The sequence below is a fragment of the Plantactinospora sp. CNZ321 genome, from assembly GCF_004217235.1.
The window spans coordinates 6,159,627-6,216,744 of sequence record NZ_SHKQ01000001.1 but is presented as its reverse complement, the minus strand read 5'-3'; the positions used below and the strand labels follow the sequence as shown (position 1 = coordinate 6,216,744).

The 57,118-nt window shown below is 72.8% G+C and carries 52 protein-coding genes (1 of these 52 running past the window's edge); 25 read left to right on the top strand and 27 right to left on the bottom strand.

The features are described from left to right. Window positions 1-96, top strand: the final stretch of a protein-coding gene (locus EV371_RS26880) for an MFS transporter (protein WP_130464519.1). It extends 1,272 nt beyond the left edge of the window; 96 of the gene's 1,368 nt are visible here — the last part of the coding sequence; the start codon falls outside the window, past its left edge; the stop codon is at window positions 94-96. A 109-nt stretch (window positions 97-205) separates the two neighbouring features. Beyond that, on the top strand, window positions 206-1,390 hold the full coding sequence (locus tag EV371_RS26875; protein WP_130464518.1) for an acyl-CoA dehydrogenase family protein: 1,185 nt from the start codon (window positions 206-208) through the stop codon (window positions 1,388-1,390). 115 nt (window positions 1,391-1,505) lie between these two features. Here the strand turns inward: EV371_RS26875 and EV371_RS26870 are convergent, their stop codons facing one another. The 7 genes from EV371_RS26870 to EV371_RS26840 all read right to left on the bottom strand — a co-directional run bounded on the left by EV371_RS26870 (window position 1,506) and on the right by EV371_RS26840 (window position 9,768). Further along, window positions 1,506-2,729 carry a glycosyltransferase gene (locus tag EV371_RS26870; protein ID WP_130464517.1) on the bottom strand — a complete coding sequence of 408 codons (1,224 nt, stop codon included), beginning with the start codon at window positions 2,727-2,729 and terminating at the stop codon, window positions 1,506-1,508. Between the two features lie 41 nt (window positions 2,730-2,770). Next, window positions 2,771-3,745: a zinc-binding dehydrogenase gene (locus EV371_RS26865; RefSeq protein ID WP_130464516.1), complete on the bottom strand. Its 975-nt coding sequence runs from the start codon at window positions 3,743-3,745 to the stop codon at window positions 2,771-2,773. A 120-nt stretch (window positions 3,746-3,865) separates the two neighbouring features. Continuing rightward, the gene (locus EV371_RS26860; RefSeq protein WP_165436840.1) at window positions 3,866-4,261 is read right to left on the bottom strand and encodes a peptidase inhibitor family I36 protein; all 396 of its coding nucleotides are present in this window, start codon (window positions 4,259-4,261) and stop codon (window positions 3,866-3,868) included. A gap of 129 nt (window positions 4,262-4,390) precedes the next feature. Beyond that, entirely contained in the window at window positions 4,391-5,647 is a 1,257-nt protein-coding gene (locus tag EV371_RS26855) for a DUF2201 family putative metallopeptidase (RefSeq protein ID WP_165436931.1), read from the bottom strand. Between the two features lie 29 nt (window positions 5,648-5,676). Continuing rightward, entirely contained in the window at window positions 5,677-7,023 is a 1,347-nt protein-coding gene (locus EV371_RS26850; protein WP_130464513.1) for an AAA family ATPase, read from the bottom strand. A gap of 90 nt (window positions 7,024-7,113) precedes the next feature. Further along, window positions 7,114-8,565 (bottom strand): hypothetical protein, encoded by a 1,452-nt coding sequence (locus EV371_RS26845; RefSeq protein WP_130464512.1) that lies wholly within the window; start codon window positions 8,563-8,565, stop codon window positions 7,114-7,116. A gap of 81 nt (window positions 8,566-8,646) precedes the next feature. Continuing rightward, window positions 8,647-9,768 carry an FAD-dependent monooxygenase gene (locus tag EV371_RS26840; RefSeq protein ID WP_130464511.1) on the bottom strand — a complete coding sequence of 374 codons (1,122 nt, stop codon included), beginning with the start codon at window positions 9,766-9,768 and terminating at the stop codon, window positions 8,647-8,649. Between the two features lie 56 nt (window positions 9,769-9,824). Here EV371_RS26840 and EV371_RS26835 point away from each other — a divergent pair, with 56 nt between their 5' ends. Beyond that, window positions 9,825-10,415 carry a TetR family transcriptional regulator gene (locus tag EV371_RS26835; protein ID WP_130464510.1) on the top strand — a complete coding sequence of 197 codons (591 nt, stop codon included), beginning with the start codon at window positions 9,825-9,827 and terminating at the stop codon, window positions 10,413-10,415. 16 nt (window positions 10,416-10,431) lie between these two features. On the opposite strand, the gene EV371_RS26830 is transcribed toward EV371_RS26835, so the two are convergent. Both EV371_RS26830 and EV371_RS26825 read right to left on the bottom strand, forming a co-directional pair. Then, window positions 10,432-11,019 (bottom strand): NUDIX domain-containing protein, encoded by a 588-nt coding sequence (locus EV371_RS26830; protein WP_130464509.1) that lies wholly within the window; start codon window positions 11,017-11,019, stop codon window positions 10,432-10,434. Between the two features lie 34 nt (window positions 11,020-11,053). Continuing rightward, the gene (locus tag EV371_RS26825; protein ID WP_349339713.1) at window positions 11,054-12,271 is read right to left on the bottom strand and encodes a PP2C family protein-serine/threonine phosphatase; all 1,218 of its coding nucleotides are present in this window, start codon (window positions 12,269-12,271) and stop codon (window positions 11,054-11,056) included. A 204-nt stretch (window positions 12,272-12,475) separates the two neighbouring features. On the opposite strand from EV371_RS26825, the gene EV371_RS26820 reads away from it, so the two are divergent. Next, window positions 12,476-12,808, top strand: a complete 333-nt coding sequence (locus tag EV371_RS26820; RefSeq protein WP_130464508.1) for a putative quinol monooxygenase — start codon at window positions 12,476-12,478, stop codon at window positions 12,806-12,808. A 44-nt stretch (window positions 12,809-12,852) separates the two neighbouring features. Here the strand turns inward: EV371_RS26820 and EV371_RS26815 are convergent, their stop codons facing one another. Beyond that, complete coding sequence (locus EV371_RS26815; RefSeq protein WP_130464507.1) at window positions 12,853-13,494, bottom strand: TetR/AcrR family transcriptional regulator C-terminal ligand-binding domain-containing protein; 642 nt, start codon at window positions 13,492-13,494, stop codon at window positions 12,853-12,855. Window positions 13,495-13,657: 163 nt separating this feature from the next. Between EV371_RS26815 and EV371_RS26810 the strand changes: the two genes are divergently transcribed. Then, a complete protein-coding gene (locus tag EV371_RS26810) occupies window positions 13,658-14,941 on the top strand; it encodes a DUF418 domain-containing protein (RefSeq protein ID WP_130464506.1) in 1,284 nt (427 codons plus the stop codon). Window positions 14,942-14,950: 9 nt separating this feature from the next. Here the strand turns inward: EV371_RS26810 and tnpA are convergent, their stop codons facing one another. After that, entirely contained in the window at window positions 14,951-15,367 is a 417-nt protein-coding gene (tnpA, locus tag EV371_RS26805) for an IS200/IS605 family transposase (protein WP_130464505.1), read from the bottom strand. A 16-nt stretch (window positions 15,368-15,383) separates the two neighbouring features. On the opposite strand from tnpA, the gene EV371_RS26800 reads away from it, so the two are divergent. Beyond that, the gene (locus EV371_RS26800) at window positions 15,384-16,790 is read left to right on the top strand and encodes an RNA-guided endonuclease InsQ/TnpB family protein (RefSeq protein WP_207230617.1); all 1,407 of its coding nucleotides are present in this window, start codon (window positions 15,384-15,386) and stop codon (window positions 16,788-16,790) included. A gap of 125 nt (window positions 16,791-16,915) precedes the next feature. Next, window positions 16,916-17,410 (top strand): nucleoside-diphosphate kinase, encoded by a 495-nt coding sequence (locus tag EV371_RS26795; protein WP_207230616.1) that lies wholly within the window; start codon window positions 16,916-16,918, stop codon window positions 17,408-17,410. Window positions 17,411-17,517: 107 nt separating this feature from the next. On the opposite strand, the gene EV371_RS26790 is transcribed toward EV371_RS26795, so the two are convergent. From EV371_RS26790 to EV371_RS26775, 4 genes are read right to left on the bottom strand one after another with little or no spacing between them, the layout of a single operon-like run. Next, window positions 17,518-18,138 carry an ATP/GTP-binding protein gene (locus EV371_RS26790; RefSeq protein ID WP_130464503.1) on the bottom strand — a complete coding sequence of 207 codons (621 nt, stop codon included), beginning with the start codon at window positions 18,136-18,138 and terminating at the stop codon, window positions 17,518-17,520. Beyond that, window positions 18,119-18,505 (bottom strand): DUF742 domain-containing protein, encoded by a 387-nt coding sequence (locus EV371_RS26785; RefSeq protein ID WP_130464502.1) that lies wholly within the window; start codon window positions 18,503-18,505, stop codon window positions 18,119-18,121. The genes EV371_RS26790 and EV371_RS26785 overlap by 20 nt, the downstream gene beginning before the upstream one ends. Before the next feature lie 9 nt (window positions 18,506-18,514). Next, window positions 18,515-18,934, bottom strand: a complete 420-nt coding sequence (locus EV371_RS26780; RefSeq protein WP_130464501.1) for a roadblock/LC7 domain-containing protein — start codon at window positions 18,932-18,934, stop codon at window positions 18,515-18,517. A 53-nt stretch (window positions 18,935-18,987) separates the two neighbouring features. After that, complete coding sequence (locus EV371_RS26775) at window positions 18,988-21,765, bottom strand: nitrate- and nitrite sensing domain-containing protein (protein ID WP_207230615.1); 2,778 nt, start codon at window positions 21,763-21,765, stop codon at window positions 18,988-18,990. Between the two features lie 376 nt (window positions 21,766-22,141). Here EV371_RS26775 and EV371_RS26770 point away from each other — a divergent pair, with 376 nt between their 5' ends. After that, window positions 22,142-22,822: a GNAT family N-acetyltransferase gene (locus tag EV371_RS26770; protein ID WP_130464500.1), complete on the top strand. Its 681-nt coding sequence runs from the start codon at window positions 22,142-22,144 to the stop codon at window positions 22,820-22,822. A gap of 441 nt (window positions 22,823-23,263) precedes the next feature. Here EV371_RS26770 and EV371_RS26765 read toward each other — a convergent pair whose 3' ends face one another. Then, window positions 23,264-24,715: a glycoside hydrolase family 3 N-terminal domain-containing protein gene (locus EV371_RS26765; RefSeq protein ID WP_130464499.1), complete on the bottom strand. Its 1,452-nt coding sequence runs from the start codon at window positions 24,713-24,715 to the stop codon at window positions 23,264-23,266. Between the two features lie 179 nt (window positions 24,716-24,894). Between EV371_RS26765 and EV371_RS26760 the strand changes: the two genes are divergently transcribed. From EV371_RS26760 to EV371_RS26750, 3 genes are all read left to right on the top strand, one after another. Next, window positions 24,895-26,070: an ROK family protein gene (locus tag EV371_RS26760; protein ID WP_130464498.1), complete on the top strand. Its 1,176-nt coding sequence runs from the start codon at window positions 24,895-24,897 to the stop codon at window positions 26,068-26,070. A gap of 295 nt (window positions 26,071-26,365) precedes the next feature. Beyond that, the gene (locus EV371_RS26755) at window positions 26,366-27,958 is read left to right on the top strand and encodes a golvesin C-terminal-like domain-containing protein (RefSeq protein ID WP_130464497.1); all 1,593 of its coding nucleotides are present in this window, start codon (window positions 26,366-26,368) and stop codon (window positions 27,956-27,958) included. Between the two features lie 270 nt (window positions 27,959-28,228). Further along, complete coding sequence (locus tag EV371_RS26750) at window positions 28,229-29,068, top strand: ATP-binding cassette domain-containing protein (RefSeq protein WP_130464496.1); 840 nt, start codon at window positions 28,229-28,231, stop codon at window positions 29,066-29,068. A 268-nt stretch (window positions 29,069-29,336) separates the two neighbouring features. Here the strand turns inward: EV371_RS26750 and EV371_RS26745 are convergent, their stop codons facing one another. Next, complete coding sequence (locus EV371_RS26745; protein WP_130464495.1) at window positions 29,337-30,332, bottom strand: LLM class flavin-dependent oxidoreductase; 996 nt, start codon at window positions 30,330-30,332, stop codon at window positions 29,337-29,339. A 166-nt stretch (window positions 30,333-30,498) separates the two neighbouring features. Here EV371_RS26745 and EV371_RS26740 point away from each other — a divergent pair, with 166 nt between their 5' ends. Continuing rightward, window positions 30,499-31,398 carry a PfkB family carbohydrate kinase gene (locus EV371_RS26740; protein WP_130464494.1) on the top strand — a complete coding sequence of 300 codons (900 nt, stop codon included), beginning with the start codon at window positions 30,499-30,501 and terminating at the stop codon, window positions 31,396-31,398. Window positions 31,399-31,460: 62 nt separating this feature from the next. Beyond that, a complete protein-coding gene (locus EV371_RS26735; RefSeq protein ID WP_130464493.1) occupies window positions 31,461-31,880 on the top strand; it encodes a YccF domain-containing protein in 420 nt (139 codons plus the stop codon). A gap of 30 nt (window positions 31,881-31,910) precedes the next feature. Here EV371_RS26735 and EV371_RS26730 read toward each other — a convergent pair whose 3' ends face one another. Further along, window positions 31,911-33,173, bottom strand: coding sequence for a sigma-70 family RNA polymerase sigma factor (locus EV371_RS26730; protein WP_130464492.1), 1,263 nt, complete (start codon window positions 33,171-33,173; stop codon window positions 31,911-31,913). Then, window positions 33,166-33,540 (bottom strand): YciI family protein, encoded by a 375-nt coding sequence (locus EV371_RS26725; protein WP_130464491.1) that lies wholly within the window; start codon window positions 33,538-33,540, stop codon window positions 33,166-33,168. Before EV371_RS26725 ends, EV371_RS26730 begins: the two co-directional genes overlap by 8 nt. A 323-nt stretch (window positions 33,541-33,863) precedes the next feature. Between EV371_RS26725 and EV371_RS26720 the strand changes: the two genes are divergently transcribed. From EV371_RS26720 to EV371_RS26675, 10 genes are all read left to right on the top strand, one after another. Beyond that, window positions 33,864-35,066 (top strand): LacI family DNA-binding transcriptional regulator, encoded by a 1,203-nt coding sequence (locus tag EV371_RS26720; protein WP_130464490.1) that lies wholly within the window; start codon window positions 33,864-33,866, stop codon window positions 35,064-35,066. Then, window positions 35,063-35,998, top strand: a complete 936-nt coding sequence (locus EV371_RS26715; RefSeq protein ID WP_130464489.1) for an ABC transporter permease subunit — start codon at window positions 35,063-35,065, stop codon at window positions 35,996-35,998. Before EV371_RS26720 ends, EV371_RS26715 begins: the two co-directional genes overlap by 4 nt. Window positions 35,999-36,000: 2 nt before the next feature. Then, entirely contained in the window at window positions 36,001-36,882 is an 882-nt protein-coding gene (locus tag EV371_RS26710; RefSeq protein WP_130464488.1) for a carbohydrate ABC transporter permease, read from the top strand. 38 nt (window positions 36,883-36,920) lie between these two features. Beyond that, window positions 36,921-38,228, top strand: coding sequence for an ABC transporter substrate-binding protein (locus EV371_RS26705; RefSeq protein ID WP_486484798.1), 1,308 nt, complete (start codon window positions 36,921-36,923; stop codon window positions 38,226-38,228). 2 nt (window positions 38,229-38,230) lie between these two features. Continuing rightward, the gene (locus tag EV371_RS26700) at window positions 38,231-39,364 is read left to right on the top strand and encodes an ADP-ribosylglycohydrolase family protein (protein ID WP_130464487.1); all 1,134 of its coding nucleotides are present in this window, start codon (window positions 38,231-38,233) and stop codon (window positions 39,362-39,364) included. A 49-nt stretch (window positions 39,365-39,413) separates the two neighbouring features. Further along, window positions 39,414-40,838 (top strand): ADP-ribosylglycohydrolase family protein, encoded by a 1,425-nt coding sequence (locus EV371_RS26695; protein WP_130464486.1) that lies wholly within the window; start codon window positions 39,414-39,416, stop codon window positions 40,836-40,838. After that, on the top strand, window positions 40,835-41,785 hold the full coding sequence (locus EV371_RS26690; protein WP_130464485.1) for a ribokinase: 951 nt from the start codon (window positions 40,835-40,837) through the stop codon (window positions 41,783-41,785). Before EV371_RS26695 ends, EV371_RS26690 begins: the two co-directional genes overlap by 4 nt. Next, entirely contained in the window at window positions 41,782-43,734 is a 1,953-nt protein-coding gene (locus EV371_RS26685) for an SUMF1/EgtB/PvdO family nonheme iron enzyme (RefSeq protein ID WP_130464484.1), read from the top strand. Before EV371_RS26690 ends, EV371_RS26685 begins: the two co-directional genes overlap by 4 nt. 86 nt (window positions 43,735-43,820) lie before the next feature. Next, on the top strand, window positions 43,821-45,026 hold the full coding sequence (locus tag EV371_RS26680; protein WP_486484797.1) for a CoA transferase: 1,206 nt from the start codon (window positions 43,821-43,823) through the stop codon (window positions 45,024-45,026). Next, complete coding sequence (locus tag EV371_RS26675; RefSeq protein ID WP_130464482.1) at window positions 45,026-45,853, top strand: HpcH/HpaI aldolase/citrate lyase family protein; 828 nt, start codon at window positions 45,026-45,028, stop codon at window positions 45,851-45,853. The genes EV371_RS26680 and EV371_RS26675 overlap by 1 nt, the downstream gene beginning before the upstream one ends. A gap of 48 nt (window positions 45,854-45,901) precedes the next feature. Here the strand turns inward: EV371_RS26675 and EV371_RS26670 are convergent, their stop codons facing one another. The 4 genes from EV371_RS26670 to EV371_RS26655 all read right to left on the bottom strand — a co-directional run bounded on the left by EV371_RS26670 (window position 45,902) and on the right by EV371_RS26655 (window position 51,376). Beyond that, a complete protein-coding gene (locus tag EV371_RS26670) occupies window positions 45,902-46,714 on the bottom strand; it encodes a hypothetical protein (protein ID WP_130466236.1) in 813 nt (270 codons plus the stop codon). Between the two features lie 75 nt (window positions 46,715-46,789). Continuing rightward, on the bottom strand, window positions 46,790-48,283 hold the full coding sequence (locus tag EV371_RS26665) for a serine/threonine-protein kinase (protein WP_165436839.1): 1,494 nt from the start codon (window positions 48,281-48,283) through the stop codon (window positions 46,790-46,792). Next, window positions 48,270-50,639 (bottom strand): protein kinase domain-containing protein, encoded by a 2,370-nt coding sequence (locus EV371_RS26660; protein WP_207230613.1) that lies wholly within the window; start codon window positions 50,637-50,639, stop codon window positions 48,270-48,272. Before EV371_RS26660 ends, EV371_RS26665 begins: the two co-directional genes overlap by 14 nt. Window positions 50,640-50,806: 167 nt before the next feature. After that, window positions 50,807-51,376, bottom strand: a complete 570-nt coding sequence (locus tag EV371_RS26655; RefSeq protein WP_130464480.1) for a hypothetical protein — start codon at window positions 51,374-51,376, stop codon at window positions 50,807-50,809. Between the two features lie 192 nt (window positions 51,377-51,568). Here EV371_RS26655 and EV371_RS26650 point away from each other — a divergent pair, with 192 nt between their 5' ends. Next, on the top strand, window positions 51,569-52,654 hold the full coding sequence (locus tag EV371_RS26650; RefSeq protein ID WP_130464479.1) for a hypothetical protein: 1,086 nt from the start codon (window positions 51,569-51,571) through the stop codon (window positions 52,652-52,654). A gap of 422 nt (window positions 52,655-53,076) precedes the next feature. After that, window positions 53,077-53,247: a hypothetical protein gene (locus EV371_RS33555; RefSeq protein WP_165436838.1), complete on the top strand. Its 171-nt coding sequence runs from the start codon at window positions 53,077-53,079 to the stop codon at window positions 53,245-53,247. Between the two features lie 3 nt (window positions 53,248-53,250). On the opposite strand, the gene EV371_RS26645 is transcribed toward EV371_RS33555, so the two are convergent. From EV371_RS26645 to EV371_RS26630, 4 genes are all read right to left on the bottom strand, one after another. Further along, window positions 53,251-53,733, bottom strand: coding sequence for a DUF6232 family protein (locus EV371_RS26645; RefSeq protein WP_130464478.1), 483 nt, complete (start codon window positions 53,731-53,733; stop codon window positions 53,251-53,253). Between the two features lie 118 nt (window positions 53,734-53,851). Then, a complete protein-coding gene (locus EV371_RS26640; RefSeq protein ID WP_130464477.1) occupies window positions 53,852-54,793 on the bottom strand; it encodes a carbohydrate ABC transporter permease in 942 nt (313 codons plus the stop codon). Next, window positions 54,790-55,752: a carbohydrate ABC transporter permease gene (locus EV371_RS26635; protein ID WP_130464476.1), complete on the bottom strand. Its 963-nt coding sequence runs from the start codon at window positions 55,750-55,752 to the stop codon at window positions 54,790-54,792. The genes EV371_RS26640 and EV371_RS26635 overlap by 4 nt, the downstream gene beginning before the upstream one ends. 20 nt (window positions 55,753-55,772) lie before the next feature. Next, a complete protein-coding gene (locus EV371_RS26630; protein ID WP_130464475.1) occupies window positions 55,773-57,092 on the bottom strand; it encodes an ABC transporter substrate-binding protein in 1,320 nt (439 codons plus the stop codon). Window positions 57,093-57,118 lie beyond the last annotated feature (26 nt).

Here is a 57,118-nt window from a genome sequence, read left to right as displayed (position 1 = left end):
GACGGGGACGGTGGCGGCCACGGGGACCGGGACGGTGGCGGCGACGGTGCCGATGTCGGTGGCGGTCGGGATCGGACGGCGCCGGCGACCGGCTGAGCCGGTCATTGCGCATTCGGGAAGGTGCGTGGTTGATGCCGAAATGTCACGGTCAGAGGTGGGGCGGCCGGGCGGCCGGTCCGCTTCTCGCGCAGGTCTGGAGGAGGTCATGGTGTTGAGAACCGAGGTTCCACCAAGGATGGAACTCGTCCGGCGGGCCGAGGAACTGGTGCCGCTGTTGCGGTCGCACGCAACCTGGACGGACGAGCACCGGCGGCTGCACGACGAGGTCGTCGAGGCGATGTCTGCCGCCGGGATCTTCCGGATGCGGGTACCGGCCCGCTACGGCGGGTACGAGAGCGACGCCGGCACCGTCAGCGAGGTGATCAGCCGGATCAGCGGGAGCGACGGCTCGGCCGGATGGAACACCGCCGTCTGGTCGATCAGCAACTGGATCGCCGGGCTCTTCCCGGACGAGGCCCAGGACGAGGTCTTCGCCGAGCCGGACGTGCGGGTGTGCGGAGTGCTCAGTCCGACCGCCGGCGCCGAGCCGACCAACGGCGGCTTCGTGGTCAACGGGCGGTGGCGGTTCATCAGCGGGGCGCTGCACAGCCAGTGGCAGGCGATCCTCGCCATGGGACCCGCGCCGGACGGCTCCCAGTGGCCGGTCATGGCACTGGTCCCGATCTCCGACCTGGAGATCGTCGACGACTGGCACACCGCCGGCCTGCGCGGCACGGGCAGCGTCAGTACGGTCGCCAAGCAGGTCTTCGTGCCACGACACCGGGTACTGCCGATGGTGGCGGTCCTCGCCGAGCAGTACGCCTCGAAGGCCAACGCCGGATCGCCGATGTTCCGCCAGCCGCTGGTCCCGACCGGGTGCGCCACCTTCGCCGCGGCCGCGGTCGGGCTGGCGAAGGCCGCGCTGGACGCGTTCCTCGACCGGCTCGGCGAACGGAAGATCACCTACACCGAGTACGCGAGCCAGCGCGAGGCGCCGATCACCCACTTCCAGGTCGCCGAGGCGGCCATGAAGACCGAGGAGGCCGAGTTCCACGGTCGGCGGCTGGTCGAGCTGCTCGACGGCAGGTACGCCACCGGCGAGGCGTGGCAGCTGGTCGACCGGGTCCGGGCCCGCGCCCACCTGGGCCGGGTCTTCCAGCTGACCAAGGAGGCGGTCGGTGTGCTGAAGACCGGCAGCGGCGGCACGTCCATCTACGACGACGTGCCGATCCAGCGCATCGACCGGGACATCCAGACGCTGAACATGCACGCGCTGATGCACCCGAACACCAACGCGGAGCTGTACGGCCGGATTCTCTGCGGGCTCGCCCCGAACACGATGTACCTCTGACCGCCCGGCACGTCACGACCGGGGGCCGGCGTCCACGCCAGCCCCCGGTCGTCGTCCGCGGTGCAGGTGAAGCGGCGTACCTCGCGGCTTCATGCGCCGCAGCGCGCCTCGCGGGTTAGGCGAAGCAGCGCACGTCGCGCCCGATGCGGTGTGCCTCGGCCAGGAGCCGGTCCTTCCACCGGTCCCAGAGGCCGGCGAGTCGGGACGTGAGGACCACGACGTCGACCGAGCCGTCGGCCAGCGGGGTACGCAGCCCGAGTGCGTGGTGGCCGACGTGCCGCCCGTCGCGTACGGCCCGGTCCACCAGCTCCCGGTCGAAGTCCAGCACCGTGGCCGGCCGCAGCGAGTCGGGGAGCTGCGCACCGCAGCCGACGACCGCCACCGTGCCGGTCGGGGAGCTGCCCCGCAACGCCTGTTCGATCTCGGCCGCGACCTCCAGGTCGCGCACCTTGCGGGTGTGCCGCAGCAGGTCGTTGTACTCGTCCTCCCAGGGCCAGAAGAGGTCGTCGTCGACGAGTGCCCAACCGATCTCGCTCACCGGTTCCGGATGGCGGGAGACGAAGCGGAGCATGTTCCGCTTGAACTCGTCTAGCTGCTCGCGCCGCTTGCGCTCCTGGAGCGACTCGATCACCCAGGCCGTACGGTCGAACCGGATCGGCAGGCCGCTGCGGTGCAGCAGGTAGCCGAGCTCCAGATCCTCCCCGGCCCAGCCGCGGTGACCCTCGTCGAAGCCGCCCACCGCCCAGAAGTCCTCGGTCCGCACCGAGCAGTTGATGGTCCAGAACACCTGCCAGGGGATGCCGCGGCGCTCCAGGTCGTCACCGCACTCCGCGAGCAGCTTCTCCCGGAGGTCGAGGAACTCCGGCACCTCGCCGTAGCGGCGTACCGCCTCCTCGGGCGTGTGCCGCCGGAGGATGTCCGGCACCTCCCACATCGGAGCCTCCGGGTTGTACCCGTAGGCGTACCCCAGCAGGGCGCAGCGCGGTCCGTCCCGGTGGGCGAGGAAGTGCCGCCGGACGAAGTCGGGCCCGGGCACCGCCCCGGTGTCCAGGAACACCAGGACCGGCGCGGAGGCCAGCCGCGCCCCCTCGTTGCGGGCCAGCGACACCCGGTTGCCCTCGTCGGGTTGGAAGTGGTACTTCAGGCGCAGCCGGTCCGCGAAGGACCGCGCCACCGACGCCGAGTCGTCCGACGATCCGTCGTCGGAGACCACGACCTCGAACTCCGGCGTACCCGGCCGCTGCCGGGTCAGCTGGTGCAGGCTGTCGTGCAGCTGCTCTCGCCGGTTGTAGGTGGGGATGACGACCGAGACCAGCGGCCCGGTACTGGGTGACGTCACGGCGGGATTCCCTCCGGTTAGGTTCCAGCGCGTCCGGACGGTCAGAACCTGAGCAGGACCTTGCCCAGGTACGCGCCGTCGAGCAGAGACTTGATGGCGGGGATCAACTGGTCGAGGCCGTCGACGAAGGTCTCGTGCAGCACCACCGCGCCGTCGCGGACCAGCGGGGGGAACTCGCGTTCGAACTCGGGCAGCAGGTCCAGGTGGTCGTTGGTGGTGAAGCCGATCAGGTTCAGCCGCTTGCCGATGACCATCTGCATGCCGCGGTGCGGGTGCGGCCGACCGGTGCGGTGCTCCTCGGAGCTTCCGCAGAGCAGGATCCGGCCGTGTGGACGCATGGCGTTGAAGGCGCTGTCGAGCTGCCAGCCGCCGACGTTGTCGTAGTACACGTCGACGCCGCCGAGATCCGCCGGCCACCCGTCGTGGTAGTCGAACGCCTCGTCGTAGCCGAGCTTCTCGGTGACGAACCGCACCTTCTCGGCCGAGCCGACGCTGCCGACGACCCGGGCGGCTCCGCGCAGCCGCGCCAGTTGACCCACCACGCTGCCGACCGCGCCGGCCGCGCTGGAGACCACGACGGTGTCACCCCGGTCGATGCCGATCCGGTGCACGCCGCAGTAGGCCACGATCGCCGAGCTGAGATGGTGCGAGATCGACGGGTAGCGGGTGGTGTCGAGCACCGTGAACTCCTTGACGTCACCGACCGCGTACTCCCGCCACGCCATGTGGTGCAGTACGACGTCGCCGACCTGCAGCTCCGGTGCGGCCGACTCGACCACCTCGCCGATGGCGTGCCCCCACATCGGACCGCCGAGCGGGAAATGGGGGACGTGCAGGGCGCTCAGATCACGCATTCGTTGCAGCAGCCCGGGGTCGATCGCCATGTACATGTTCCGGACCACGGCCTGACCCGGTTCCGGTGCCGGCACCGGAACCTCGACCATGGCCACCTCACCGGGCACCGGCAGGTCGTCGGGGGGACGGGCGATCAGATGGATCTCACGACTGGTGGTCATGGCCGGCTCTTCTCTCGGAAGAAAGGCGTCGCCGCACACCGCGGCGGCGCGGCGACGCGAACAGGCACGGAAACGAGAATATCGACGCGACGCCGCGGTCGGTCGCGTCCGGCGCAGCCGTCAGGAGGCCTGGTACGGAACCCAGACACTCTCCGGACTGAAGCTGCCGAGGCTGGACAGGCTCGAATTCGCCGGCACCAGGTACGGGCCGCCGACGCAGTCGTCGTTCGTGAACATGGCCGCACTGGTGCCGTGGGTGTTGATCGCGGAGTGGGCCCGGTCACCCCAGCCGTGATCGACCAGGCTGACACAGATACCACCCGGGTTGAGCGACGTCGCGGTGAACCGCTCGCCGGTGAAGTTCGAGCCCTCGTAGAGACAGAGCGAGCCGGACGGACAGGGATCCGCGCCGTCGACGGGTGCGGGGCCGGCCGTCGCGGCCGTCGCCGTGGCGATCACGGTCATCACCGAGACACCCGTGACCAGCAGTGCCGAGCGCAAGCCTCTGGTCGACACAGTTACCTCCTTCGCTATCGCCATCCACTGGTACCCCAGAATCCTGGTGCCGGGCGGAGCAGCGAGGCATCTCCTGGTGTGCGGTTGCGCAGCGACGGTCGGCATGCCGGGCGCCGGCAGGGTACCGAGCTAACCGATCTCGACCACCCGAGCCCAGTCCGGCGGCGCGTCCGGTACGTAGTCGGGGTTGTTCTCGCGCCGGGCCCGGGCCGCCGCCGGCCGGGGAAACAGCCCCACCACCGTCCGGCACCCCGGCCGGGTACTCGGCCACGGGGTCTGGCCGTCGGTGAGTACCACCACGACGTCCGGGGCGGGACGGGTCCGCAGCGCCGCCGCGAAGCCGGTACGCAGATCAGTGCCGCCGCCGCCGAGCAGCGCGATCCCCTCGGCCCGGCACAGCCGGTGCACGGTCCGGGCCGCCGCGTCGCAGGACAAGACGCTGACCAGGTCACGCCGGCCGCCCAGCGCGCGCCCGATCGCGGCGACCTCCAGCAGCGCACTGCCCAGTTCGGCGTCGCTCACCGAGCCGGAGGTGTCGATCACCACGCTGACCCGGGGCGGTCTGCGGCGCAGGCTGGGCAGGATCACCCCGGGCAGGCTGGCGGAGCGGCGGGCGGGGCGGCCGTACGTGTAGTCGTCGCCCGCGCCGGAGCTGCTGGCCGCCGACCGGATGGCCGCGCCGAGCAGGTCCCGCCACGGCTGCGGCGGATGGAACGCCCGCTCCGCCCACCGCTGCCACCCGCGCGGGGCGGTACCCGGCCGGCCGGTGATGCCCTGTGCCACCCGGAACCGCACGGCGTCCCGTTCCTGGGCGGTGAGCCCGTGCGCGCCCTCGGCGCCGAGATCCCACTCCCGGTCCAGGCCGTCGGCACCACTGCCACAGTCCAACCAGACGAAGTCCTGGGTGTGCGGCCCGAGCCGGAACTGCCGCAGGTAGTCCTCCATCAGCTCGCCGGGTGGCAGGCCCAGCAGCTCCGGGGTGACCGCGCCGTCGGGATGGGGCAACCCGTCCCCGTACACGTCGTCGTTGATCTCGCAGTCCGCGGCGATGTTCATCCGCAGCCGTTCGCCCGGTCCGACCAGCCCGCGCCGCAGGGCGACCCGGTCGCCCCGGCCGTGATGGTCGCGGAGCAGGTGCGAGACCTCGTGCACCCAGACCCCGGCCAGTTGCTCCACCGGGGTGCGGTCCACGAACGCGGGCGAGACGTAACACCGCCAGTGCCGGTCCACGGCCATCGTCGGCACCTGCCGGGACTCCACCACGTGCAGCGCGAAGAGCGCGGTCGCCAGATAGGGCCGGACCCGGGCCGCGTGCAGCCGCGCGGTGAAGAGCTTCGCGGTGTCGAGGGCACCGGTCGGGGTGGCCTGGCCGGAGACCGGGGTCATCGGCCCGGCCGGCAGCGGACTCGGGTGGGTCATCGGCCGGCCCCGGCGGTGGCGGCGACCCGGGTCGCGACCTGGTCCGCCCGGCGGGTCAGCGAGACCACACCGGCGAGCCGGTCGATCGACTCCGGCAGGTCCCAGTCGGGCTGGCGGAGCGCGGCGAGCGTGCTCGCGGGTACCACCACCAGGTCCGGGGCGCCGGTCTCCAGCGCCCGGACCAGCAGTTGCCAGGCCGCCTCCCAGCGGGCCCGGTCGAGCCGCTTCCGGACCGCCTCGACCACCCCGTCGAGTACGGCCTGCCGCAGGTCACCCCGCTCGGGCAGGTCCGCCCGGACCGGGTCGGCCAGCAGCAGTTCGGGATCCGGCAGGTCCAGCCGGTCCAGGCTGGCCAGCAGCTCCAGCCCTGGACCGTCGCCGACCGCGCCCCTGACCAGCATGGACAGCACCTCCCGGGCGGACTCGGCCGCGGTGGCGAAGGCGATCAGCCGCAGGGTCATGTCCCAGCTGCGCGGCGACGGCCACGGGCCGCCCCGGCGGGCCTCGTTGTCCGGCAGCCGGTGCACGAGCCCGGGACGGGCGGTCAGGAACGCGCACACCGCGCGTCGGGCGAACGCCACCGCCTCGGGCAGCCGCTCCGGGGCGAGCCGGGGCAGTGTGGCGGTGGGCCAGGTCCCGCCCAGTCCCCGGATTACGACCTGGTGGTCGTGCGTCCACTGGAGATGCACGAAGCGGTTGGCCAGGGGCGGGCTGAGCTCCCAACCGTCGGCGGCCGAAGCGCGCGGGTTGGCGGCGGCGACGATCCGGATTCCGGCGGGCAGCCGCAGCGCCCCGATCCGCCGCTCCAGCACCACCCGGAGCAGCGCCGCCTGTACGGCCGGCGGGGCGGTGGAGAGTTCGTCCAGGAAGAGCAGCCCTCGGCCGGCCCGCACCAGGCGTACGGCCCAGTCCGGCGGGGCCATCGGCACGCCCTGTACCGCCGGGTCGTCGCCGACCACGGGCAGGCCGGCGAAGTCGGACGGTTCGTGCACGCTGGCGATCACCGTGGTCAGTGGCAGGTCGAGGGCGGCGGCGAGCTGGTTCAGTACGGCGGTCTTGCCGATTCCCGGCTCTCCCCAGAGCAGTACCGGCAGGTCGGCGGCGACGGCCAGGGTCAGCGCCTCCAACTGCGGGTCGGGTCGCGGCTCGGTGGCGGTGTCGCCCAGCAGGGCGAGCAGCTCGGCGGCGACGTCGAGCTGCCCCGCCCCGGCCAGCGCGGCCTGAGTGCCCGGGGCGGTGGCCGGGGTGCCCGGGGCGGCGGCCGGCGCCGGTGTGCGGGATGGGGGCGCGAGGCGGGCGGGGGAGGCGACGGAGCAGGGCGCGGACGGTACGGAGCTACGCATGTGAGATCACCTTGGAATCGGGTCGGGACCGGGCGGGACCGGTCGCATCTGTGCCAGGGAAGGGCAGGGGAGCGGGAAGGCGGCGCGGGGTCAGCGGGCGCTGGCGTGCCGTGGACGTGCCCGGGAGGGACGCGCGGCGCGGGCGGTCTGCCGGGACAGGTCCCGGAGGCGTCCGGCGAGCCCGCTGGCCGGATGCGGTGCGGACTCGCCGAGCCCGGCCCGGTACAGCCGGTGCGAGACCCGGCGGCGTGCCGCCGTCTCCAGCTCGTCCCGCAGCGCGCCGGCGCCGAGCAGCGCGGCCGGGCCGAGCAGCCGCTCGACGGCCGTCACCGCGCCGTCGGTGTCGCCGTGCTCCAGGCGGGCCCGGATGTCGTCGAGGTTCGCCGGCTGACGGTGTGCGCGCTCGATCTCCCACAGACAGGGCAGCGGGGTGCCGGTCAGCGCGGACAGTAACCGCTCGCGGCGGATCTCGGCGGGATCGTGGTCCAGCGCCACGAGTACCCCGTCCAGCAGGCCGATCCGGTGCCGGGCGCCACGGCACTCGACGTACCGGGTGGTGGACCCGTCGCCGGGGGTCGGTCGCGGCTCGGCGGCCGACCGGTCGGGTACGAGCGCCGGGGCGACCAGCGGGTGCAGCCGGTCGGGCTCGATCAGCCCCGCCCGGAGCAGCGCCAGGTCGGGCAGTACCCAGGTGGCCGCGTCGGGCAGCACCGGTAGCCCGGACGTCTGGCGCGACGCCGGTACCGCCCGGCTCCGCCACCCGGCGGGACCGCCACCCGGCTCCGGCACCAGGTCGAGCAGCAGCCGGTGCCGGGAGCCGAGCCGGACGACGACGGTGGTGCGGCTGCCGTTGTCCGCGTCGAGCAGCAGCCGCGCCTCGGCGGCCCAGCGCGTCACGGCACAGTCGAAGCCGTGCGGCAGATGCCGCCGCGCCTCGTGCCGGCCGGCAAGTCGCCGGTCCGCCGGGTCGGGTTGCCGGTCCGCCGGGTCGGGTTGCCGGTCCGCACCCGCCCGGACCCGCAGCTCCCCGGTTCGGCGTACGTCCCAGAGATGACGGTGCAGGTCGAGCCGGAACCGGCGGTCCGGGCGGGGGTGCGGATGCGGGCCGGAGCGTCCGGCCGGGCGCGTCGGGTCCCACAGGCCCAGGCTGATCCGCTGCCCGGCGTCCGCCCAGGCCGGCGGGGTCCGGACCACCAGGTGCGGGGTGCCGGCGTCCGTGTCGCCGTACCGGGCCAGTGCGATGGTCAGGCCCGGTCGCAGCAACCCGTCCGGAGCCACCCGGGGCAGGTGCCAGCGCAGCAGGTCAGGAGCGAGATGGTAGAGGTCGGACCGGAGCCGGGCGGCCAGCTCCCGGCCGTAGGTGCGGGCCACGGCGCGCGGTCGCAGATCGACGTCCACGCGGGCGGCGGCACAGGCTCCGGCCCAGTCGCCGAGAGCACGGCGGGCGGTCGCCAATTCGATCATTTGCGGCGGTACGGCGAACTCGCGCACCCACCGCCAGAGGGCTAGCCGGGAGTCCCTGTCCACAGTCGATGGATGCATCAGCACTCACCTTGGGTGGACTGGACCCCCAATCTGCGCATAGAGGTGTTCATCGCCGAGCAGGATACCCCATCCCGTCCGTCAGGGGCGGTCGTCGTTGAGGACGCTGCTGCATTGGCGGATCGTCGCCAGGTGCAGCCGGCCGGTCAGGGCGGGGGTGAGGAGCCGGCCGGCGAGCCGGGTCAGTGGCCCGGGCGGCAGGTTGGTGACCTCGCTCGCCGCCAGCCGGGAGATCCGGCGCACCCGGCGGCTGCGGATCCGCTCGTACCGGCGCAGTGCGGTGGCCGGATCGCCGGGCGTACCCAGCGCGCGGCGGAGCAGCCAGGCGTCCTCCAGCGCCTGGTTGGCCCCCTGCGCCTGGGACGGCGGGAAGGCGTGCGCCGCGTCGCCGAGCAGGGTCGCCGGGCCGCTGCCCCAGCGGGCCGGCACCCGGTGCAGCACGTGCGGGTACGGCTGCACGTCCGACTCGTCGAGCCCGGCCAGCAACTCGCCGACCGGCTCGGCGTACGAGGCGAACCGGGTTCGCAGCCACGCCAGGACGGCACCGTCGTCCGGTGGGGAGGCCGGCACGTCGAACCACCACTGGAGCAGGCCGGCACCGGCCGGCATCAGCCCGCACAGTCCGGCGGGACCGACCAGGCAACGGGCGTGCACGTCACCGGCCAACTCGGGCAGTGACCTGGTCAGCCCCTGCCAGCTCACCCAGCCGTTCCGGATCGCCGGGGCCCCGTCCAGCACGGTACGGCGTACCACCGACCGGTAGCCGTCGGCGCCGACCAGTACGTCCGCGGACTCCCCGGCGACGGTCACGCCCTCCGGTCCGACCCGTGGGTCGGACACCGCGCAGCCGTACCGGACGGTCTGTGCCGGCAGCGCCCCGGCGAACCGTTCGAGGATCGCGGCGCGCGGCACGGTCGCCACCCCGAAGCCGGTGTGCCGGCGCGCCACCCGCAGGTCCGCGCGGGCGAAGGGTCGCCCGTCCTGGGTGCGGAACTCCAGCGTCTCGACGTCGCCGCCGAGCCCGTCCAGGGGTACGCCCAGGCCGGCGGCGGCCGCCGCGCCGTTGCCGAAGATGGTCACCGCCGCACCGTCGGTGCGCGGTCCCGGTGCCCGTTCGAGCACCCGGACCCGGTGCCCGTCCGCCACCAGGCCGTTCGCCAGGGCCAGTCCGCCGATGCCGGCGCCGATGATGACCACGTCCATGCCGCACCCCGTTCACTACGATCGTTGTACTACGAATATTGGCATAGCATCGGGACATGCCACCACCCAACCGTCGGCGCCGGGCCGAACTCGCCGACGCCGCCATCGCACTGCTCGCCGAGACCGGGGTGCACGGAGTCACCCACCGTGCGGTCGAGAAGCGGGCCGGCCTGCCCACCGGCACGGCCTCCAACTACTTCCGCAGCCGGGAGGCGCTGCTGGTCGCGGCGGCGGAACGGGTCGGCGAGCTGCACTACGCCGACATGGACGCGGCCGGCTCGGCGGAGCGGCCGCGCGCGGCGGGCACCCGCGAGCGCGCGGCGAACCTGATCGCCGGATCGCTGCTCACCGCGGCCACCGTGTACCGGGACCGCTACCTGGCGATCTTCGAACTCCGGCTGGAGAGCCTGCGTCGGCCGGTCCTCGCCGACGCCCTGCGCGGGCTGCTCCAGCGCTCGGTGGCATTCACCACCGGACACCACGCCGACCTCGACCTGGCGATTCCGCCGCAGGCCGTGCCGACACTCGTCGCGCTCTACGGTGGTGCGCTCTTCACCCTGGTCAGCAGCGCGCCGGACGAGGTCACCCCGGAGCTGACCCGGGAGTTGGCCGGCGCGATCGTCCGGGCCGCGCTGGGCGACGACTGAGCCGGCCGACCGACGGTCAGCCGGCGTGCGGGGTGCTGCCCGGCTCGGTCGGTCCGGGCGACCGGGGCGGGGTACGGCCCGGCCCGGCGGATCCGGACGCCCGGTTGACGGCGAGGAACTCTGCCACTACCCGGGTGTGGGTGGCGAAGGCCAGTTCCGCCGGCTCGGTGAGCACCAGCCACTCGGTGGCCTCCGCGGTGGGCGCCGAGGCGGGCAGCGAGTCGGCCGCCCGCAGCGGCAGTACGCCGAGGATCAGGATGGTGCCAGCGGCCGGCACGCTGTGCACCGCGTAGAGCCGGACGGTCCCGGCCTCGGCGACCAGTCCGGTCTCCTCGCGGAGTTCTCGGACCAGCGCGTCGCGCCAGTCCTCGTCGTACTCGATGAACCCGCCCGGGAGCGCGAGCAGCCCCCGGCCCGGCTCGATGTCGCGGCGCTGCACCACCACGCCGATGCCGTCGGCGGTGCGCACCGGCTGGATCGCCAGCGCCACCGGTGACGGGTTGCGCCAGGTGGTCTGCCCGCAGTGGGCGCAGACCCGGGGCCAGCCGGGTGCCGAATAGGAGGTGCCGCAGTACGAGCAGTGCGAGTGCGGGCCACCGGTCACGGCGAGGAGGCTACCGGCGCCGCGGTCGGCGCGGCTACCTGCTGGCCGGTTGGCGGCGTAGCGCCAGCAACGCCACGTCGTCGAGGGGCTGTTCGACGCAGAGTGCGGCCATCACGCTGGCGCAGACCGTCTCGGCCGGCCCGGTCCGGACGGCTGACCGCAGCCGTTCCAGCCCGACGTCGATGAGCTCGTCCCGACGTTCGATGAGTCCGTCGGTGTAGCAGACCAGCAGGGCGCCCGGGGGGAAGTCGACGACGGTGCTGCGGCGGGGTTTCGGACGCCCGGTGCCGAGCGGCAGGTCGATGGGGAGCGACATGGCGCCGACCCGCCGGCGGGGCTGGGCCATCATCGGTGGCAGGTGCCCGGCGAGCGAGATGCGCAGTTGGGTCCGGTCCGGGCTGACCAGCGCGTAGAGCACGGTGGCGAGCTTGCCCGCCTCGAAGTGCTGGATCTTGCGGTCGAGCCGGGACAGCGCGTCGGCGGGGTCGTCGCACTCCAGGGCGTAGGCCCGCAGCGCGCTGCGGAGCCGTCCCATCACCACCGCCGCCGGCAGGCCGTGCCCGGAGACGTCGCCGACCACGATGCCGAGCCAGCCGGAGGGGAGGGAGAAGACGTCGTACCAGTCGCCGCCGACCCCGGTGTGGTGGCCCGGGACGTACCGGGCGGCCATGTCGACGCCGGCCGCCTCCGGTAGCCGGGCCGGCAGCAGGCTGCGTTGCAGGGCAAGCGCGGCGGTCCGGTCGATGTTGCCCAGCCGGGCCTGGCTGGCCAGGCTCGCGCGGTCGGCGACGAGTTGCAGCAGCTGGATGTCGTCGGCACCGAACCGTCGCGGGGTGAGGGTGCCGACGTGCAGGACGCCGACCAGGTCGGAGCCGGCGAACATGGGTACCCCGAGCATCGACCGGACGCCCTTGTCATGCAGGACGGGACTGACCACCTCGGCCGGGGTGACCCGTTCGAGCGCCACCGGCCGTTTGTCCCGGGCGATCCGGCCGGCGAAGCCTCGCCCGACGCCGATCCGGAAACCCTGCCGTACCTCCTCCTCCAGCCCTTTCGTGGCGGTGGACACCAGTTGCTGGGCATGTTTGTCGAGCAGCAGGATCGCGGCCGTGTCGACCCCGAGCAGCCCGCAGACCCGGGCGAGTAGTTCGTCGAGGAGATCCTCCACGTCGAGCCGGGACAGCGCGGAGTCGGTCACCGCCTCGATCCGGCGCAGCCGTTCGTCGGCTCCGGAGTCGTCCGCCTCGATCACGCGGGAAAGCCTAGCCCGTGCCGGGTCCGGCGGGCCCTGCTCGGTCGGCGGTTCGACGCGGGCCTGGTGCGGAACCACCCGATGTCGGCGATAAGCGCAGAAAGGCCATGATCGACAGGAAGCGGACGGACCTATCAGGGACACTGGATTCTGCGGGCGCGACAGCGGTCGTGGGCACCTGACCAGCCGTACGAGGAGATTCAGATGATTTTCATCACCGCGAAGTTCCGAGTGCTGCCGGAGTACGCCGACAGGTGGCCCGAGATCGTCGGCGATTTCACCCGGGCGACCCGGGCCGAGCCCGGCTGCCTGTGGTTCGAGTGGGCGCGTGGCGTCGACGACCCGACCGAGTACATCCTGGTCGAGGCGTTCCGGGACGGCGACGCGGGCGCCGCGCACGTGGGGTCCGAGCACTTCCGGCAGGCGCAGCGGAGCCTGCCGCGACACCTCGCCGAGACGCCGAAGATCGTGAACACCACCGTCCCGCAGGACGACTGGTCGATCCTCGGCGAGATGACCGTGCCAGAGCGGAGCTGAACCGGCGGCGGAGGGCAACCGCCCCGGCTCGCGTACGCGGCTGGTCAGCCGGCTCGGCCCGCCGGCCCACGGCCGGCCGGTGCGATCCCGACGGCCGGCAGGATCGCCTGGTCGACGATGGCGGCGAGGACGTCGTCGTCGGGCAGGTGGTCGTTGTCGGTGCCGTACTTGAGCACCAGCGCCTCGCCGATGTCCATCACCACCGGGGTGAGCAGCGCGGGATCGATCTCGCCCCGGGCGGCGTAGTGCCGCAGCACGGTACTGGTGAACGTGCCGCCCCGAGCGTCGAAGACCCGGGCGTAGAGCGCCGCCACCAGGTCCGGGTGACGATGCTTCTCCATCATGATCGCCATCACGGCGCCGGCGGCCGGGGTGGTCATCCAGGCGACGAGTTGACGCAGGGCCCGGATCAGGTCGCCGCGCAGGTCGTCCGCGCCGGGGGACGGCACCTCCTGCGGGTGCGCCTGGTGCAGTGCGTCGAGCAGCAGTTCGCGCGGAGAGGGCCAGCGCCGGTACAGCGAGGTCTTGGCGGTGGCGGCCTCCTTGGCGATGCCCTCCATGGTGAGCCCTCCGACGCCGACCTCTGCCACCTGACGGAGCACCGCGGCGTGGATGGCCCGGATCAGCTCCTCGCCGCGCCGCCGGGTACGCCGCTGGGGCCCCGGACCGGCTTCCTTCTCGTGCATGCTGCCTCTCCAATAAGAAACGCTTGCGTATCCTATCCTCTCGGTGTTAGATACACATCCGTAGCTAATCGTCGCGGTCGACCCGGATGATTCTGCCGCCCGCCGGCCGTCATCCGCGCGTCGCGACCTTCCGTGCCCACATCCCTGGATTGACGGGGGAACCATGTCCAGACTCTCCGGCCCCAGCGACCTGGCCGCGCCAGCCCGACCAACCGGCCCCCCGCCCGGCCGATCACTCGCCCCCGACCTCGCCCGGGGAACGATGCTGCTGCTCATCGCGTTGGCCCACGCCCACATGTACCTCTACGGCCGCGAGACCCTGTTCCGGGGCTACCGCACCGACGGCGGCACCGTCGACCGGGTGGTCGCCGGCCTCCAGGTGCTGCTGGTGGACGGCCGCGCGCTGCCGATGTTCGCCGCGATCTTCGGCTACGGGATGGTCCGGCTGGCCGATCGGCGGGCCGCATCCGGCGCGGACTGGCCCCAGGTGCGAAACCTGCTGCGCCGACGCAGCCGCTGGCTGATCGTGTTCGGCTTCGTACACGCGCTGCTGCTCTTCTTCGGCGACATCCTCGCCACCTACGGCCTGCTGGGGCTGGTGCTGGTCGGCATGCTCCGGGCCCGGGACCGTACCCTGCTGTGGGTCGCCGGGCTCTGGACGCTGGTCTTCGTCGCGGTCTCCGTCGTCCCGCCGCTCGGGATCATCGAGAACGGGTCGACGCCGATGCCGACCGGCGCCGAGTCTCCGCTCGCCGCGGTCGGTCCCCGGGTCGGTACCTGGGCGGTGCTCGCCCCGATGCTGACCCTGGACGTGGTCACACCGATGCTGCTCGGCATCTGGGCGGCCCGGCGCCGGTTGCTCGACGAGCCCGGCCGGCATCGGCGGCTGCTGACCTGGGTCGCGCTGGGCGGGATCGGCCTGGCGGTCCTCGGCGGCACCCCGCTGGCGCTGATCGACAGCAGGATCTGGACGGACTGGAGCGCCGCCACCGCCGTACCGGCGTACGTCCTGCACAGCGTGACCGGCATCGGCGCCGGCCTCGGCTACGCCGCGTTGACCGGTCTGGTCGCGCACCGGCTCGCGGCCGCACCCGGCTCACCCGGCTCACCCGGCTCACCCGGCTCACCCGGCTCACCCGGCCGGATCGCCACCGCGCTCGCCGCCTGCGGGCAGCGTTCGCTCACCTGCTACCTGCTCCAGTCGGTCGCGTTCGTGGCGCTCTTCTCGCCCTGGGCCGCCGGCCTCGGCGGGCGGCTCGGTGACGCGGGTGCCTCGGCGGTGGCCCTCGGCGTCTGGCTCGGCACCGTGCTGCTCGCCGAGGCGATGCGCCGGGCGGGGCGGCGCGGCCCGGCCGAGGTGCTGCTCCGCCGGCTCAGCTACCGGAATGCGGGCCGGTTCTCCGGCCTTCAGGCCGGGGGTGAAGGCCCGCGCTGGGAGGGCCGCTAGGGCCGTGTCTTAACCGGGACGGTTCTGCTGCTCGATGTACTGCTTTACGGCGGTTAGCGGTGCGCCGCCGACGGAGCCCGCGAAGTACGAGCCCGACCAGAGCTTGTTGATCCGGTAGTAGTGGCGTACGAGGTCCGGGAACTCCTGCCTCAGTCGCCGTGAGGAGACGCCCTTGAGGGAGTTGACCAGCCGGGCGACGGCCACCTTGGGTGGGAAGTTGACCAGGAGGTGTACGTGGTTGTTCTCGCCGTTGAACTCGACTAGCTCCGCCTCGAAGTCGACGCAGACGTCTCGCATGATCTGTTCCATCCGGGTCAGGTGCCGGTCGGCGAAGACCTTGTGCCGGAACTTCGTCACAAAAACCAAGTGGACATGCATTGCGGAAACACAGTGTCTACCAGTGCGGATGCCTTGAAGTTCAGCCATAAACCAATATGGTACGGTGCTTGTCGTGCAGCTCCGGTACAACTTCCGTGTCTACCCGACGCCTGGCCAGCAGATCGAGCTGGCGAAGGCGTTCGGGTGTGCGCGGGTGGTGTTCAACGACGGGCTCAGGCTGCGCCAGCAAGCGCGGGAGGCGGGCGAGAAGTACATCTCCGACGGGGAGCTGTCGCGTCGTCTGATCACCGAGGCCAAGCAGACCCCCGAGCGGGCGTGGCTGGTCGAGGTGTCGGCCGTGGTGTTGCAGCAGGCCCTGACGGATCTGAACACCGGATACCGCAACTTCTTCGCCTCGGTCACCGGCAAACGCAAGGGCCGCAAGGTGGCCCCGCCGCGCTTCCGGTCCCGCAAGGACAACCGGCAGGCCATCCGGTTCACGAAGAACTCCCGGTTCAAGGTCTGCGACAACGGCAGGCTCAGGTTGCCGAAGATCGGCGACTTGGCGGTGCGGTGGTCGCGCACCCTGCCGTCTGATCCATCGTCCGTGGCGATCACCAAGGACGCCGCTGGGCGGTACTTCGCCTCGTTCGTCGTGCGGACCACCGAGGGCGAAGCGCCGCCGCCGGTTGAGCCGGAGGTCGGTATCGACCTGGGACTGACGAACTTCGCGGTGCTGTCGGACGGCACGAAAGTGGCCGCGCCGAAGTTCCTGCGCCGCGCGGCCCGCAAACTCAAGCGACTGCAACAGGCTCTCTCACGCAAACGGAAGGGCTCGGCCAACGGCAAGAAGGCCGTCATGAAGGTCGCCAGGGCGCACGCCCGGGTGGCCGACACCCGGCGGGACTGGCAGCACAAGCTGTCCACGGCGATCATCCGCGAGAACCAAGCGGTGTACGTCGAGGACCTTGCCGTTGCCGGACTCGGCCGCACGAGGCTTGCCAAGAGCGTCCACGACGCCGGGTGGGCCGGATTCACCGCCATGCTGGAGTACAAGGCGCAACGGTACGCACGCACGTTCGGCCGGGTAGATCGGTTCTTCCCATCCACCCGGCTGTGCTCGGCCTGTGGCCGCGTCAACGACAAGATGGCGCTTAACGTCCGGTCGTGGGACTGCCCCTGCGGAGCAACCCACGACCGAGACGGCAACGCCGCCATCAACATCCTGGCCGCCGGACAGGCGGACAGGCTAAACGACCGTGGAGCGCAGGTAAGACCAGGACTCGTCCCGGCACCGCGCAGTGAAGCGGTAACCCACCCGGACGCCGCGCGGTCCACACGCAGCGTGGAGGGAACCTCCGTCCTTCAGGGCAGAGGGGATGTCAACGGCAGACCCCGCTGGCCGCCGCCGGCCAGACCAGCTCCGCGACCGGCCGGTAGCCCCGGCCCCGCAATCGGGGCGGTAACCCCGGAACGGCGGCCGGACCGTAGCCCGGTCCGGCGACCGGACGGTAGCGCCCGACCGGCGTGATCGGGCCGACTACTATCGTGATCCCAGCGGCCTGCCGCTGGAGCGGGTGCCCCACGCCCCAGATGTCGGGCACCCGGGCGTCCAGCTCGTGGAGGCCCGACCAGATCATCGAGGAAGGGGCCACGGTGGCGGCCATAGAACGTACTCTTGTCCTGCTCAAGCCCGACGCGGTCGCGCGCGGGCTGACCGGACGCCTGGTGCAGCGCTTCGAGGACGCCGGCCTGAAGATCGTCGGCATCAAGATGAAGCGGATGGACGCGGACTTCACCCGCCGGCACTACTTCGACCTGGAGGAGCGGTACGGCAAGGGCGTCTACGACGCCACCGCCAGCTACATGCAGCAGGGGCCGGTGGTGGCGCTGCTGCTGGAGGGTGTCGAGGCGGTGGCGAACGTCCGCCGCATGATCGGCCCGACCTTCCCGGGCCAGGCGGCGCCGGGCACCATCCGGGGCGACTTCGCACACATGTCGAAGGGGTACGCCGAGGCGACCGGCAAGGCCATCGCCAACCTGGTGCACGCCTCCGGCAGCATCGACGAGGCGAAGTACGAGTCCGAGCTCTGGTTCGGCGCCGACGAGCAGTTCGACTACCCCGGCCTCGCCGAGCGCTACGTCTTCTGACAGGCACGGTCACCACCCTCCGACCCGGATAGCTCGTCGGAGGGTGGTTCCGGACCGCCCCCGTCGGGGGCGGCCGGGCCGGTCGGGTGGCACCGGTCGGCGGCGGCTCAGCCGGCGCTGGCCGCCGACATCGCCCGGTGGCTGCGCATCGCGTGTTCGAGCACGGCGATCAGCACCTCCTTGCCGGACTCCCGCTTCCGGGCGTCGCAGAGCATGACCGGCACGCCCGGATCGAGGCTCAGCGCCTGCGTCACCTCGTCGAGCTGGTACTGCCGGGCGCCCTCGAAGCAGTTGACCGCCACGATGAACGGCGTGCCGTGCTTCTCGAAGTAGTCGACCGACGGGAAGCAGTCGGCGAGCCGGCGGGTGTCGGCGAGCACCACCGCCCCGAGCGCGCCGAGCGCCAACTCGTCCCAGACGAACCAGAACCGGTCCTGACCGGGGGTGCCGAAGAGATAGAGCACCAACTCGTCGTTGATGCTGATCCGGCCGAAGTCCATCGCCACCGTGGTGGTGGTCTTCGCCTCCACCCCGGAGAGATCGTCGACGCTGACGCCCTCCTCGGTGAGAAGCTCCTCTGTCCTGAGTGGACGGGTCTCGCTGACCGCGCCGACCATGGTGGTCTTGCCGACGCCGAAGCCGCCCGCGATGAGGATCTTGACGGCGGTCGGCATCGGCTCGCCGGGCGTCCCGGCCTGGTCGGCACCGTCAGAGTGCGCGTAGCCCATTTATCACCTGTTCGAAGATGCTGTCATCGGTAAGGACCGGTGTCGGCCGTGGCTCGTACACCCGGACGAGCCGTCGTTCGAGCAGATCACCGAGCAGCACCCGGATGGTGCCGAGCGGCAGATCCAGATGCGCCGCGACCTCGGCGACCGAGAGCCGCCGCCGGCAGAGCGCGACGATCGCCAGATGCTCCGGCCCCAGCCCGACGTCCCGGGCGGAGACCGTCCGCACCGTGCTCACCTGAGAGATCAGGTCGAACTTGCCGGTCACCGGCCGGGCGCGACCCCGGGTCACCGCATACGGCCGGACCACCGGGCCGGCGTGCTCGTCGACCCAGTGGACTTCGGGAGGCTCCTCGTACTCGGTCATGACCGGGGATCACTGGTGTCGGGAGGCTGCGTCGGGCGTCCGGGTGCTCGACGCGAGGTACTTGCCGGCCCGGGTCACCAGCATCGCCATCTCGTACGCGATCAGGCCGACGTCCGCGTCCTCCGACGCGAGTACGGCCAGACACGCGCCGTGGCCGGCAGCGGTGACGAACAGGAACGCCGAGCGCATCTCGATGATGGTCTGCTGCACCGGTCCGCCACCGAACCGCTTGCCGGCACCCCGGGCCAGGCTCTGTACGCCGGAGGCAACCGCGGCCAGGTGTTCCGCGTCGTCCCGGTCCAGCTCCCGCGACGAGGCCATGAGCAGCCCGTCGACGGAGAGCAGGATGGCGTGCTGGGTCTGTTTCACCCGACCGACCAGGTCGTCGAGCAACCAGGTCAGGTCGAGGTTGGACGCTGTCTTCTGCACGGGTTCGTCCCTCTCTCTACCGGTGATATCGCCATCTCGGACCCGGGGCGCGGTCAGGACTCGGGTGGAGCCGAGCCGGTCGCGTCATCGTCGTCCACCGGGCGCCCGGCGTCGGACCGTCCGCGCCGGGTGCCCGATTGATAGGAACTCATCATCCGGCGGATCTGTTCAGGAGTACGGGGGGCCTGTTCCTCCGCCGGCTCCGGTTCGGTCCGGTCGTCCTCGCCACGCAGCGGCGCGGCGAGGTTCGCCTGCCGAACCCGGACCGGCAGGCCGGACGGGGTCTGCGAGGCCGGGCCGCTCGCCGGAGCCGGCCCCGCCCCCGGCGGGGAGGAGCCGGCCGCGCCGGTCCCGGTGGCCCTTGCGACGCGCGCACCGGATGCATCCGGCGATGCCACATCGGACCGTCTCGTCGCCACATCGGGGGCGATCACCTCGGACGGGGTGTTCGCCGCCTCGGGTGACCGGGAGGAGAGGCCGGACCGCGCCGTCGGGCCGCCCGGCCCCGGGAACGCCGTCGACCCGGTCGATCCCGGGAACGCCGTCGACCCGCCCGGTCCCGGCAGTGCCGTCGATCCGGTCGATCCGGGGTCCGGCTGGGGAGTGCCGAGCGCCGGCCGGGTCGAGGAGCGGTCGGGCCGGCCGGCCGTGACGTCCGGCATCGGCGGCGGCGCCAGGTCGGGCTTCGGCGGTGCGCCGGGTGGCCGACCGGAGGTGTTGAGCGGGGCTCCGGCGCCGGGCAACTCGACGGCCCGATGCGGCTCCGCCTGATCCGACCCGGACTCCCGGCCGGGGCGTTGCGCCGACTCACGACCCGACTCCCGCCCGTCCGGGCGTGCCGACTCCCGTCCCGGCAGGCGGCCGATCTCCCGACCCGACGGTCGCCGTACGCTGCCGCCGACCGCGCTCGCCGCGAGCCGTTCGACCGGCATCGAGCCGGTGATCGGCTCGCCCTCGGCGCTGCGGTCGGTGATCAGGGCCGGCGGGAGCAGTACCACCGCCGTGGTCCCGCCGTACGGCGACTCCTTCAACCTGACCCGGATGCCGTGCCGCTCGGTCAGCCGGCTGACCACGTAGAGGCCGAGCTGGGCGGCACCGCTGGCGAGGGTGAACTCGTGTTGGGTGGCGATCCGCTCGTTGGCGGCGGCCCGGTCCTCGGCGCTCATGCCCAGCCCGCGGTCCTCGATCTCCACCGCGTAGCCGTTGGCGACGAGTTGACCGCTGACCTGCACTCCGGTGTGCGGGGGAGAGAAGGAGAGCGCGTTCTCGACCAGCTCCGCGATCAGGTGGATGACGTCACCGACCGCCCGGCCGGCGAGGTCCACCGCGCCGACCGGCAGCACGGTGACCCGGGCGTAGTCCTCGACCTCGGCGACCGCCCCCCGCAGTACGTCGATCATCGGGACGTTCCGTCGCCAGGCCCGGCCCGGGGTCGAGCCGGAGAGCACGATCAGGTTCTCCGCGTTGCGTCGCATCCGGGTGGCGAGGTGGTCGACCCGGAACAGGTCCTCCAGCTCCTCCGGGTCGTTCTCCCGGCGCTCCATCGCGTCCAGCAGGGTGAGCTGCCGGTGGATCAGCGCCTGGGTACGCCGGGCCAGGCTGAGGAAGATGTCCCGGACGCTGCGGCGCAGTTCGGCCTGTTCCACCGCGGTCCGGACGGCGGTCTCCTGGGCGACGTTGAACGCCCGGGCCACCTGCCCGATCTCGTCGGGACCGGCCTCCAGCGGTGGGGCGTCCGCGCTGACGTCGACCGTCTCGCCCCGGCCGAGCCGACCGACCAGGTCCGGCAGCCGCTCGTTGGCGAGCTTGAGTGCCGCCAGGCGGAGCCGTTCGAGTTGGCGCACCATCGACCGCGCGGTGTTCACGCAGATGACGACGGCGACGAGGCCGAGGATGGCCATGATCAACACTCGTACGATGGTGCCGATGGCGCCGGGGGTGGCGGCCTTGACCACCTCGTCGCCGCCGGCCACCTGCAACCGGAGCAGTTCCTCCAGGCCGGGATCGATGGTGCCGCGCCACTCGTCCGCCGGGACCGCCGGGCGGCCGTTCACGCGCCCATCCCGGACGATCCGGTCCTCGGCCGCGCGCAGCCGGGCAAGCGGCCCCTGCTGGAGCGCCCGGCGGTAGCGCTCCTGGTCGGCCCGGGGCAGTTCGGCCATTGCCTCGTCGGCCATCATCCGCTCGGCGCCGATCAGCTGGATCACCCGGGCCTGCTCGGCAGGACTGATCCGCCTGGCGGCGTAGGCGCCGGTCAGCAGCGCGTCGACCTGGGAGGCCACCTCGCGGGACCTGGTGAACCGGATCAGGTTCTCGACCCGGCGGTCGATGTCACCGGCGTCGAGGTTGCCCAGCGAGCCGTAGATCCGGAAAATCGCCCCGATCGTCTCGGTGTACGCCTGCCCGGCGGCCAGCCGCTCGATGCGGCGGGCGTCCACCGCCTCCCGGACCGTGGCCAGCCCGTCGAGCTTGGCCAGCGCCTCCTCGATCCGTTGTTCGAGTTCCGGCCGCGCCGCCAGCTCGGCGAACCAGCCCTGGGCGTTGGCACGGAAGATCGCCACGTCCGCGAGTACCTTCCGGCGCTCCGCCTCCAGTTGCTCCCGGGGCGGTGCCTCCGGTGCGCCCAGGTAGGCCAGCGAGACCCGTCGCTCGTTCTGCAGGTTCAGCACCAGCGGTTCGCTCGGCGCGTACACCTGAGCCTCCAGGGTCTGCACCCAGACCAGGTTCAATCCATCCCGGAGGGTGACCCACGCGCCGAACGCCCATAGCGCGGTCAGGGTGACCAGCAGGGCGACAACCTTGGTACGCAGGCTCGAAGCACGAAAGCCCATTACACCGTCCCGTGCCGGTCGAAGGCCGAATGATCGATTACTCGCCAGGTTCTGGCGTCGTGGGCGCCGTTGAGCCGCATCCACGATCTTTGAGTACCGGCGCACGCTAGCAGCGCCCGGTGTGATGCCTCAACCCCCGGTTTGAACGAAGATCACCTTTTTGGGACAGTCCTGGGTGGGTTGGCCTGCGGACTCGGAGATTGTCGGGGACAGTATGCCGTCCCGGTGTGTCCACTCCGGTCGGTCGGTCTGTCGCCACCGCCGCCACCGCCGCTCACCCTGGTGACGGGAGTCGGCGGGCCGCCATTGATAATCTTCGTCGACCGGGTTGTCCGGGGCGGGCCTGTCGGGCCGGCGGTTGATCGGGGGCGGGTGGATGCTCGACCAGCGGCTGCATCACCATCTGGTGACCTGGCTGGGCCAGTGGCCGGCCGGAGGGTCGCTGGACGTGGTCGGCTCGGAGCGCCGGGTCCAACCGGGCTGGGACGGTGAGCGGCATCCGGTGATCGGGGTCGGCAACCAGCTCGGGGTCGTACTCTCGGTGCCGCCGGCCCGGGTCGCCGCCGTACGCGCGCTCGGACGCCGGCCGATCGCGGCGCTGCTGGCCGACCTGCCCGCCGTGGTCGGCCTGCCCGGCTGGGCGGGCTACCGGGCGGTGTTCCGCTACACGCTCGCCCCGGCGCCGCTACCGGACGGCGGTGAGTGGGTCGACGCCGCCGACCCGGTCGTGCCACCGTGGCTTCGGCCGTTCGGCGGCGAGGTGCTGGTGGTGCGGGACTCCGACGGCGGCTACCTCGCCGGGGTGGGCGTCAAACGGCACGACGGCTACGGGCACGAGATCGCCGTCGGCACCGAGCCGGCGGGCCGGGGCCGGGGACTGGCCCGTCGGCTGGTCGCGCAGGCGGCCCGGCGGGTCCTGGACGAGGGCGCCGTGCCGACATATCTGCACGACCCCGACAACCTCGCGTCGGCCCGGGTCGCCGAGGCCGCCGGATTCGACGACCGGGGCTGGTCCGCATACGGACTGGAGCGGGAGGGCGAGCCGGCGGGACCGTGACCGGAGCGGGGGGCGAGCCGGCGGAGTCGTGACCGGAGCGGTCCAATCAGGAGCGGCCCCTCCGCGCCACGGTTTGGCGTCCGATGCGAAGCGCTGGCGACGCCGCCCGGAACAGCCGGTCGCCCTGGCGCCACGCGTGCGGGTCAGCCGCGGAGCGTGGAACGTGCGGGTGGTCCGCGGACCGTGGACCCGCGCCGGGGTCCACGGTCCGCGTCCTCTCCCAGGCCGAGGTCCAGGTGGTGACGTCGTTCGCAGTATCGGTAACGCTACGTATTCGTCTCGAACTTCTACAAGCCTGCGGCGGCCTCGTCCGAACTGGCCGTTCGGCGGACTTGACCTGGTAGGGATCAAGGTATGGCCCTCATCGCAGGGCCGACCGGAGCGGGCCGGTCAGTGCGTCGTGCCGGTCAGTGCGTCGTGCCGGTCAGTGGGTCGTGCCGGTCAGTGGGTCAGGTGCAGGGCCTCGGCGGCGGCGCGGCCGTTGGCGTGGCTGGCGCCGTACGTGGTGACGAAGGCGCGTACCCCGGCCGGGCGCCAGCCGGAGGGCCAGCCCATCTCGACCACGGTCACCGGGTGGCTGCCGGCCAGCGCCTCGACCAGTTCGGGGCCGCCGGGCAGCCGGTGCAGGTGCCGGCCGACCACGACGATCGGCCGTCCGGCGGCCCGTTTCCGAAGGGCGGCCGCGTCCGTCTCGGCGGCGACGACCCCGAGCTGTTCGGTGCCGCCCAGGTGTGGCTCGAGACCCCACGGCACCCGCCCCTCGGCGATCGTGGAGGCGGCGAAGAGCTGTACCACCAGCGGTGTGCCGAGCCCGTCGAGGCTGCCCTCGACTCGGATGGCGCGGCGCGCGGCGGCGTACCCGAGGTCTGTTCCGGCGGCCCGGACCGGCGCGGCGGCCCTGGTCCACGCGGCGAGCGCGGCGGTCCGCTCGGCGGCCTGCTCGACCCGGCCCCGGTCGAGGCGGCCGTCAGCCAATGCGGCGACGATCTCGGTGACCACCAGCTCGACCAGCTCGGCGTCGACCTGCGCGCCGATGCAGAGCAGGTCGGCCCCGGCGGCCAGCGCCCGGACCGCGCCCGGCCCGACGCCACCGGCGGCCACCGCCGCGCCACGCATCTCCAGCGCGTCGGTCAGCACCGCGCCGGTGAAGCCGTACTCGCCCCGGAGCAGGTCGCCCAGCACGGCGGGGCTGAACGTCGCCGGGTCGTCGCCGGTGAGCGCCGGCACCCGGATGTGCGCGGTCATGATCGCCCTGGTGCCCGCGGCGACCACCGCCGCGAAGGGTGGCAGGTCGCGGGCCCGGAGCAGCTCGACCGGTACGTCCACGGTGGGCAGTTCGAGGTGCGAGTCGGCGACCGTGGCACCGTGCCCGGGGAAGTGCTTGGCGCAGGCGGCGACCCCGGCGGACTGTAGCCCGGTGACCGCGGCGGCGGCGTGCGTGGCGACCCGGGCCGGGTCGGCGCCGAACGCCCGGGTGCCGATGATCGGGTTGTCGTCGGCGGTGTTGACGTCGACGGTGGGCGCGAGGTTGAGGTTGACCCCGACCGCCGCGAGGTCGTTGCCGATCGCGTGGTAGACCCGCTCGGTCAGCCCGACGTCGTGCACCGCGCCGAGCGCGGCGTTGCCCGGGTAGGGGCTGCCGGTGGCGTGCGCGAGCCGGGTGACGTCGCCCCCCTCCTCGTCGATCGCGATGAGTACGTCCGGCCGGGCCTGGCGCAGCGCGGCCGTGGTGGCGGCGACCTGGTCGGGGTGCGCGATGTTCCGGCCGAACAGGGTGTGCCCGGCCAGCCCGTCGGCGAGCAGGTCGAGCGCCCAGCCGGGCGGGCTGGTGCCGGGGAAGGCGGCGAGCAGTGTGCCCAGCGCCAGGCGCCGGATTCCTGGATCGGTCGGCACGTTCCTCCCCCTTCGGCCCTTTCCCGGCTCCGAGTGTCGCACCCGGGTGGACCATCTCGCGGCCAAGCGCTACCGGATCGGCTTAACGCTCCGGCCGTACCGGGCCATTACGCTACGGCTACTCCCATGAAGGCTAGCCTAGCTATTAAGAAAGCTTCTTAAACAACGAGGGACACCGCATGGCGACGACCCGGCTACCTGGTACACCCCGGCTGCTCCGCGCGCTCAACGACCGGGCCGCGCTGGAGCTGCTGCTCTCGCGCGGGCCGCTCACCCGCGCGCAGCTGGGCGAGCTGACCGGGTTGTCCAAGGTCACCGCGTCCCAGCTCGTGGAACGCCTGGAGGAGCGCGGGCTGGTCAGCCGGGTCGGCGAGCAGGCCGGCGGTCGCGGCCCGAACGCGCAGCTCTACGCCGTCCGGCCGGGAACCGCGCACGTGGTCGGCGTCGACGTCGGGCCGGACCGGGTGGTGGCGGCCTGCGCCGACATCACCGGCGAGGTGATCGGCCGGGTCGAGCAGTCCACCCGGGACACCGACGACCCGGTGGGTGTGGTGCACAACGCGGTGGTGCAGGCGGCGAGTGACGCCGGGGCCGAGCTGTCGTCCGTACGCCGGGTGGTGCTCGGCACGCCCGGCCTGGTCGACCCGGCCACCGGGGACATCACCTTCGCGTTCAACCTGCCCCGCTGGCACCGGGGCCTGCTCGCCGCGCTCCGCGAGGATCTGGACACCCCGGTGGTCTTCGAGAACGACGTGAACCTGGCCGCGGTGGCCGAGTCGGAGTCCGGTGCGGCGCGCGGGGTGGACGACTTCGTGCTGGTCTGGCTCGGCGTCGGCGTCGGTCTGGCCATCGTGCTGAACGGCCGGCTGCACCACGGCAGCACCGGCGCGGCCGGCGAGATCGGCTACCTGCCGGTGCCCGGCGCGCCCATTCCCCGGGACGCCTCCCGGCGGGCGAAACCGGCCTTCGGCCAGCTCGCCGGCTCCGACGCGGTCCGCGCGGTGGCCCGCGAGCACGGCTTCCGGGCCGGCTCGGCGGCGGACGCGATCCGGGCCGCCATCGCGGCCGGTACCGAGGGTGGGCCGGTGCTCGACGAGGTCGCCCGGCGCCTCGCGCTCGGGGTGGCGAGCAGTTGCGTGGTGCTCGACCCGCCGCTGGTGGTGCTGGCCGGTGAGGTCGGCCAGGCCGGCGGCACCGCGCTGGCCGAGCGGGTGCAGCACGAGGTCGCCGCGATCACCCTGGTCACCCCCAGGGTCGTACCCACCGAGCTGACCGACGAGCCGGTGCTGCGCGGCGCCCTCCGGGTGGCCCTCGACGCCGTCCGCGACGAGGTGTTCGGCTCCACGCTCGGCTGACCGGTGATCCTCGACTTCGTGATCCTCGACTTCGGCGGCGACGAGGTGTGCGGCTCCACGCTCGGCTGACTGCTGGCCCTCGGCGCCGTCCGCGACGAGGTGGCCGGCTCCCCGCCCGACCGAACTGCCGCACCCGTGGGTGCCGGCCGGGCGCACCCGTCGCGCTGACATGTAGATATTTTTCATGAGCCAGGAGTTGGGTGCAAGGTCTCGACATAGACAGAAGTAAGGCTATACGGTACGGCCACCCGGCGTCCCGACCCTCGGGACGTCCATTCTCCGGGGAGGAGTGACGGTGACCGTTCGGAACCCCCAATCGCGTCCGAGCCACCTGCTCGGCGCCACCCTGATCGCGTCCCTCGCCATCGGCCTCACCGGCCAGCCCGCGCTGGCCGGACCATCCGCACCCGTCGACCGGCCGGCCGCGCCCGCCCCGGCCGCGGTGAACGGATCGCTGGCCGCCGCCTTCGACGCGGCGGCAGCCAGGTACGACGTACCCCGTGACCTGCTCGTGGCGCTCGGCTACGCCGAGACGCACCTCGACGGGCACGCGGGCGCGCCAAGCGCCTCCGGCGGCTACGGCGTCATGCACCTGACCAGCAACCCGAAGCTGCGCACCCTGGACGAGGCCGCCGCACTGACCGGCCTGGACCGGGACGCCCTGCGTACCGACTCCGCCGCCAACGTCGCCGGTGCGGCAGCGGTGCTGCGGTCGTACGCCGACGCCGCCGGACTCACCGCCGCACAGCGCCGCGACGTCGACCGCTGGTACGGCACCATCGTGCGGTACGGCGGCGCCAGCACCCCGGCCGTCGCCCGGCTCTACGCCGACACCGTCTACGACCTGCTCGGCTCCGGCCTCGACGCCGCCACCGCCGAAGGGCCGGTACGGGTACCCGCCCGCAAGGTCGCCCCGGACCGGGGAGCCCTGCGCGACGTGGCCCCGGTCGGCAGCACCGACGGGATGGGCATCATGAGCACCGACTACGGGCCGGCGGCCTGGGCGCCCGCCCACTCGGCCAACTACACCGCGTCGAGCCGCGAGTCGTCGTACCCGATCAACTACGTGGTGATCCACGTGACCCAGGGGTCGTATGCCGGCGCGATCAGCTGGTTCCAGAACCCGGCCTCGCAGGTCAGCGCCCACTACACGATCCGCTCCTCGGACGGTGCGGTGACCCAGTCGGTACGGGAGAAGGACATCGCCTGGCACGCCGGCAACTGGACCTACAACACCCAGTCGATCGGCATCGAGCACGAGGGGTACGTCAGCCAGGCATCCTGGTTCACCGACGCCATGTACCGCTCCTCGGCCGCGCTGACCCGGCACCTCTGCGACCGGTACGGCATCCCGAAGACCCGGACCCGGATCATCGGGCACAACCAGGTCCCCGGCGCCACCCACACCGACCCGGGGCCGCACTGGAACTGGACGTACTACATGGAGCTCGTCACCGGCTCGACCACCCCGCCCAGCGGCTGGTCGCAGACGGTCGACAACTCCGCCGCCGACCGGTTCACCGCGAGCGCCAACTGGGGCACCTCGTCGTACTCCGGGCAGAAGCAGGGCGCGGACTACCGGTTCGCGAACCCGGTCGAGTCGAGCGACCCGGCCTGGTACAAGGTGAACATCCCGGAGACCGGCAGCTACCGGGTGGACGCCTGGTACCCGGCCGACCCCGGATACAACAGCTCGGCGCCGTACATCATCGCCACCACCACCGGTAACCAGACCGTCTACGTCGACCAGCGCTCCGGCGGTGGCGTGTGGCGGACTCTCGGCACCTTCACCCTCGCCGCCGGTGACGGGAACAAGGTGGCGGTGAGCCGGTGGACCGGCGGCACCGGCCTGATCATCGCCGACGCCATCCGAGTCAGCCGGGTCTGACATGTAAGGAAGGGCCCCCGCTTGTCGTTTTTTGTTGCAGCGGGGGCCCTTCCTTACCAACCACTCAGGCCAGGTCGCGGCGGCGGAAGGTGGCGAACGCGCCGCCGACGACCAGCACCGTCAGCCCGAGCAGCACGGTCGGCCAGAGGATCGAGTACGACACCGCCGGCACGCCTCACCTCCGGGCAACGTGACGTACGACACGGCGCCTCACCCTACGGCCCGGACGCTGGTCGCGGGGGGAGCGGTGCTGCGTGGTTGGATGGTCGGGTGCGTGATGATCCGGTTTCCGTCCCTGCCGACGCCGGCTCCCCGGCACCGGTACCCCCGGACGTGGTGATCGACTTCCACGGGGTCGGCGTACTGCGCTCCGGCACCCCACTGCTGCGTGACGTGACGTGGCGGGTGTGGCCGAACGAGCGCTGGGTGGTCCTCGGCCCCAACGGCGCGGGCAAGACGACACTGCTCAACCTGGCGGCCGGGCGGATGCACCCGACCACCGGCCTGGTGCACGCGCTCGGCGAGCGGATCGGCCGCACCGACCTGGCCGAGCTGCGTACCCGGATCGGGCTGACCACGGCGGGGCTGGCCGAGCGGGTCCCGGCCGAGGAGCGGGTCCGGGACGTGGTGCTGACCGCCGCCTGGTCGGTGGTGGGCCGCTGGCGCGAACGGTACGACGAGCTGGACGAAGCGCGGGCCAACGCCCTGCTCGACCAGTTCGGCGTGCTGCCGCTGGCCGACCGCACCTACGGGACCCTCTCCGAGGGCGAGCGGAAGCGGACCCAGATCGCCCGCGCGCTGATGACCGACCCGGAGCTGCTGCTGCTCGACGAGCCGGCGGCCGGGCTGGACCTCGGTGGCCGGGAGGACCTGGTGGCCCGGCTCGCCGATCTGGCCCACGACCCCGACGCACCGGCGATGGTGATGGTGACACACCACGTGGAGGAGATCCCGCCGGGCTTCACCCACGCCATGCTGCTCCGCGAGGGCGGCATCGTGGCGCAGGGACCGCTGGCGGACACGGTCACCGGCGAGTACCTCTCCAAGACCTTCGGGGTGCCGCTGGTGGTGGAGTTCTCCGGCGACCGCTTCACCGCCCGCGCCGCCTGAGCACCCGCCCGCCACCGCTCGCCCTGCCGACCCGCTCGCCGTCGCATGCGGTGCCCGCTCGCCGTCGCATGCGGTGCCCGCTCGCTGTCGCACGCGGTGCCCGCCCGCCCGTCGCCGGCCCGCCCGTCGTCGTCGGCTGGCTGGCGTGGGCGGGCTGGCTGTCGTCGGGTGGGGTCGGCCCGTCACCTGGACGGCAGAGGCGTCACGACACACGCTTTACGTATCTGGTGTCCAGGTGGATGGCGGCGGATCGGCGGGTGGGTGTCGGTCAGCGGGCGGTGGCGTCGTGGATCGCCGGAAGCAGCGTCTCGGCGGCCAGGGTGACCTGGGCGACCGCCGACTGGGCGTCGCGGGGCGGGACGAAGACCACGGCGTCCGCGCTCGCCTCCCGGAGCCGGGTCACCGCCGTCGTGCACTGCGCGACGCCGCCGGCCGTGGTGAACCGGTCGAGGTAGTGCTCGGGCAGGGCCGCCGCCAGCGTCTCGACGCCGGACGACCCGGCCAGCATGCCGGTGATCTCGTCGGCCAGGTCGGCGTCGGCCGGTGGAAGCACCCAGCCGCCGGCGAGTTGGGCGGCGAACTCCCGGCGGGCGCTTGCCCGGCCCTCGTCGAAGTCCAGGTGGGCGTAGACGGTGAGCCGGTGGTCGTCGGTACGACCGGCCTCCCGGCGACCCTCGTCGATCAACTTCCGCGCCCAACGCACGTACGCCGGGCTGGCTCCCTCGGCCAGGATCGTCCCGTCCGCCACCCGGCCGGAGAGCCGCAGCGACTTCTCGGCCCGTACGCCGGTCGAGACCGGGGGCGGCTGCTCCGGCGGGAAGTCCAACGCCACCTCGCGCAGTCGGGCGTGCCGACCGGCGACGGTGACCCGTTCCCCGGCCAGCAGGGCGCGTACCGCCGCGACGGTCTCTCCGAGGACCGCCAGCGGGGAGGGGTGCCCGGCACCGACCTGCCGGACCCACTCCGGCACCCCGTGCCCGAACCCGGGCAGGATCCGGCCGGGGAAGAGCCGGGCGAGGTTGGCCAGCTCCATGGCGGCCAGCGCGGGATTCCGGAACGCCGCCGGCAGGATGCCGATGCCGATCCTGAGCCGGTCGGTCACCGCCGCGGCGACGGCGGCGCTGGAGACCGCCCCGCCGTAGAAGCAGTCCTCGACCACCCACAGCTCGTCGTAGCCCAGCCGCTCCACCAGCCGGGCGTACGCCGGAAGCTGCTCCGGGGCGGTGTCGCACCGGTACATCACTCCGATCGGCATCTGTCCCATGTCTGGCAGCCTGCCAGACGACACCGACAACGGCCGGCTCTAGACTGAACCCCTTTCCGCCTGAGCTGCCCGGGCCGCCCCTCGACCCCTGCCCCCGGCCACGACGGACCGGTCGGGGGCGGAAAGGGGTTCACCCGGGCGGTCGCCGAAACGGGAGGTGCCGCCGGTGAGCCGGCCGCGGGTCGTAGTCATGGGCAGCGCCAACATGGACCTGATGGTCACCACCGACGCCCTGCCGAAACCCGGGGAGGCCGTCTTCGGCACCGACTTCGTGATGGTGGCCGGCGGCAAGGGCGCCAACCAGGCGATCGCGGCCGCCCGGGCCGGCGCCGACGCCGCACTGCTCGGGGCGATCGGCTCCGACTCGTTCGGTGTGACGCTCAAGGCCCGGATCTCGGCCGCCGGGGTGGACACCGAACGGGTCCGGGTGGTCTACGGCGCATCCGGGGTGGCGGTGGTCACCGTCGACGCCGAGGGGGAGAACACGATCGTGGTCACCCCGGCCGCGAACTCGGCGTTCACCGGACTCACCGAGGGCGAGCTGACGGCCGTACGCGAGGCGGACGTGCTGGTCGCGCAGTTGGAGATCCCTGTCGACACGGTGACCCGGGCGGCTCGGGCGGCCCGGTCCGCCGGGACCCGGGTGGTGCTGAACGCGGCGCCCGCCCAGCCGGTACCGGTCGAGCTGCTCGACTCGGTCGACCTGCTGGTGGTCAACGAGGCGGAGGCGCGGGCGATCACCGGCTGCGGGCAGGAGAACCCGGCGGCGCTGCTCGCCGTGGTGCCCCGCGCGGTGTTGACGCTGGGCCGGCACGGCGCCTGGTACGGCGACCGCGACGGTACCGCCGTGCACGTGCCCGCGGTCACGGTGGATCTGGTCGACTCCACGGCCGCCGGGGACGCCTTCACCGGCGCGCTGGCGGTGGCCTGGGGCGAGGGCAGGGAGCTGGTCGACGCGGTCCGCTGGGCGAGCGCGGCCGGCGCCGCCTGTGCCCGCCGGCTCGGTGCCTCCGTCGCGCTGCCGCTGCGGGCCGAGATCGACGCCCTCTACGTGCCGGCGCAGTGACCCGAGAGCGTACGAGTCGACCGGAGGGCGTACGAGTTGATCGGAGGGCGCACGATGGGAGCATGGTGCGTTTCGTCCTCAACCTGCTCTGGCTGGTCTTCGGCAGCGGCATCGCCCTCGCCATCGGCTACGGGATCGCGGCCCTGATCTGCTTCGTGCTGGTCGTGACCATTCCGTTCGGAGTCGCCGCGCTGCGGCTGGCCTACTACTCGCTCTGGCCGTTCGGCCGGACCCTGGTGGCGAAGCCCGGTGCCGGGCTCGGTTCCGGGCTGGCGAACGTGCTCTGGGTGGTACTCGCCGGCTGGTGGCTCGCGCTGGCGCACATCGTCGCCGGGGTCGCGCTCTGCGTCACGATCATCGGAATCCCGTTCGGCATCGCCAACTTCAAGCTGGTCCCGGCGGCGTTCTGGCCGCTCGGCCGCGAGGTGGTGGAGGTCGACGACCTCCGTCGCCCGGGGGCGATGCCCGCCCCGGCGGGCTGACGCCGCCGCTTCGACGTTCGGTGGGCCGGGTCAGTCGGTGCCGGTCAGCGCCCGGCGGCTGCGGCGCAGGAAGTCCTGCTCGACCGCGTTGCCGGTCAGCGCGATGGCCGCGTCGTAGCCGAGGGCGGCCTCGGCGGTACGGCCGAGCCGGCGCAGCAGGTCGGCCCGGACGGCGTGGAACACGTGGTAGTTGCCGAGGTCGAGGTCGTCGACCAGGGCCAGCGCGATGGCCGGCCCGGCGACCTCGGCGACCGCGACCGCGCGGTTCAGCGCCACGACCGGGCTCGGGGCGAGCGCCAGCAGGTGGTCGTAGAGCGTCAGGATCTGCGCCCAGTCCGTCTCGGCCGCGGTTGCCGCGTCGGCGTGCACCGCGTTGATCGCCGCCTGGATCTGGTACGGCCCCGGCCGGTCGCGCCGGAGACAACGCCGGACCAGCGCCTGGCCCTCGGCGACGAGCCGCCGGTCCCAGCGGGCACGGTCCTGCTCGGCCAGGAGCACCAGTCCGCCCTCCGGATCACAGCGGCTGGGCCGGCGCGCCTCGACCAGCAGCATCAGGGCGAGCAGCCCCAGCACCTCCGGTTCGTCGGGCATGAGGTCGGCGAGCAGCCGGGCGAGCCGGATCGCCTCGACGGCGAGGTCCGGCCGGCCGAGCCGGTCGCCCGAGCTGGCGGTGTAGCCCTCGTTGAACACCAGGTACAGCACGGCGAGTACGGCCTGGAGCCGGTCCGGCAGGTCGGCCTCGGCCGGCACCCGGTACGGGATCCGGGCGGCCCGGATCTTGCCCTTGGCGCGTACCAGCCGCTGGGCCATGGTCGGCTCGGGAACCAGGAAGGCGTGTGCGATCTGTGCGGTGGTCAGTCCGCCCAACAGGCGCAGGGTCAGCGCGACCCGGGCGGCGGGGGCGAGGGCCGGATGGCAGCAGGTGAAGATCAGGCGTAGCCGCTCGTCCCGCACGGGACCCTCCTCGTCCGGCCCGCTCCCGGCCTGCCCTGCCGGTTCGTCGGGGGTGTGCAACAGGGCGGCCTGGGCGTGCCGGTCCGCCCGGGTGGACTCGCGGCGGATCAGGTCTATCGCCCGGTTCCGGGCGGTGGAGATGATCCATCCGGCCGGGCTCGGCGGTGTGCCGTCGACCGGCCACCGCCGGATCGCGGTGGCGAACGCGTCCTGCACCGCGTCCTCGGCGGCGTCGATGTCGCCGAGGACGCGGATCAGGACGGCGACCGCCCGGCCGTACTCCGTGCGGAACACCCGCTCGACGTCGGCGGCGGTCGCACGGGCCCGGGGTTCAGACACCGGCCGGGTCGCAGCTGTCCGCCTCGTCGGCCAGTGGCCGTACCTCGATCGGCAGCAGGCCGATCGCCCGGGCCAGCTTGCCGCCCCACTCCAACGCGGCGTCGAGGTCGGGGGCGCGGATCACGGTGAAGCCGCCGAGGTGCTCCTTGCCCTCGGTGTACGGCCCGTCGGTCATCAGAATCTCGCCGTCGCGTGGCCGGAGCACGGTCGCGGTGCTCGCCGGGTGCAGTCCGGCGGAGAACACCCAGGCGCCCGCGGCCTTCATCTCCTGGTTCAGGGCCGCCAGGTTCTGCATGACCGGGTCCAGGATCTCGGGGCCCGGTGGCTCGCCGTCGGGTTGGTAGATGCTGAGCAGGTACTGCTGCATGGTCCGCGACCTCCTCCTCGCGCCGCCGGTACGGCACCGGCGACCTCTCCACCTCTACACGAACGGCGACCGCCCGGATCGACATGTCGTCGACGGAAGTCGCCGGAAAATCCTGGCTCCTTCGCACGGCAGCCTCCCCGGGCGGCAACGGCAGCCTTCCGGGCGGCGGAGCCGACCCGCGGAGCCGACCCGTGGCGCTGGTCCGCGGGGCGGCACCGCGCTGAGCAGGTACGAAACGTTTTTGTAACGGCTCTTGACGGGTCAGCCGAGACCGGAGCAGACTCCCCGGAAACGTTTACAAGTCCGGAGCGGAGGTTCGGTGCATGGGTCGTAAACGTTTACAGCCCTCCGCCGACGGCCGGCCGACGGTGCACACCGTCGCGGCCCGGGCCGGCGTCTCCATCGCTTCCGCCTCGCGCGTCCTCAACGGGATCGGCGGCAGCCCGGAGACGGTCCGCAGGGTCCGCGAGGCGGCGGCCGAGGTCGGCTACGTGCCGAACGCCATCGCCCGGTCCCTGCAGGCCCAGCGCACCGGCCTGGTCGCGCTCGCCGTCGCCGACATCGGCAACCCGGTCTACGTGGCGATGATGCGGGCCATCGAGGCGGTCGTCGCGTCCTCCGGCCGGCAACTCCTGGTGCACGCCACCGGCGGCGAGATCGACAGCGAGACCGACCTGCTGCGGCGGCTGGCCAACCGGTACGTGGACGGCATGATCATGTCCCCGATCCGGATCACCGACCGCCACCTCGACGCGATCGTGCTCAGCCCGGTCCCGGTCGTCGTGGTCGGACAGTTACCCGACGACGCGCCGGTGGACAACGTCCGGACCGACTCCCGGGCCGGCGTGGCGCTCGCCGTCGACCACCTGGTCGCGGCCGGCCGGCAGCGGATCGGCTTTGTCAACGGCCCCCTGGACACGGTGCCGGGCGCGGCCCGGGACGCCGGCTTCCGCGCCGCGCTGGCCAGCCACGGCATCCCGGTCGACGAGCGGTTGATCGAGGTCGGCGACTTCCAGTACGCCGCCGGCCGGGACGCGGCCACCCGGCTGTTCGCCCGGGCCGAGCCCGATGCCCTGCTCTGCGCCAACGACCTGATCGCGGTCGGTGCCCTGCACGCGCTGCTCACCGACCGCCGCCGGGTGCCCGAGGACGTGGCGCTGGTCGGCATGGACGACACCGAGCTGGCGCAGATGGCCTTTCCGCAGCTCTCCAGCGTCTCGCTCGGCTCCGCGGCCCGGGGGCGCCGGGCCGCCGAACTCCTGCTGGAGCGGATCGCCGATCCCGCCCTGCCGCCCCGGCGCGAACACGTCGCGCCCAGCCTGGTGGTACGGGCCTCCAGCGCCGTCGACCACCCGGTCCGAGGCGGATCGGCAGCCGTCGACGACCCGACCGGAGGCGGATCGGCAGCCGTCGACGCCCCGGTCCGAGGCGGTTCGGCGGCGCCCCGGCGGCCGCGGACCGCCCCGGCGAGCCGGCCCGGGACCCCGGCGGCGCCGGCCGGTGGGCCGGTGGGGGTGCCCTCGTGACCACGCTGACCGAGCGACCCGACGTGGAGCGGACCGGGCAGGGCGACAGGTCCCGGCGCCGCCGGTCCGACCGGACCACGGTCTACCTGCTGCTGCTCCCGTCGCTGCTGCCGATCCTGGCGCTGTCGGTCTTCCCGCTGCTGCGCGGCATCTACCTCGGGTTCACCGATGCCCGGGCCGGCCGGAACGTCGAGGTCAGCTTCACCGGCCTCGCGAACTACCGGGAACTGCTCGGAGACAGCCTGTTCTGGAACTCGTTCCGGATCGGCCTGCTCTGGGCCTTCGCGGTGACGTTGCTGCAGTTCCTGCTCGCCCTCGGGCTGGCGCTCCTGCTCGACCAGCGGCTGCGGTTCCGGGGCGTGGCCCGGGTGCTCGCCGTGGTGCCCTGGGCGATGCCACCGGTGGTGGTCGGCATCCTGTGGCGGCTGGTCTACCACCCGGACGCCGGACTGCTCAACGAGTTCCTGCACCGGATCGGCGCGGACGGGCTCCGGACCACCTGGCTCGGCGACTTCAACACCGCGCTGCCGGCGGTGATCATCGTCGGGGTCTGGGCCGGCATGCCGCAGACCACCGTCGTACTCCTGGCCGGGTTGCAGGGGGTGCCGCGCGAGCTGCACGAGGCGGCCGCGATGGACGGGGCCAGCGCGTGGCAGCGGTTCCGCAACGTGACGCTGCCGTCGCTGATGCCGGTGATCGTGGCGATCACCTCGCTGGACTTCATCTGGAACTTCAACTCGTTCGGCCTGGTCTACGTGCTCACCGCCGGTGGGCCGGGCGGTCGCACGATGCTGCCGATGCTCTTCGCCTACGAGGAGGCGTTCCGGTACGGCAACTACGGCTACGCGGCGGCGCTCGGCAACGTGATGGTGGTGATCGTCGTGGCGTTGCTCGCGGTGTACCTGCGGCGCCGGCTACGGGAGGCGAACTGACGATGGCGCGGACCGAGACGAGGGAGCGGGCCGAGACGAGGGCGCAGGCCGGGCGCCGCCGCCGGGTCGGCCGGGGCCTGCAGTATCTGGCCCTCTCGGGGTACCTGATCTTCCTGGCGTTTCCCCTGGTGTGGCTCCTCTCCACCTCGTTCAAGCCACCCCGGGAACTGGTCAGGCTGCACCCGACGCTGATACCGGAGAACCCGACCCTGGCCAACTTCGTGCAGGCGTTCACCGAGCAGGAACTCGGCCGGGCAGCCTGGAACAGCCTCCAGGTCTCGCTCGCCTCGGCACTGCTCACCGTGCTGATCGCGACTCCGGCGTCGTACGCGTTGGCGCGCTTCCGGACCCGGCTGGGCACGGTCGCCCTGGGCTGGGTACTCCTCTCCCAGCTCTTCCCGTTCGTGCTGCTGATCATCCCGATCTTCCTCGTGCTGCGCCAGGTCGGGCTCGCCAACACACATGCCGGGCTGGTGCTGATCTACGTGGTCTGGGCGCTGCCGTTCGCGCTCTGGATGCTCCAGGGCTTCGTCCGCAACATCCCGCGCGACCTGGAGGAGGCGGCCTCGGTCGACGGCGCGAACCGGCTCCAGACGCTGCGCCGGGTGATCTTCCCGTTGCTCACGCCCGGCCTGGTCGCCACCGCGCTCTTCGCGTTCATCTCCGCATGGAACGAGTTCTTCTTCGCCCTGGTGCTGATCAAGACTCCGGAACTGGCGACCCTGCCGGTCGCGCTGGCCCGGTTCGTCGGCATCGAGGGCACCGCCCGGCTCGGGCCGCTGGCCGCAGGCTCACTGCTGGCCACCCTGCCCAGCCTGGTCTTCTTCGCTTTCATGCAGCGCCGGCTGGCCTCCGGGTCGCTCGCCGGTGCCGTCAAGGGATAGCCACACCCCACCACAACCAGCAACAGGAGGTATTCCCCGTGCTCGACAGGGTTTCCCGACGAAGAGTGTCCCGCCGACTCGCCGCCGCCGCGCTGGCCGGCGTCGTGGGACTGGGCGCGCTCGCCGCCTGCGGCGGCGGGAGCGGAGACGACGAGAGCTCCGGTCCGGTCAAGCTGCGGTTCCTCAGCCTGGCCTGGCAGAAGGAGTCGCTCCAGGCCAACAAGGATCTGGTCGCCAAGTGGAACGCCGATCACCCGGACATCCAGGTCGAGTACGTCCAGGGCGACTGGAACTCCGTACACGACCAGTTGCTGACCGCCTTCGAGGGCGGTGACGCCCCGGACATCGTGCACTACGAGGCGGCGTCGATCGGCGAGTTCAGCAAGCAGGGCTACCTGGCAGACCTCTCCGGCCTGCTCTCCGACGACTTCAAGGGTCAGATCGACAAGGGGATCTGGGACACCGCGACCTTCGACGGCAAGGTCACCGGAGTGCCGTTCCTGCTGGAGTCGCAGGTCGTGATCGCCAACAAGAAGCTGCTGGACGCGGCCGGGGTCACGGTGCCGCCCGCCGACGGCGGCTGGAGCTGGGACGAGTTCCAAGCCAACGCGCAGAAGCTGACCGGTTCCGGGAAGTACGGCGTCGCCTGGGCGCTGAAGTCGCCGACCAACCGGGTGATGAACCTCTCGCTCAACTTCGACGGCAAGTTCTTCTACACCGACGGGGGCAAGACCGAGGTGCGGATCGGCGACGCCGAGAAGGAGGTGCCGAGGCGGATCCACGACATGCTCTACACCAGCAAGACCGCCTCGCCGGAGGCGCTCGGGATGAGCGGCGCGGACACCCTGCCCGGCTTCTTCGCCGGCAAGTACGCGATGATCCCCGGCTCGGTCTCGCTGCGCCAGCAGATGGTCGAGCAGGCGCCGGCCGGCTTCGAGTGGGTGACCATCCCGCCGGTGAAGGGCATCTCGGCCAACCAGGCCGCCAACCCGCAGACCCTCTCGGTCGCCGCCGACTCCACACACCAGAAGCAGGCGGCGCAGTTCCTGGAGTACTTCCTCAACCCGACCAACATGGCCGAGCTGGCCAAGGGCGACTGGCTGGTGCCGACCGGGAAGCAGGCGAACGAGGAGCTGGTCAAGGCGACCGGCGGCAAGCAGGGCTGGGACGTCGCGGCGGACAGCGCCAAGGATCTGACGGTGGCGCCGTTCCAGATGGTCGACGGCTATCCCGAGTGGAAGCTGAAGTACGCCACCCCGGCCCTGCAGCAGTACTTCGCCAACAAGATCACGCTTGACGAGCTGGGTACGCAGCTCGTCGACGGTGGGAAGCAGGTCCTGAGGTAACCATGGAACACTTGCTCGACAAGTCGGTCGGCTGCCTGGTCGGTGCCGCCGTGGGCGACGCCCTCGGCGGGGCCACCGAAACGGCGTTGCCCGAGCAGATCCGGGCCCGTTACGGCGACTGGGTGCGTGGCGTCGCACCCCCGTTCCACGCCGACTGGGCCACCGCGCGGCCACTCGCGCCGTACCACAAGGGCGACGGGCACATCACCGACGACACGTTGATGACCCACGCGCTGGTGCGGGCGTATGCGCGCAAGCGCGACCACCTCGACGCGTACGACGTGGTGGAACTGCTCGTGCCCGACCTGCTCGAGCGGGTGGTCTACATCCCGGACCTGGAGCGGGAGGGGGTGACCTTCCACCGGCTCGCCGCCGCCGAGCGGTGGTTGGTCACCCGCCTGCACCACGCGCACGTCGACCCTCGGGAGGGTGGCGTCGGCAACATCGTCAACTGCGGCGCGGCGATGTACATGGCCCCGGTCGGGATCGTCAACGCGGGCGACCCGGCCGGGGCGTACGCCGAGGCGGTGGAGATCGCCGGGGCGCACCAGCACAGCTACGGCCGGGAGGCGGCGGCGGTCCTCGCCGCGGCGGTGGCGGCGGCGATGGCCCCCGGCGCGGGCGTGGACGACGTGCTGACCGCCGTGCTCGACCTGGCCCGGGACGGCACCCGCGCGGCGATCGCCGCCGTGGTCAAGGAGGCGAAGGGGTACGCCGACTGGTCCGACGCCATCGCGCCGCTGCGCGCCGCCGTCGCCCCGTACGACACGGTGGGGGAGGAGTACCGCAACCCGGGACTGGGGGCGCGGCGGCCGAGCCGGCTGCACTCGATAGAGGAGCTGCCGGTGGCTCTCGGCATGCTCGTGGTGGCCCGGGGGGAGCTGCGCGAGGCGGTGCTCGGGGCGGTCAACTACGGTCGGGACGCCGATTCCACCGCGACGATGGCCGGGGCGATCGCCGGGGCGCTCGGCGGCGCGGCCGCGGTCCCGGCGCAGTGGTCGGCGACGGTCGCCGAGGCGTCCCGGACCGACCTGGTCGCACCGGCCCGGGAGCTGGCCGAGGTGGCGGCGGAGGTCTTCGCACGGGACCGGGAGCGGTTCGCCCGCCGGGCCGAGCGGTTCGCGGGGCTGTCGTGACGACCGGTATGCGGGCGCGATTGGTCGGCCCGGCGGTCGGGAGGCGCTGGTGAGACTCACCTGGGTACAGCCGGAGGACCTGCTGCCGCACGAGCTGGCGGCCAGCGCCGACGAGGGGCGGGACGTCTCGGCGGTCGCCCAGCGCTGGACGGCGGCCGGCGGTTCGGTGCTGCCACCGGTCGGCGGGGCCTCCCCGGAGCCGGCCGACCCCCGGCTGCGGGCGCTGGCGGCGGAACTGCTCGACGAGTGCGACGCGCTGCCGCCGGCCGGACCGCCGACCGAGCCGCCGGCCGGACCGGCGGTCGAGCTGACCGAGCCGCCGAGCGGACCGGCGGTCGAGCCGACCGAGCTGGCCGCGATCCGGGCGAGCTGGCCGGCGGAGTACGGGCTCCCGACCGGGGGGCCGGACCCGGACCGGGTGCACGGCGGCTGGCTGGGCCGGGCGGTCGGCTGCCTGCTGGGCAAGCCGGTGGAGAAGATCCCCCGGCAGGGCATCCGGGAGATCCTGACCGCGACCGGGCGGTGGCCGCTGGCCGGCTACTTCACCGGGGTCGGGCTGCCGGCCGAGGTCGCGGCCCGCTGGCCGTGGAACCGGCGCAGCGCCCCGACCAGCCTGGCCGAGAAGATCGACGGGATGCCCGAGGACGACGACCTCAACTTCGCGCTGCTGGCGCTGCGGGTGCTGGAGACGCACGGCCGGGAGTTCAGCAGTGCCGACGTGGCCCAGGCCTGGCTGGACTGGCTGCCCGGCGGGCGGGTCTTCACCGCCGAGCGGGTGGCGTACCGGAACCTGCTGCTCGGGCTCGCCCCACCGGCGACCGCGCTGCGGCACAACCCGTTCCGGGAGTGGATCGGCGCCCAGATCCGCACCGACGTGTACGGCTGGGTCTGCCCGGGCCGGCCGGACCTGGCGGCCGAGCTGGCCTACCGGGACGCGGTCGTCAGTCACGTCCGGGGCGGGGTGCACGGTGCGCTCTGGGTCGCGGCGATGACCTCGGCCGCCGTGGTCGCCTCCGACGTGGACACCGTGCTGGACGCCGGTGAGTCGGTGCTGCCGCCGCACAGCCGCTTCGCGGCGGCGGTACGCGAGGCCCGGGCGCTCGGCGCCGAGGCGGCGGCCGGCGGGACGGACTGGGAGTCGGTGCTCGACACCCTCTACACCCGGCACGGCCACCTGCACTGGGTGCACGTCCGCAACAACGCCGCCCTGGTGGCGGCGGCCCTGGCGTACGGCCGGGGCGACCTGGTCCGGTCGATCTGCGCGGTGGTCAGCGGTGGCTGGGACACCGACTCCACCGGGGCGACGGTCGGCTCGGTGACCGGGGCGCTGACCGGTGCCGCCGGACTGCCGGCGGAGTGGACCGGACCGTTGCGGGGCCGGCTGCACAGCAGCATCGCCGGTTTCGCGCAGGTCGAGTTCGCCGAGCTGGCCGCCCGCACCGCGCGGCTGGCCCGGGATGGGGAGGGAACATGACGGACGCATCCGTCCGGGTGGTGGTGGTCGGCAGCGCCAACCTGGACCTGGTGGTGTCGACGCCGACGCTGCCCCGGCCCGGCGAGACGGTGCTCGGCGACGCGCTGCGGACCGTTCCCGGTGGCAAGGGCGCCAACCAGGCGGTGGCGGCGGCCCGGGCCGGGGCCAGGTGCGACTTCGTCGGTGCGGTCGGGCAGGACGGCTTCGCCGACCAGCTCCGGACCAACCTGGCGGAGGCGGGGATCGGCCTGCGGCGGCTGCGCAGCGTGCCCGGGCCGTCCGGGGTGGCGCTGATCGCGGTGGACGCCGACGCCGAGAACCTGATCGTGGTGGCGCCGGGCGCGAACGCCGAGCTGACCAGCCTCGACGCCGACGACCGGGCCGTCGTGGCGGCGGCGGACGTGCTGGTGTGCCAGCTGGAGGTGCCGCTGTCGGTGGTGGCCCAGGCCGCCCGGTGGGGCCGGAACGCCGGTACCACGGTGGTGCTGAACGCCGCGCCGGCCCGGCAGCTGCCGGCGGAGCTGCTCGACGCGGTCGACGTGCTGGTGGTCAACCAGGTCGAGGCGGCGATGGTGGCCGGCCTCGCCGCCGACACCGCCGTCGACGCCCTGCTGGACGCGCTGCTGCGGCTGGTCCCCCGGGTGGTGCTGACCCTGGGGGCCCGGGGCGCCCGTTACGCCGACCGGTTCGGCCTGCGGCTGTCGGTCGAGGCACCGACGGTCGAGGCGGTCGACACCACCGCCGCAGGGGACGCCTTCACCGGTGCGCTGGCGGTGGCCTGGGCGCGGCGGCGCGGGCCGGTCGAGCCGGCGGCGGTGACGGCGGCGCTGCGCTGGGCCTGCGCCGCGGGTGCCGCCTGCGCGCGGCGGCCCGGCGCCGCCACCGCGCTGCCCACCCGGGACGAGATCGACGCCCTCTACGCGCAGAGCTATCCGGAGCTGGTATGACCGTCAACCCCTACGTCCCGAGACCGATCGACCTGCCCACGGCGGTGCCGCTGTCGGCCGGCGCCGACCTGTCGGTGCTGGACGAGGCGAAGGTCTTCGCCGCACCGGACGACCCGGCGGACTGGCCGGCCTGGCGGGACCGGCTGACCCGCTGGCGGGCCGAGGCGCGGGAGCGGCTCGGCTACCACGGTGGGCACTACGCCGAGATCGCCGGGGACTGCTTCACCGTCTGCCTGGCCTGGCTCTGGGACGAGACGCTGTACGACGCCGACCGGGGCGTCTTCACCGTCGACGGCTTCCTCGACGCGGCGGAGCGCGACTTCGGCGGCTTCGACGGGGTGGTGCTCTGGCACGCGTACCCGGTGATCGGGCTGGACGAGCGCAACCAGTTCGACTTCTACCGGCAGGTACCGGAGCTGCCCGAGGTGGTGCGGGCGTTCCAGGCGCGCGGCGTACGGGTCTTCGTCGACTACAACCCGTGGGACGTCGGCACCCGCCGGGCCCGGCGCACCGACGCCGACGAGGTGGCCGCGCTCGTCGACTGGCTCGGGGTGGACGGGGTCTTCCTGGACACCCTCAAGGAGGGCGCGGGCGAGCTGCGCAAGACCCTGGACGCGGTCCGGCCGGGTGTCGTGCTGGAGGGGGAGTCGCGGGTGCCGCTGGCCCGGATCGCCGACCACGCGATGTCCTGGGCGCAGTGGTTCGCCGACTCGCCGGTGCCGGGGGTGCTCCGGGCCAAGTGGTTCGAGCGGCGGCACGTGCTGCACCACACCCGGCGCTGGCACCGGGACCACCTCGACGAGCTGCACTCGGCCTGGCTCAACGGGGCCGGGATGCTGGTCTGGGAGAGCGTCTTCGGCGTCTGGGTCGGCTGGAACGAGCGGGACCGGGCGGTGCTGGCCGCGATGCGCCGGGTGCAGCGCGGTCACGCCGCCTGGCTGCGCGCCGAGGACTGGACCCCGCTCGCCGACCACGTCGCCGGCACCGAGGTGTACGCCTCGCGCTGGCAGCACGACGGGACTCCGCTGTGGACGGTCGCCAACCGGGGCGGTGCGTACGACGGGCCGTGGCTGGTCACCGAGGACCGTCCCGGGCACCGCTGGTACGAGCTGACCACCGGCACCGAGCTGTTCCCCACCCCGGCCGGCCCGGGTCGGGTGGCGGTCGGCGGGGCGCTGCCGGCCGGCGGGATCGCCGCCGTGCTCGCCACCGTGGACGAGCCGGCCCTGCCCCGGCACACCCCCGCCGACGGCGACCCGAACTTCCCGGCCCGCTCGGCGGTCCGGGTGCCCGCCCCGGTGGCGCGCTCAGGCGACGTGCCCGAGGGGATGCGGGCAGTCGACGGCGGCCGCCGGGAGCTGCTGGTCCGCTACCGCAAGCGGGAGACCGGGCTGTACGGCGAGGCGCCGTACGTCGACGAGTGGAAGCCGCTGCCGCCCCGGCTGCACCAGCCGGTGACCCTGCACCGCACCGTCGACATCGGACGGTTCGCGATCGCCGAACGCGAGGTGAGCAACGCCGAGTACGCCGAGTTCGTCCGGGCCACCGGCTACCGCCCGATCCGTCCGGAGCGCTGGCCGTGGGCGGACGGCGGGGTCCCGGGGCCGGCCGACGCGCCGGCCAGCCACGTCGAGCTGGCCGACGCGCGCGCGTACGCGGCCTGGGCCGGGTTGCGGCTGCCGACCGAGGACGAGTGGCAGGTCGCCGCCGAGCGGGGCCTGCTGCGCCGGGCCGAACCGCTGGTCTGGAACCTGACCGAGAGCGAGCACACCGACGGGCGTACCCGGTTCGTGATCCTCAAGGGCGGCGCCGCGTACCGGGCCGAGGGCTCGGACTGGTACCTCGACGGCGGCCCGCAGCCGCCGGAGGTCTCGGTGAAGCTGCTGACCCTCGGCGCCGGACTGACCCGATCGGAGTCGATCGGCTTCCGCTGCGCCGTCGACCTGTGACCGCTGTTCGATCCGATAGGCCGCTGTTCGATCCGGCCGCTGTTCGATCCGATAGGCCGCTGTTCGATCCGATGGGAGGACCTGCCGTGACGGCGGAGGATTCCGGCCCGGCCGCGCTGGCCGGGGTGAAGGCGGTCGAGCTGGCCACGCTCTTCGCCGGCCCGCTCGCCACCGCGTTCCTCGGCGACTTCGGCGCCGAGGTGGTCAAGGTGGAGCACCCGGCCAAACCGGACCCGTCCCGGGGGCACGGGCCGGCCAAGGACGGGGTCGGGCTCTGGTGGAAGGTGCTCGGCCGCAACAAGCGGACTGTCACCGCCAACCTCTCCGACCCGGCCGGCGCCGAGCTGCTGCGCCGGCTCGTCGCCGACGCCGACGTGCTGGTGGAGAACTTCCGGCCCGGCACCCTGGAACGCTGGGGGATCGGCCCGGCCGAACTGCACGAGGTGAACCCCCGGCTGGTGATCGCCCGGATCAGCGGCTTCGGCCAGTCCGGCCCGTACGCCCGGCGGCCCGGGTTCGGCACCCTTGCCGAGGCGATGAGCGGATTTGCCGCCGCGACCGGTGAACCGGACGGCCCGCCGACGCTGCCGCCGTTCGGGCTGGCCGACTCGGTGACCGCGCTGGCCACCGCCTACGCGGTGATGCTGGCGCTGCGGGCCCGGGACGTCACCGGGGCCGGGCAGGTGGTCGACCTGGCGATCATCGAGCCGATCATGGCGATGCTCGGTCCGCAGATCACCTGGTACGACCAGCTCGGCTACGTACAGCCCCGGCTGGGGAACCGGTCGAACAACAACGCGCCCCGGAACACGTACCGGTGTGCGGACGGGCGTTGGGTGGCGGTCTCGACAAGTGCGCAGAGCATCGCCGAACGGGTACTGCGGCTGGTCGGCCGCCCCGAACTGGTCGACGAGCCGTGGTTTCGCACCGGCAGCGGCCGGGCCGCGCACGCCGACGTGCTCGACGCCGCCGTCGGGGCCTGGGTGGCGGCCCGGGACCGCGACGAGGTGGTGGCGGCGTTCGAGGAGGCGCAGGCGGCGGTCGCGCCGGTCTACGACGTCCGCGACATCCTGGCCGACCCGCAGTACGCGGCGCTGGGCACCGCGGTCTCGGTGCCGGATCCCGACCTCGGGCCGGTGCGGATGCAGAACGTGCCGTTCCGGATGTCGGCGACCCCGGGCCGGATCCGGCACACCGGCCGGGCGCACGGCCAGGACACCGACGAGGTGTTGGCGGCGCTCGGCCTCACGGCCGAGGAGATCGCGCAACTGCGGGCGGCGGGAGCGATCTGATGCTGCTGACCCTGCTGTACGTGCCCGGGGACCGGCCGGACCGGTTCGGCAAGGCGGTCGACTCCGGTGCCGACGCGGTGATCGTGGACCTGGAGGACGCGGTGGTGGCGGCCCGCAAGGCGTACGCCCGGGATGCCGCCGCCGAGTTCGTCGCCACCCCTTATCGGGTGCCGGTATTCGTCCGGGTCAACGAGTTGACCGGCCCGGACGTCGCCGCCGACCTCGACGCCCTGGCCGGTGCGCCCGGGCTGGCCGGGCTGCGACTGCCGAAAGTGGAGTCGCCGGAGGCGGTGCGGGCGGTCGCCGCCCGGGTGCCGGTGCCGCTGCATCCGCTGGTCGAGTCGGCGGTGGGAGTGGAGCGGGCGTACGAGATCGCCGGCGCGGATCCGGCGGTCGCCTCGATCGGGCTGGGCGAGGCGGACCTCCGCTCCGACCTCGGGGTGACCGCCGAGGAAGGGCTCGCCTGGGTACGCGGCCGGATCGTCGTCGCCGCCCGGGCCGCCGGGCTGCCCCCGCCGATGCTGCCGGTCTATCCCCACGTCACCGACCTGGCCGGGCTGGCCGAGTCGTGCGCGGCCGGCCGCCGGCTGGGCTTCGTCGGCCGGACCGCGATCCACCCCCGGCAGCTACCGGTGATCGTCGAGGCGTTCCGGCCCTCGGCCGAGGAGGTGTCCCGGGCCCGGGAACTCCTGGACGCGGTGGCCGAGGCGCAGACCCGGGACTCCGGCACGGTGGTGCTGCCGGACGGCCGCTTCGCCGACCGGGCGATGGTGGCGGCGGCCGGCCGCACGGTCGACCTCGCGCGGCGGTACCGCTCCGGGAGCTGACCTCCCGGCGCCGCCTGCGGTCTCATTCGGGCGGCGCCGGTTCGGGTCTCATTCGGGCGGCGCCGGTTCGGCCGATTCCTCGTCGAGCAGCCGCAGGTCGGCGCGGGTGATCGTCGTGGTGAGCAGGAGTTCCTTGATCAGGTTGTGGTTGAGGGTGTTGCCGACCGGTGGCGGAATCTCTTTCTCCAGGAGCCCGGAGACCTTGCGGCTGAGCCGGGTGCGGACCTTGGCGACGATGTGGGCCGCCCGTCGCCAGCTCCAGTCCTCGGTCGGCTGCAACGCGCTCAGCTCGGCGGCGACCTGGGCCCAGGTCAGCGGCTGTGGCTGCGGCTCGTGCCGCAGGTATCGCTGGCCGAGGCAGACCAGCACCAGCTTCTCGACCGGGCTGAGCTGCCATTTCTCGCGGTCACGCGTTTCGGCCTCGTGCCCGTCCGGCTCGCCCTTCTGTGCGGTGGACGCGGCGACCCGGACCTCCAGCAGGTGGTCCTGGCGCGGGCCGACGATGAACAGTGGCGTGTAGCCCAGCGGCAGCTCGGCCCGGTCGCCGCCGAGCACCAGGCAGGAGCCGGGTAACCGGATCGGCAGCCGGCCGATGTTGTTGAGCACCCAGCGGGAGTGTTCCCGGGTGATGATCCCGTGCCGCCGGCTCACATGGGGATCGCCGACGCCGACGCATACGTGCACCTGCGGCTCGTTACGTCCGAAGACCAGTGGAAAGCCGGCGTCCGGGGCGACGCTCATCCCGCCGTTGACCCCGAGCACGAACAGGGTCTCCGGCCGGGCTGGCGGCAGCCCCCGGGCCAGGCTGCCGGTCTCCCTCGGCAGCAGGCCGACCTTGCTGGACGACCTGGGAAACGACATCGCCACCGCCCGTCTCCTTCCGCTGCCGCAGCCACGGCGCCACCGTAGGCGATCCGCTCCGGGAGGGGTCCCGGATCAGAGCTTGCCGCCCGCGGACTCCTGCGTCTCCCTGCCCGTGGTGGAGACGTTGCCGTTGGCGTACTGGAAGCCGTCCACCAGGATCACGTAGTTCAGGTTGCCGGTGGTGATGTGGTAGTCGATCTGCCAGCTGGTCTGCTGCGGCGCCGCCGGTATCTCGACGGTACGCCGGTACGGCAGCGGCACGTCGCGTACCGTCACCGCCTCGCCGTTGACGGTGGTGGTCAGGGACTTCACCGTCGTCCTGCCGAAAATGTAGAACTCCAGGGTGCGGGTCTGGCGCACCGGGGTGCTGGCCGGCGGCGGCGCGGGCGAGGTGCTGGGCCGGGGCGCCGTCGTCGCCGGCTCGGACCCGTCCGGGAGCAGCGCCAGCAGCCCGGCGGTGGCACCGACCACCGCGAGCACCCCAGCGGAGAGCAGCAGGGTACGCCGGTCCAGCCGGCGTACCGGCACCTGCCGATCGGGCCCGCCTCGGGGTCCCGGCGAAGTCACCTCCGGCGCCCGGGGCGGGACCGTCGCGTCTGGCATCCGGGGCGGGACGGGCGCGTCTGGCGGCCGGAGCGGAACCGTCGCGTCTGACGGCAGGGGCGGGACCGTCGCGTCTGGCATCCGAGGCGGGACGGGCGGTTCCGGCGGCAGCGGGAGCGGCGGGTTCTGCGCCTCGCTGGCCCGGAGGTCGATCTCGGCCGTCACCGCCGGTGGCAGTTCGGTGGCACCGGCCGGTCGCTCCCGGACGGTCGAGGCCAGTCGACCGGTCAGCTCGGGCAGGCTGGGCCGGACGGCGGGATCGGGATGCAGGCACGCGGCGAGCAGCTCCCGCAACCCGTCGTCGGGGACGCCGGCCAATCCGGTGCTGCCGGGCGGGGCGCCGGTGCAGGCGTACGCGATCGTCGCGCCGAACGAGAAGACGTCGCTGGCCGGGCCGACCGGCGTACCGGCGAGTTGCTCCGGGGACAGAAATCCCCACGAGCCGGCCCGGGTGCCGCCCGGTGCCGGAAGGCCGGCTCCGGTCGCGGCGGCGATGCCGAAGTCGATCACCCGTGGGCCGTCGCCGGTCAGCAGCACGTTCGCCGGCTTCAGGTCCAGGTGCACGATCCCGGCGGCGTGGACCGAAGCCAGCGCCTCCGCGATGCCGGCCGCGAGCGCCCAGACCGGATCGGGGGGCAGCGGACCGAACCGGCGTACCGCGTCCCGAAGCGACAGCGCGGGCAGAAACTGTGTCGCCATCCAGGGGCGCGGGGCGTCCGGTGCCGCGTCCAGGAGCCCGGGGCTGTACCGGCCGCCGGCCGCCCGGGTGGCGGCGACCTCGGCCCGGAAGCGTGCCCGGTACCCGGGGTCGGCGGCGAATTCGGCGTGCATCACCTTCACCGCCACCGCCCGGCCGCCGACCGACCGACCGAAGTAGACGAGTGCCATCCCGCCCGCGCCGATCCGCGCGAGGATGCGGTACTGCCCGATCACTCGCGGATCGTGCCGCTCAAGCGGTCGCACCGGCGCCTCCCGTCGGCGGAACCAGGGCTTCCACATATCCCTCTCGGGTGCCGACGAACAGCACGCCGCCCGCACTCACCAGGCCGCTGTTGTCCGAGACCGGCCGCGGGACGACGCTCGCCTCGTAGGTCCAGCGCGGCCGGCCGTCGGCCGCGTCCAGCGCGTACACGACCTGGTCCGTGCTTGCCACGTAGAGCGTGTCACCGGAGAGCCGCAGCACACTGTCGGCATCCAGGCTCCGGGACCAGCGCGGCTCACCGGTCGCGGCGGCCAGCGCGAAGACCTCGCCGAGACCGCCGCTGGCGTAGAGCGTGCCGCCGCCCAGTTGCGGTGGTGAGCTGCCGACGAACGTCGCTATCCGCCAGGCGGTCGCCCCGGTGTCGACGCGTACCGCGGCCAGGGCCCGGGTGCGGTCGATCGTGAACACCAGTCCCTCGCCGACCAGCAGGTAGAGCGCGTAGTCGACCGGAGACCGCCATCGGGTCCGCCCGGTGCTCGCGTCCAGGGCGATCAGTTCGGTGTCGTTCACCGCGACGACCAGTCCGTCACCCGAGGCGAGATTTCTGACCTCGCCGATCCGGGCCGTCCACCGCACCCGACCGTCCCGTACGTCCCGCGCCCTGATCGGATCCCCCCGACCGGAGCAGAGCACCGACCCGGCGACCACCGGAAAAATGGGAATCTCCGGAAACGGGACCCGGTGGCTCCACCGGACGGCGCCGGAGCCGGGGTCGACGGAGGTCAGCCGGGGATTGCTGCTCTGCGACTCCAGCACCAGGCCGCCGGTGACCAGGCCGAGCAGCGTCGCGGGATGCTTCCAGCGGGTCCGGCCGGTACCCGCGTCCAGCGAGTGCAACTCCTGTTCCCGCGTCTTCGCCAGCACCACACCGCCGAGGGTGAACAGCTCCGGGTAGTAGTCGCTCACCTTCGTCCGCCACCCGGGTACCGCCGACGGCAGGGCGGCGGTGGTGCCCGGCGCGGGGCTGGACGAGTCCGGCGTACCGGTCGGGGCGGCCCGGTCCGAGCCCCGCTCGCGGAGCAGGAATCCGGCGCCGGTGGCGACGGCGAGGGCGCCCACGGCACCGCCGAGCAGGTGCCGCCGGTCGAGCCGCCGGTTGCCGCTGGGGGTGCGGGGCTGCTCCGGCGGTGCCGCCGCCCCGGCCGTCGCCCACCCGACCACGGCACCTGGGACCACTGCCGTGCCGGGATCCGCAATCCCCGGCTCCCGCGCGCCCTGGCCCGGCTCCCACGTCTCCTGGCCCGGTGGCCGTGTCTCCTGGCTCGGCTCCCGCGCGCCCTGGCCCGGTGGCCGGGTGTCCTGGCCCGGTTCGCAGGTGTTCTCGGCTGGCTCTGCGGAGTTCCCGTTACCTGCCGTGGCCGGCGGGCCGGCCGCCGCTCCGGGCCCCGACGAGCCGAGCAGGTCGCGGGCCAGGGCGGTGCGTCGGTCGATCTCCTCGACCAGCGGCGCGGGCAACCATCCGGTACCCGCCACCGCCGTCGGCAGCACGCCGAGCCGGTCCACCAGCTGCCTGGCCGGCGGGCGTTCGCCGGGCACCACCCGCAGGCAGGTCGTGATCAGGTCCAACAGCGCGGGATCGTCGATGCCGTCGAGGTCGGCCTCGGCCGTCTGTACCCGGTACATGGTGGCCAGGGTCGCGTCGGACCCGAACGGTTCCCGACCGGTCGCCGCGTACGCCAGCACCGCGCCGAGCGAGAAGATGTCGCCCGGTGGCCCGGCCACGCCACCGGAGACCTGCTCCGGCGACATGAATCCCGGGGTGCCGATGATGGAGCCGACCTGGGTGATCGCGGTGGCGTCCTCGGGTCGGGCGATGCCGAAGTCGATCACCCGTGGCCCGTCGGCGGTCAGCATGACGTTGCCGGGCTTCAGATCGCGGTGGGCCAGGCCGGCCCGGTGGATGTCGACGAGCGCCTCGGCCAGTCCGGCGGCCAGCAGGCGTACCGCGGACGGTGGTAGGCGTCGCTCGGCCCGTACCGCCTCCCGCAGCGACAGGCCCGGCAGGTAGGCGGTGGCCAGCCACGGCGCTGCGGCCTCCGGGTCGGCGTCCAGTACCGACGCGGTGAAAGCGCCGGCCACCGTGCGGGCGGCGGCCACCTCGCGCCGGAACCGGGCCCGGAACTCGAAGTCGCTGTGGAACCGTTCCCGGACGACCTTGACCGCGACCGCCCGGCCACCGGGCGAACGTCCGAGGTAGACCAGACCCATCCCGCCCGCGCCCAGCCGGGCCACCAGACGGTACGGGCCGACACCGTCCGGGTCGGACGGCAGCAGCGGCTTCAACTCCCGCCCTCCCGGTGCCGTGGTGCGCCGTAGTGCGGTCGCCGACACGATCACCCAGAGCAGTCACATCGACCCGCCCGCCTATGGTGCGACTGTAGTCAGTGCACCCCGGCCATGGGCAGCCCGTCCGAGCACCGGACACCCCCACCGGACGGGCGGGCCCGGCTGTCGCACCGGACCCGTCCGCCCGCCCCCGATTGTGGGTACCGTCTCCGCGCGGCCTAACCCGACACCAGGCGCAGCACGCCGGCACCGTCGGCGGTCCAGCCGGCCAACTGCACCAGCAGCGCTCCCCGTTCCGGCGCCGGCCGCTTCGGTACGCCGTCGGCGCCGCAGGTGATCGCGCCTCCGCCGCCGCCGAGATAGAACTTCGTCACCCCGCAGCTCTTCAACGTGCCGGATCCGCCGGCTCCGGTCGACATGGTCAGCTTGAAGTCGATCTGCACGTCCCGCTTCACCTTGGTCACCGAGAAGGTGCCGCCGTCCACCCTGATCCGGACGGGCTTGGAGACGGCCACCTCGCAGGTACCGTCCGCGCAGGCCGCGTAGCGCCGGCCATCGGCGGCGGCGGCGATCCGGACCGGAGCCGGGGTGGTGGCGGCATCAGGAGCGGGGGTGGCGCTTGGCGAGGGGGTGGCGACGGGGGACGCGGCGGTGCTGGCCGGGCTCTCCGGTGCGGCGCCGTCGCGACGTGCGCCGCACCCGGTCGAGAGCAGTACGGCGAGCAGCGCGCATCCGGTCTGCCACGAGATCGTGCGGGCCACGCCGGCTCCGGTGGTAGAGACAGTCATCTTCGACTCCTGGTGCTGGGCTCGGGTGTCCACCCTTTTGTAGCGAGGACTGCCGGGGACCCCTCCCGGCGCCGAGCCCGCTGGTCCGGACGCCACCACCGGGAGCACCCATGGTCCATACAATCCACTGTCAGCGCCCGGCCTCCCGGTTGCCGCCCCGCACCAGCCCAATCATCAGGAGGAACTGGCGAGATGACCACCAAGGTCTGCCCCGCCTGCGGCACCGTGGACGACAGCGACTCGGCCTACTGCCTGGAACCGGCCTGTGGTGCGCGGCTGCTGGAGGGCGCCAGCGACACCGGTGCGGACCCCGGTCGCCGCCCGGCCGGCGAGCCATCCGCGGTTCCCGACGATCCACCGGTCAGCGATGAAGCCAGTGTGGACCGACCCGGCAATTCCGCCAGCGCCGAATTCGGTGTGGACCAGGCTGGCAACTCCGCGAGCGGCGGATCAAGTGTGGACCGGACCGGCAATGTCGAAAGCGCCGCACCCGGGCGTGACCCCGCCGGCGATGCGGCGGCCGGACCGGTGGACCGCGCTGACGGCACGACGGCAGCCGGGGTGTCCCGGACACCGCCGGCTGGGACGGCGACGGCTGGGACGGCGACGGACGGGACGGCGGAACCCGGTACCGCCTCCGTCGGGTCCGGCGACTCCTCGCGGTCTTCCGGCGGTCTGGTCGTCGGAGCCGCCGTACTGGTGGTCATCGCGGTCGCGGTCGCGGCCTGGCTCGGCGCCGCGCCGTCCCGGCCGGAACGGGACGTTGCCGCACCGCCGAGCGCGGCGCCGCCGGTCCCCGCGGTGCCTCTCCCACCGTTGGGTGCCACCCCGCTGCCCTCGCTCACCCCGCCGGCCGGCGGCACACCCAGCGTCGTCCGGACCACCCCGCCCCGGGCCCGGCCCCCGGCCAGAACCACGCCGGCCCGCGCCACCAGACCGCCGACCGCGACCAAGCGCCCCACGCCGACCCAGGCCCCGGCCCAGGCCGAGCCGTACGTCACCGCGAGCAGCGCGCCGTTCTGCAGCGGCGGGAGCTTCCGGCTCGGGGTGACCGCGCAACTGCACAATGCCAGCCGGGCAAAGGAGGCGTGGCTGCGCATGGACTTCGGCAACGACAACTGGGCGGGCTCCCCGATGGACGGCGGGCCCACCCGGTTCACGGAGTACGAAACCGGGCTGCCGGACGGCCCGCCGACCCAGCGCTGGTACGTGGCGATCATTCTGCCGGACGGGCGCGAGATCAAGTCGGCGACGAGGACCAGCACCAACCCCTGCTGAACGGAGCGTAGCCATTGATGTCGGGCTCGGACGCCTCAACTCCACCGGCGGGGTGAGCCGGTCGCCGCGATGGGTCGCCGATGGCGGCTCCCGTGAACGCGAACTGGGATGTCGAGATTGGCAGGATGTTGTCCCCGATCTTTCGCCATGCGGTCGACGGCGCGCGTGCCATCTTGGAGGCAAGCGTCGATCCCCGGAGGTGATCGCCGAGACCGTTGGCGAAGAGATCGGCACGGTCGCAGCCGGTCGACCACGGTCTGTGCTCGTTTGGCTGACCGACCGGATCTCGTGGGCGTGCGCGCGGGGCCGGAACGGCTGTAGTGCGTGCGAGGCCCGGCTTCTGCAGGACTGGTCGCTCGGCCGCCTCGTTCGGCTCGATCTCGTAGACCTGCACGAACTGGGCCAGCCGGTCGACCGGAAGCTTGACCCTGCCGGCTTCCGCACCCGACACGTACGCCGGGGCGTACGGATTCGGTCGCTACTACGCCTCGCTCGGCCTACTCGACGAGGACGGCGAGCCGGCGCAGGTTGTCGCCGAGGAGGACATCGACTGGTCCGGCACCACTGTCCTGGTCCCGGTCCCGGCCGGCTGACCGTCACCGCTCCGGGCTGTGCTGCTCGATGGCGCGCTGGATCGCCCGGTATATCTGCCCGAACCGCAGCGCGTCCGAGCTGCGCAGCAGCATCACCTCCTCGCCCCGGTACTGCACCCACAGCTCCTGCACCTTCGCACCGCGCTCGTACGACCGGTCGAGCCAGTAGAGCGGCACCTCCAGGAACGGGAAGAGCGCCAGCGCACCGACGACGCAGACCGCCAGGACGATCGCGGCCAGCTTCCACTCGCCCCGGTCCTGGGCCGAGTACGCCAGCGACAGTACGCAGACCATCACCACCAGCGGCGGGATCGAGAGCAGGAAGATGAGCACTCCTCGCCCGGCGAGCCGTCCCCGGGTCCGGGCGGTGCCCCGGCCTCGGGCGTGCCAGAGGTAGGACACCTCGGCGATCGGCACGCTGTGCCCGTTGACGTGGATGGTCTCGGAGGTTACCCGTACCGTGTCGTCCCGGTAATAGAGCGTCACCGTTCCAGCAAAGCGCGGCGCCCGCTGTCGGCGCCACCGCCGCAGACGGTCGGATTCGGGTCAGCCCGAGCGTCGGCCCTTGTCGGCGCTGCGGATCGGCCCTTGTTGGCGCCGAGGATCAGCCCTTGTTGGCACCCAGCGTCAGCCCGGCGACGAACTGCCGTTGCAACACGAAGAAGACGATCAGTGTCGGCAGGGCGACCAGGATCGACCCGGCGGCCAGCAGGTTGTAGTCGGTGAAGTAGACCGACCGGAGGTTGTTCAGCGCGCTGGTCACCGGCAGCTTGTCGCCGGTGGACATCAGCACCACCGCCCAGAGGAAGTCGTTGTAGATCCAGGCGAACTCCAGGGTGCCGAGCGCGCCGAGCGCCGGCCGGACCAGCGGCAGCACCACCCGCCAGTACTGCCGCCACACCCCGGCCCCGTCGACCGTGGCCGCCTCGATCAGCTCGCGCGGGATGGTGTCCATGTAGTTGCTCAGCACGAAGACGCAGAACCCGGTCTGGAACGCGACGTGGATCGCGATGATCCCCCAGTACGAGTCGTAGACCAGCTCCGACGGCCAGCTCATCCACCAGGGCAGCGGAATCTTGGTGTACATCAGGTAGAGCGGGGTCAGCACCACCTGCTGCGGCAGCAGGTTGCCGGCGGTGAAGAGGATCAGCAGCATCCGGCCGCCGGGCAGCCGGCGCCGCGAGATCAGGAACGCCACGAACGAGGCGAAGAAGAGCGTCAGCAGCACCGCCGGCACGGCCACCAGCAGCGTGTTCAGGAAGTGCTGGGGCAGGTTGCCGCCCTGCCACGCCTGCACGTAGTAGTCGAAGTTCAGCGTCTTCGGCAGCGAGAAGTATCCCTCGGCGGCGGTCTCTGCATACGGCCGCAGCGAGGCGTAGAGCGGCAGCAGCAGCGGCACCAGCCAGCCCAGCGCCATCGCCCAGAGGAAGACCCGGATCACCCACCGCCACGGGCTCACCGGCCGCTTCCGACGCGGGCTGCCCGGCCCCGTCGCCCCGCGCCGGCCGGCGGCGGCCCGCTCCGCAGTGCCGACTTCAGCGCTCATGCCCCGTCCTCCCGCCGGAAGACCTGCACCAGGTAGACCGCGATGAAGCCGGTGGAGATGAGCAGCAGGATCACCGCGATCGCCGACCCGTACCCGATCCGGCTGGCCTCCCCGACGATGTTGTCGGTGACCAGCACCGAGAGCAGCTCCAGACCATTGCGCCCCCGGTTGATCGCGTAGACGATGTCGAACGCGCGCAGCGCCTCGATGACGGTGATCACCAGCACGATCACGTTGACCGGGCGGAGCGTCGGGAAGACCACCCGGAAGAAGGTCTGTACCTCGTTCGCCCCGTCGATCGACGCCGCCTCCTTCAGCCCGGGGTCGACGGCCTTCAACCCGGCCAGGTAGAGCAGCATCACGTATCCGACGTGCCGCCAGCCGACCAGCAGCAGCACCGACCAGAGGTTGATCGACGGGTCGCCGAGCCAGTCGATCGGGTTGTCGGTCCGGCCCAGGATCGCGTTCGCCGCACCGTAGTCGCGGGAGAAGACGAGCTGGGCGATGAAGCCGACCACCGCCAGCGAGAGCACCACCGGCAGGTAGAACGCGGTCTGGTAGAAGCGGGTGAACCGCATCTCCCGGTCCAGCAGCACCGCCAGGAAGAGCCCGAACGGGGTGGCGACCAGGCCGAGGAAGGCGAGCCAGATCAGGTTGTGTCGGACCGCCGGCCAGAACGGCGGATAGTTGCTGACGATGTTGACGTAGTTCTCCAGCCCGACCGGCCGGATCTCGGTCAGCCCGTCCCACGAGGTGAACGAGAGCCCGATCGAGGCCAGCGTCGGACCCCAGATCAGCACCAGGTCGAGCAGGAGCGGCAGGCCGAGCAGCAGCCCGATCACCGCGATGTCGCGCGGGGTGAATCGGCCGATCCGGCGCCGTCGACGCCGGGCCGGCGACCGGGGTACGTCCGCAGCCCGCCCAGCCTGGTCCGGCGGTGCCGTCGGGGTCGGAGTCACCGGCGACCTGTCCTCAGTCCTCAGGAGGCGAAGATGGTCTTCTTCTGCGACTCGATCCGGCTACATAGCCCGTCGATGTCGTCCGGCTTGTTCAGGAAGCTCTGCAACGACGGGATCATCACCGTCGAGGCGAAGTCCGGCCGGGTGTCCCGGTCGAGGAACTGGGAGATCTGCTTCGCACCGCCGACCAACTCCACCGCCTTCTTCTGCAGTGCGCTGTAGCCGCTGGTGTCGGCGCCGTTGTGCGTGGCGACGTTGTTCGGGTCGGACTTTAGGTAGGTGTTCTGCGCCTCGGCGCTGGCCAGGTAGCGGAGCAGGTCCTTCGCCCCGTCGAGGTTCTTCACCTTGCTGGAGATCATGAAGCCGTCGATCGGCGCCTCGACCGCGTCCTGCCCGTGCGCCTCGACGATCTGCGGGAACGGGAAGAAGTCCAGGTCGTCCGCGATCTCACCCTGGAACTGCTGGCCGACGAACATGCCCAGCAGGTACATCCCGGTCTGCTTCTGGCCCAGCGACTGCGCCGCCTCCTGCCAGGTCCGCCCGTTCGCCCCCGGCTGGCAGAACGGCAGCAGCTCCCGCCAGAGCGTGAAGACCTGCTTGACTCGACTGTCCTCCCAGGACTCCTTGCCGGCCATCAGGCTGACGTGGAAGTCGTACCCGTTGGTGCGCATGTTGATGTAGTCGAAGGTGCCCATCGCGGGCCAGCCGTCCTTGTCGGCCATGGCGATCGGAACGATCCCGTCCGAGCGCATCTTCCCGGCCAGCGCCTTGAGGTCGTCCCAGGTCTTCGGGATCTGGTAGCCCTTCTCCTGGAAGAGGCTCTTCCGGTAGAACATCGCCCACGGGTAGTAGTAGAACGGCACGAAGTACTGCTTGCCGTCGGTACCGGTGGAAGCCTGCTTCATCGCGGCCGAGAAGTCGCCGCCGATCGACTGCCAGATGTCGGAGATGTCGGTGGCCAGCCCCTGGGCGGCGAAGTACTGCATCCGGAACCCGGAGAACCAACTGAAGACGTCGTCCGGCGTCGCCTGGAGGTAGCGGGTGATGTTCTCCTGGAAGGTGTTGTGGTCGACGGTGTTGATCTTCACGTCGAGCCCGGAGTTGGCGAGCACCTCGGCGAGCGCCTTCTTCGGCACCTCGTCGGAGTAGTTGGAGCCGAAGGTCACCGTCCCGCCGCTGCCGCCCTCGGTCGGCTTCTCACAGCCGGCCAGCCCCACGGGCAGGGCCAGCGCACCGGCCGCGTACGCGGCACCGCCGAGCAGGCGGCGCCGGTCGAGCGTGGGGCGCGCGGAGCGGGAGGCCGCAGGCGGAATGGCCGGGCCGGACGGGAAAGTCGCCATCGTGTCTCCTCGCGCCGCTGCGGGTG

Coding starts and splice junctions, on each gene's coding strand:
- EV371_RS26855 (WP_165436931.1), bottom strand. CDS start 5,647: ATGACCCCGGTCTCCGGCCAGGCCACCCCGACCGGTGCCCTCGACACC.
- EV371_RS26640 (WP_130464477.1), bottom strand. CDS start 54,793: ATGAGCGCTGAAGTCGGCACTGCGGAGCGGGCCGCCGCCGGCCGGCGC.
- EV371_RS26675 (WP_130464482.1), top strand. CDS start 45,026: ATGCTGCTGACCCTGCTGTACGTGCCCGGGGACCGGCCGGACCGGTTC.
- tnpA (WP_130464505.1), bottom strand. CDS start 15,367: ATGGCTGAACTTCAAGGCATCCGCACTGGTAGACACTGTGTTTCCGCA.
- EV371_RS26760 (WP_130464498.1), top strand. CDS start 24,895: ATGGCGACGACCCGGCTACCTGGTACACCCCGGCTGCTCCGCGCGCTC.
- EV371_RS26850 (WP_130464513.1), bottom strand. CDS start 7,023: ATGCGTAGCTCCGTACCGTCCGCGCCCTGCTCCGTCGCCTCCCCCGCC.
- EV371_RS26875 (WP_130464518.1), top strand. CDS start 206: ATGGTGTTGAGAACCGAGGTTCCACCAAGGATGGAACTCGTCCGGCGG.
- EV371_RS26690 (WP_130464485.1), top strand. CDS start 40,835: ATGACGGACGCATCCGTCCGGGTGGTGGTGGTCGGCAGCGCCAACCTG.
- EV371_RS26865 (WP_130464516.1), bottom strand. CDS start 3,745: ATGACCACCAGTCGTGAGATCCATCTGATCGCCCGTCCCCCCGACGAC.
- EV371_RS26840 (WP_130464511.1), bottom strand. CDS start 9,768: ATGGACGTGGTCATCATCGGCGCCGGCATCGGCGGACTGGCCCTGGCG.
- EV371_RS26835 (WP_130464510.1), top strand. CDS start 9,825: ATGCCACCACCCAACCGTCGGCGCCGGGCCGAACTCGCCGACGCCGCC.
- EV371_RS26720 (WP_130464490.1), top strand. CDS start 33,864: ATGGGTCGTAAACGTTTACAGCCCTCCGCCGACGGCCGGCCGACGGTG.
- EV371_RS26785 (WP_130464502.1), bottom strand. CDS start 18,505: ATGACCGAGTACGAGGAGCCTCCCGAAGTCCACTGGGTCGACGAGCAC.
- EV371_RS26810 (WP_130464506.1), top strand. CDS start 13,658: ATGTCCAGACTCTCCGGCCCCAGCGACCTGGCCGCGCCAGCCCGACCA.
- EV371_RS26845 (WP_130464512.1), bottom strand. CDS start 8,565: ATGCATCCATCGACTGTGGACAGGGACTCCCGGCTAGCCCTCTGGCGG.
- EV371_RS26790 (WP_130464503.1), bottom strand. CDS start 18,138: ATGGGCTACGCGCACTCTGACGGTGCCGACCAGGCCGGGACGCCCGGC.
- EV371_RS26745 (WP_130464495.1), bottom strand. CDS start 30,332: ATGGGACAGATGCCGATCGGAGTGATGTACCGGTGCGACACCGCCCCG.
- EV371_RS26820 (WP_130464508.1), top strand. CDS start 12,476: ATGATTTTCATCACCGCGAAGTTCCGAGTGCTGCCGGAGTACGCCGAC.
- EV371_RS26770 (WP_130464500.1), top strand. CDS start 22,142: ATGCTCGACCAGCGGCTGCATCACCATCTGGTGACCTGGCTGGGCCAG.
- EV371_RS26725 (WP_130464491.1), bottom strand. CDS start 33,540: ATGCAGCAGTACCTGCTCAGCATCTACCAACCCGACGGCGAGCCACCG.
- EV371_RS26650 (WP_130464479.1), top strand. CDS start 51,569: ATGACCACCAAGGTCTGCCCCGCCTGCGGCACCGTGGACGACAGCGAC.
- EV371_RS26700 (WP_130464487.1), top strand. CDS start 38,231: ATGGAACACTTGCTCGACAAGTCGGTCGGCTGCCTGGTCGGTGCCGCC.
- EV371_RS26685 (WP_130464484.1), top strand. CDS start 41,782: ATGACCGTCAACCCCTACGTCCCGAGACCGATCGACCTGCCCACGGCG.
- EV371_RS26630 (WP_130464475.1), bottom strand. CDS start 57,092: ATGGCGACTTTCCCGTCCGGCCCGGCCATTCCGCCTGCGGCCTCCCGC.
- EV371_RS26815 (WP_130464507.1), bottom strand. CDS start 13,494: ATGCACGAGAAGGAAGCCGGTCCGGGGCCCCAGCGGCGTACCCGGCGG.
- EV371_RS26735 (WP_130464493.1), top strand. CDS start 31,461: ATGGTGCGTTTCGTCCTCAACCTGCTCTGGCTGGTCTTCGGCAGCGGC.
- EV371_RS26655 (WP_130464480.1), bottom strand. CDS start 51,376: ATGACTGTCTCTACCACCGGAGCCGGCGTGGCCCGCACGATCTCGTGG.
- EV371_RS26775 (WP_207230615.1), bottom strand. CDS start 21,765: ATGGGCTTTCGTGCTTCGAGCCTGCGTACCAAGGTTGTCGCCCTGCTG.
- EV371_RS26710 (WP_130464488.1), top strand. CDS start 36,001: ATGGCGCGGACCGAGACGAGGGAGCGGGCCGAGACGAGGGCGCAGGCC.
- EV371_RS26670 (WP_130466236.1), bottom strand. CDS start 46,714: ATGTCGTTTCCCAGGTCGTCCAGCAAGGTCGGCCTGCTGCCGAGGGAG.